57 protein-coding genes, 1 rRNA gene and 2 pseudogenes (1 of these 60 only partly in view) are annotated in these 54186 nt (G+C 72.7%); 27 read left to right on the top strand and 33 right to left on the bottom strand.

Annotated features, from left to right (window positions below):
- A protein-coding gene (locus tag ACFC02_RS13445) for an HAD family hydrolase (RefSeq protein ID WP_376356022.1) crosses the window boundary here: on the bottom strand, window positions 1–178 show its beginning. 542 nt of this gene lie to the left of the window's left edge; 178 of the gene's 720 nt are visible here — the first part of the coding sequence; it begins with the start codon at window positions 176–178; the stop codon falls past the left edge of the window.
- Window positions 175–1056 carry a GntR family transcriptional regulator gene (locus tag ACFC02_RS13440; protein WP_376356020.1) on the bottom strand — a complete coding sequence of 294 codons (882 nt, stop codon included), beginning with the start codon at window positions 1054–1056 and terminating at the stop codon, window positions 175–177. The genes ACFC02_RS13445 and ACFC02_RS13440 overlap by 4 nt, the downstream gene beginning before the upstream one ends.
- A gap of 129 nt (window positions 1057–1185) precedes the next feature.
- Between ACFC02_RS13440 and ACFC02_RS13435 the strand changes: the two genes are divergently transcribed.
- Window positions 1186–1374 carry a hypothetical protein gene (locus tag ACFC02_RS13435; RefSeq protein ID WP_376356018.1) on the top strand — a complete coding sequence of 63 codons (189 nt, stop codon included), beginning with the start codon at window positions 1186–1188 and terminating at the stop codon, window positions 1372–1374.
- A 28-nt stretch (window positions 1375–1402) separates the two neighbouring features.
- Here ACFC02_RS13435 and ACFC02_RS13430 read toward each other — a convergent pair whose 3' ends face one another.
- From ACFC02_RS13430 to ACFC02_RS13420, 3 genes and pseudogenes are all read right to left on the bottom strand, one after another.
- On the bottom strand, window positions 1403–2323 hold the full coding sequence (locus ACFC02_RS13430) for a FadR/GntR family transcriptional regulator (RefSeq protein ID WP_376356016.1): 921 nt from the start codon (window positions 2321–2323) through the stop codon (window positions 1403–1405).
- Window positions 2324–2692: 369 nt separating this feature from the next.
- Window positions 2693–2823: pseudogene (locus tag ACFC02_RS13425) on the bottom strand (GNAT family N-acetyltransferase); the annotation flags it as partial.
- Between the two features lie 99 nt (window positions 2824–2922).
- Window positions 2923–3672 (bottom strand): hypothetical protein, encoded by a 750-nt coding sequence (locus tag ACFC02_RS13420; RefSeq protein ID WP_376356014.1) that lies wholly within the window; start codon window positions 3670–3672, stop codon window positions 2923–2925.
- Window positions 3673–3832: 160 nt separating this feature from the next.
- On the opposite strand from ACFC02_RS13420, the gene dtd reads away from it, so the two are divergent.
- On the top strand, window positions 3833–4258 hold the full coding sequence (dtd, locus tag ACFC02_RS13415; protein ID WP_376356069.1) for a D-aminoacyl-tRNA deacylase: 426 nt from the start codon (window positions 3833–3835) through the stop codon (window positions 4256–4258).
- 22 nt (window positions 4259–4280) lie between these two features.
- Here the strand turns inward: dtd and ACFC02_RS13410 are convergent, their stop codons facing one another.
- From ACFC02_RS13410 to ACFC02_RS13395, 4 genes and pseudogenes are all read right to left on the bottom strand, one after another.
- Complete coding sequence (locus ACFC02_RS13410) at window positions 4281–5246, bottom strand: YgfZ/GcvT domain-containing protein (protein WP_376356012.1); 966 nt, start codon at window positions 5244–5246, stop codon at window positions 4281–4283.
- A gap of 10 nt (window positions 5247–5256) precedes the next feature.
- Complete coding sequence (locus ACFC02_RS13405; RefSeq protein WP_376356010.1) at window positions 5257–5694, bottom strand: Fur family transcriptional regulator; 438 nt, start codon at window positions 5692–5694, stop codon at window positions 5257–5259.
- Between the two features lie 76 nt (window positions 5695–5770).
- Window positions 5771–6346, bottom strand: coding sequence for an FABP family protein (locus ACFC02_RS13400; RefSeq protein ID WP_376356008.1), 576 nt, complete (start codon window positions 6344–6346; stop codon window positions 5771–5773).
- Between the two features lie 226 nt (window positions 6347–6572).
- Window positions 6573–6791 (bottom strand): annotated as a pseudogene (locus tag ACFC02_RS13395) (hypothetical protein); the annotation flags it as partial.
- Between the two features lie 250 nt (window positions 6792–7041).
- On the opposite strand from ACFC02_RS13395, the gene ACFC02_RS13390 reads away from it, so the two are divergent.
- Window positions 7042–7404, top strand: coding sequence for a DsrE family protein (locus ACFC02_RS13390; protein WP_376356006.1), 363 nt, complete (start codon window positions 7042–7044; stop codon window positions 7402–7404).
- A gap of 73 nt (window positions 7405–7477) precedes the next feature.
- Here the strand turns inward: ACFC02_RS13390 and ACFC02_RS13385 are convergent, their stop codons facing one another.
- The 8 genes from ACFC02_RS13385 to ACFC02_RS13350 form a co-directional block, all read right to left on the bottom strand.
- The gene (locus tag ACFC02_RS13385; RefSeq protein WP_360967486.1) at window positions 7478–7735 is read right to left on the bottom strand and encodes a DUF3099 domain-containing protein; all 258 of its coding nucleotides are present in this window, start codon (window positions 7733–7735) and stop codon (window positions 7478–7480) included.
- 108 nt (window positions 7736–7843) lie between these two features.
- Window positions 7844–8134, bottom strand: coding sequence for a DUF1416 domain-containing protein (locus ACFC02_RS13380; protein ID WP_360967488.1), 291 nt, complete (start codon window positions 8132–8134; stop codon window positions 7844–7846).
- 93 nt (window positions 8135–8227) lie between these two features.
- Window positions 8228–9073 (bottom strand): sulfurtransferase, encoded by an 846-nt coding sequence (locus ACFC02_RS13375; RefSeq protein ID WP_376356003.1) that lies wholly within the window; start codon window positions 9071–9073, stop codon window positions 8228–8230.
- Window positions 9074–9202: 129 nt separating this feature from the next.
- On the bottom strand, window positions 9203–9283 hold the full coding sequence (locus tag ACFC02_RS13370; RefSeq protein WP_351055874.1) for an Ms5788A family Cys-rich leader peptide: 81 nt from the start codon (window positions 9281–9283) through the stop codon (window positions 9203–9205).
- Between the two features lie 312 nt (window positions 9284–9595).
- Window positions 9596–10318, bottom strand: coding sequence for a DUF2993 domain-containing protein (locus ACFC02_RS13365; protein WP_376356001.1), 723 nt, complete (start codon window positions 10316–10318; stop codon window positions 9596–9598).
- 128 nt (window positions 10319–10446) lie between these two features.
- Window positions 10447–11760: a hypothetical protein gene (locus tag ACFC02_RS13360; RefSeq protein ID WP_376355999.1), complete on the bottom strand. Its 1314-nt coding sequence runs from the start codon at window positions 11758–11760 to the stop codon at window positions 10447–10449.
- 3 nt (window positions 11761–11763) lie between these two features.
- Window positions 11764–12018 (bottom strand): MoaD/ThiS family protein, encoded by a 255-nt coding sequence (locus ACFC02_RS13355; RefSeq protein ID WP_360967499.1) that lies wholly within the window; start codon window positions 12016–12018, stop codon window positions 11764–11766.
- 46 nt (window positions 12019–12064) lie between these two features.
- On the bottom strand, window positions 12065–13033 hold the full coding sequence (locus tag ACFC02_RS13350) for an alpha/beta hydrolase (RefSeq protein WP_376355996.1): 969 nt from the start codon (window positions 13031–13033) through the stop codon (window positions 12065–12067).
- A 303-nt stretch (window positions 13034–13336) separates the two neighbouring features.
- Between ACFC02_RS13350 and ACFC02_RS13345 the strand changes: the two genes are divergently transcribed.
- The 7 genes from ACFC02_RS13345 (at window position 13337) to mshD (ending at window position 20458) form a co-directional block, all read left to right on the top strand.
- Window positions 13337–14119, top strand: coding sequence for a response regulator transcription factor (locus ACFC02_RS13345; RefSeq protein ID WP_376355994.1), 783 nt, complete (start codon window positions 13337–13339; stop codon window positions 14117–14119).
- A 221-nt stretch (window positions 14120–14340) separates the two neighbouring features.
- Window positions 14341–15363 (top strand): LacI family DNA-binding transcriptional regulator, encoded by a 1023-nt coding sequence (locus ACFC02_RS13340; protein WP_376355992.1) that lies wholly within the window; start codon window positions 14341–14343, stop codon window positions 15361–15363.
- A gap of 155 nt (window positions 15364–15518) precedes the next feature.
- The gene (locus ACFC02_RS13335; protein WP_376355990.1) at window positions 15519–16700 is read left to right on the top strand and encodes a S1C family serine protease; all 1182 of its coding nucleotides are present in this window, start codon (window positions 15519–15521) and stop codon (window positions 16698–16700) included.
- Window positions 16701–16797: 97 nt separating this feature from the next.
- Window positions 16798–16989, top strand: coding sequence for a hypothetical protein (locus ACFC02_RS13330; protein WP_376355988.1), 192 nt, complete (start codon window positions 16798–16800; stop codon window positions 16987–16989).
- Window positions 16990–17121: 132 nt separating this feature from the next.
- The gene (locus ACFC02_RS13325) at window positions 17122–17877 is read left to right on the top strand and encodes a response regulator transcription factor (protein ID WP_376355986.1); all 756 of its coding nucleotides are present in this window, start codon (window positions 17122–17124) and stop codon (window positions 17875–17877) included.
- A complete protein-coding gene (locus ACFC02_RS13320) occupies window positions 17874–19328 on the top strand; it encodes a HAMP domain-containing sensor histidine kinase (protein WP_360967518.1) in 1455 nt (484 codons plus the stop codon). Before ACFC02_RS13325 ends, ACFC02_RS13320 begins: the two co-directional genes overlap by 4 nt.
- A 209-nt stretch (window positions 19329–19537) precedes the next feature.
- The gene (mshD, locus tag ACFC02_RS13315; protein WP_376355984.1) at window positions 19538–20458 is read left to right on the top strand and encodes a mycothiol synthase; all 921 of its coding nucleotides are present in this window, start codon (window positions 19538–19540) and stop codon (window positions 20456–20458) included.
- Here the strand turns inward: mshD and ACFC02_RS13310 are convergent.
- From ACFC02_RS13310 to ACFC02_RS13290, 5 genes are all read right to left on the bottom strand, one after another.
- Window positions 20436–21170: an ABC transporter gene (locus tag ACFC02_RS13310; RefSeq protein WP_376355982.1), complete on the bottom strand. Its 735-nt coding sequence runs from the start codon at window positions 21168–21170 to the stop codon at window positions 20436–20438. The genes mshD and ACFC02_RS13310 overlap by 23 nt on opposite strands.
- On the bottom strand, window positions 21158–22735 hold the full coding sequence (locus tag ACFC02_RS13305) for an ABC transporter permease (RefSeq protein WP_376355980.1): 1578 nt from the start codon (window positions 22733–22735) through the stop codon (window positions 21158–21160). Before ACFC02_RS13305 ends, ACFC02_RS13310 begins: the two co-directional genes overlap by 13 nt.
- On the bottom strand, window positions 22732–23595 hold the full coding sequence (locus tag ACFC02_RS13300; protein ID WP_376355978.1) for an ABC transporter ATP-binding protein: 864 nt from the start codon (window positions 23593–23595) through the stop codon (window positions 22732–22734). The genes ACFC02_RS13305 and ACFC02_RS13300 overlap by 4 nt, the downstream gene beginning before the upstream one ends.
- A 109-nt stretch (window positions 23596–23704) precedes the next feature.
- On the bottom strand, window positions 23705–24592 hold the full coding sequence (locus tag ACFC02_RS13295) for a zf-HC2 domain-containing protein (RefSeq protein ID WP_376355976.1): 888 nt from the start codon (window positions 24590–24592) through the stop codon (window positions 23705–23707).
- Window positions 24589–25140 (bottom strand): RNA polymerase sigma factor, encoded by a 552-nt coding sequence (locus ACFC02_RS13290; protein ID WP_376355974.1) that lies wholly within the window; start codon window positions 25138–25140, stop codon window positions 24589–24591. The genes ACFC02_RS13295 and ACFC02_RS13290 overlap by 4 nt, the downstream gene beginning before the upstream one ends.
- Before the next feature lie 140 nt (window positions 25141–25280).
- On the opposite strand from ACFC02_RS13290, the gene ACFC02_RS13285 reads away from it, so the two are divergent.
- From ACFC02_RS13285 to ACFC02_RS13260, 6 genes are all read left to right on the top strand, one after another.
- The gene (locus tag ACFC02_RS13285; protein ID WP_376355972.1) at window positions 25281–25691 is read left to right on the top strand and encodes a GntR family transcriptional regulator; all 411 of its coding nucleotides are present in this window, start codon (window positions 25281–25283) and stop codon (window positions 25689–25691) included.
- Entirely contained in the window at window positions 25688–26617 is a 930-nt protein-coding gene (locus ACFC02_RS13280) for an ABC transporter ATP-binding protein (RefSeq protein WP_376355970.1), read from the top strand. Before ACFC02_RS13285 ends, ACFC02_RS13280 begins: the two co-directional genes overlap by 4 nt.
- Window positions 26614–27651, top strand: a complete 1038-nt coding sequence (locus ACFC02_RS13275) for an ABC transporter permease (RefSeq protein WP_376355968.1) — start codon at window positions 26614–26616, stop codon at window positions 27649–27651. Before ACFC02_RS13280 ends, ACFC02_RS13275 begins: the two co-directional genes overlap by 4 nt.
- Window positions 27648–28475 carry a hypothetical protein gene (locus tag ACFC02_RS13270; protein WP_376355966.1) on the top strand — a complete coding sequence of 276 codons (828 nt, stop codon included), beginning with the start codon at window positions 27648–27650 and terminating at the stop codon, window positions 28473–28475. Before ACFC02_RS13275 ends, ACFC02_RS13270 begins: the two co-directional genes overlap by 4 nt.
- A 311-nt stretch (window positions 28476–28786) precedes the next feature.
- Window positions 28787–31030, top strand: coding sequence for an RNA degradosome polyphosphate kinase (locus ACFC02_RS13265; RefSeq protein WP_376355964.1), 2244 nt, complete (start codon window positions 28787–28789; stop codon window positions 31028–31030).
- Window positions 31011–32213 (top strand): CHAD domain-containing protein, encoded by a 1203-nt coding sequence (locus ACFC02_RS13260; protein ID WP_376355962.1) that lies wholly within the window; start codon window positions 31011–31013, stop codon window positions 32211–32213. The genes ACFC02_RS13265 and ACFC02_RS13260 overlap by 20 nt, the downstream gene beginning before the upstream one ends.
- A gap of 269 nt (window positions 32214–32482) precedes the next feature.
- Here the strand turns inward: ACFC02_RS13260 and ACFC02_RS13255 are convergent, their stop codons facing one another.
- Entirely contained in the window at window positions 32483–32641 is a 159-nt protein-coding gene (locus ACFC02_RS13255; protein ID WP_376355960.1) for a hypothetical protein, read from the bottom strand.
- 141 nt (window positions 32642–32782) lie between these two features.
- On the opposite strand from ACFC02_RS13255, the gene ACFC02_RS13250 reads away from it, so the two are divergent.
- Both ACFC02_RS13250 and ACFC02_RS13245 read left to right on the top strand, forming a co-directional pair.
- Window positions 32783–33619 carry a hypothetical protein gene (locus ACFC02_RS13250; RefSeq protein WP_376355958.1) on the top strand — a complete coding sequence of 279 codons (837 nt, stop codon included), beginning with the start codon at window positions 32783–32785 and terminating at the stop codon, window positions 33617–33619.
- Between the two features lie 130 nt (window positions 33620–33749).
- Entirely contained in the window at window positions 33750–33926 is a 177-nt protein-coding gene (locus ACFC02_RS13245; protein ID WP_360967576.1) for a hypothetical protein, read from the top strand.
- Between the two features lie 156 nt (window positions 33927–34082).
- Here ACFC02_RS13245 and ACFC02_RS13240 read toward each other — a convergent pair whose 3' ends face one another.
- The gene (locus ACFC02_RS13240; protein WP_376355956.1) at window positions 34083–34457 is read right to left on the bottom strand and encodes a metal-sensitive transcriptional regulator; all 375 of its coding nucleotides are present in this window, start codon (window positions 34455–34457) and stop codon (window positions 34083–34085) included.
- 218 nt (window positions 34458–34675) lie between these two features.
- Between ACFC02_RS13240 and ACFC02_RS13235 the strand changes: the two genes are divergently transcribed.
- Both ACFC02_RS13235 and ACFC02_RS13230 read left to right on the top strand, forming a co-directional pair.
- Window positions 34676–35296: a DUF47 domain-containing protein gene (locus tag ACFC02_RS13235; RefSeq protein ID WP_026252685.1), complete on the top strand. Its 621-nt coding sequence runs from the start codon at window positions 34676–34678 to the stop codon at window positions 35294–35296.
- Window positions 35297–35303: 7 nt separating this feature from the next.
- Entirely contained in the window at window positions 35304–36302 is a 999-nt protein-coding gene (locus tag ACFC02_RS13230) for an inorganic phosphate transporter (RefSeq protein ID WP_360967582.1), read from the top strand.
- 112 nt (window positions 36303–36414) lie between these two features.
- On the opposite strand, the gene pstB is transcribed toward ACFC02_RS13230, so the two are convergent.
- The 4 genes from pstB to pstS form a co-directional block, all read right to left on the bottom strand.
- Window positions 36415–37191: a phosphate ABC transporter ATP-binding protein PstB gene (gene pstB / locus ACFC02_RS13225; RefSeq protein WP_376355953.1), complete on the bottom strand. Its 777-nt coding sequence runs from the start codon at window positions 37189–37191 to the stop codon at window positions 36415–36417.
- A gap of 76 nt (window positions 37192–37267) precedes the next feature.
- Complete coding sequence (gene pstA / locus ACFC02_RS13220) at window positions 37268–38320, bottom strand: phosphate ABC transporter permease PstA (RefSeq protein ID WP_376355951.1); 1053 nt, start codon at window positions 38318–38320, stop codon at window positions 37268–37270.
- Window positions 38317–39330 (bottom strand): phosphate ABC transporter permease subunit PstC, encoded by a 1014-nt coding sequence (gene pstC / locus ACFC02_RS13215; protein ID WP_376355949.1) that lies wholly within the window; start codon window positions 39328–39330, stop codon window positions 38317–38319. The genes pstA and pstC overlap by 4 nt, the downstream gene beginning before the upstream one ends.
- A 103-nt stretch (window positions 39331–39433) precedes the next feature.
- Complete coding sequence (gene pstS / locus ACFC02_RS13210; RefSeq protein ID WP_376355947.1) at window positions 39434–40561, bottom strand: phosphate ABC transporter substrate-binding protein PstS; 1128 nt, start codon at window positions 40559–40561, stop codon at window positions 39434–39436.
- A gap of 386 nt (window positions 40562–40947) precedes the next feature.
- Between pstS and ACFC02_RS13205 the strand changes: the two genes are divergently transcribed.
- The gene (locus ACFC02_RS13205) at window positions 40948–42534 is read left to right on the top strand and encodes an FAD-binding oxidoreductase (RefSeq protein WP_376355945.1); all 1587 of its coding nucleotides are present in this window, start codon (window positions 40948–40950) and stop codon (window positions 42532–42534) included.
- Between the two features lie 110 nt (window positions 42535–42644).
- On the opposite strand, the gene ACFC02_RS13200 is transcribed toward ACFC02_RS13205, so the two are convergent.
- The 3 genes from ACFC02_RS13200 to ACFC02_RS13190 form a co-directional block, all read right to left on the bottom strand.
- The gene (locus tag ACFC02_RS13200) at window positions 42645–43349 is read right to left on the bottom strand and encodes a phosphatase PAP2 family protein (RefSeq protein ID WP_376355943.1); all 705 of its coding nucleotides are present in this window, start codon (window positions 43347–43349) and stop codon (window positions 42645–42647) included.
- Between the two features lie 251 nt (window positions 43350–43600).
- Window positions 43601–44608 (bottom strand): NlpC/P60 family protein, encoded by a 1008-nt coding sequence (locus ACFC02_RS13195; RefSeq protein WP_376355941.1) that lies wholly within the window; start codon window positions 44606–44608, stop codon window positions 43601–43603.
- Window positions 44609–44802: 194 nt separating this feature from the next.
- A complete protein-coding gene (locus tag ACFC02_RS13190) occupies window positions 44803–45615 on the bottom strand; it encodes a trypsin-like serine peptidase (protein ID WP_376355939.1) in 813 nt (270 codons plus the stop codon).
- A gap of 437 nt (window positions 45616–46052) precedes the next feature.
- Here ACFC02_RS13190 and ACFC02_RS13185 point away from each other — a divergent pair, with 437 nt between their 5' ends.
- The 6 genes from ACFC02_RS13185 to ACFC02_RS13160 all read left to right on the top strand — a co-directional run bounded on the left by ACFC02_RS13185 (window position 46053) and on the right by ACFC02_RS13160 (window position 53401).
- A complete protein-coding gene (locus ACFC02_RS13185; RefSeq protein ID WP_376355937.1) occupies window positions 46053–46361 on the top strand; it encodes a hypothetical protein in 309 nt (102 codons plus the stop codon).
- Window positions 46362–46616: 255 nt separating this feature from the next.
- Window positions 46617–47471, top strand: a complete 855-nt coding sequence (locus ACFC02_RS13180) for a hypothetical protein (RefSeq protein ID WP_376355935.1) — start codon at window positions 46617–46619, stop codon at window positions 47469–47471.
- Entirely contained in the window at window positions 47461–48801 is a 1341-nt protein-coding gene (locus tag ACFC02_RS13175; protein ID WP_376355933.1) for a hypothetical protein, read from the top strand. The genes ACFC02_RS13180 and ACFC02_RS13175 overlap by 11 nt, the downstream gene beginning before the upstream one ends.
- A complete protein-coding gene (locus tag ACFC02_RS13170) occupies window positions 48798–50357 on the top strand; it encodes an SCO6880 family protein (protein WP_360967615.1) in 1560 nt (519 codons plus the stop codon). Before ACFC02_RS13175 ends, ACFC02_RS13170 begins: the two co-directional genes overlap by 4 nt.
- A gap of 14 nt (window positions 50358–50371) precedes the next feature.
- Window positions 50372–51799 carry an ATP-binding protein gene (locus tag ACFC02_RS13165; protein ID WP_376355931.1) on the top strand — a complete coding sequence of 476 codons (1428 nt, stop codon included), beginning with the start codon at window positions 50372–50374 and terminating at the stop codon, window positions 51797–51799.
- Between the two features lie 15 nt (window positions 51800–51814).
- A complete protein-coding gene (locus tag ACFC02_RS13160) occupies window positions 51815–53401 on the top strand; it encodes a type VI secretion protein (RefSeq protein ID WP_376355929.1) in 1587 nt (528 codons plus the stop codon).
- 45 nt (window positions 53402–53446) lie between these two features.
- Here ACFC02_RS13160 and ACFC02_RS13155 read toward each other — a convergent pair whose 3' ends face one another.
- On the bottom strand, window positions 53447–54025 hold the full coding sequence (locus ACFC02_RS13155; RefSeq protein WP_376355927.1) for a GNAT family N-acetyltransferase: 579 nt from the start codon (window positions 54023–54025) through the stop codon (window positions 53447–53449).
- A gap of 68 nt (window positions 54026–54093) precedes the next feature.
- Window positions 54094–54186 (bottom strand): 5S ribosomal RNA (gene rrf, locus ACFC02_RS13150); the annotation flags it as partial.

The raw sequence follows: 54186 nt of genomic DNA, 5'->3' as shown, positions 1-54186 counted from the left end.
GCAGCCCGTGCAGGCCCTGCCGGCCGAGCCAGTCCAGCAGGCCGTGCGCCACCCGCTCCGCGGAGTGCCCCGCGAAGAGGCGGCAGATCGGACCGTCGAAGTCCCACAGGACCACGTGCGCGCGGGAGACCAGTTCCCGCAGCGTCCGGGTCTCCGTCTGCGTCGTATCAGAGGTCATTGGGAGAGTGTCAGGTCCGTGGTGATGGTTTCCCAGAGGGCGTCGAACCACTTCTGGGATTCCGTCACGAAAGCGGCGTCGCGCCGGCCGCCCCGCTGGACGAAGGAGAACAGCAGGGACTTGGAGCCCAGCGCGTCGTACATGTCCAGGGTCTCGTCGCCCCAGTCCTCCTCGCGCCGGGTGAGCGTGTAGTAGCCCATCAGGGCCTCCTCGCCGTTCAGCAGGTAGAGCTTGACCGGCGGGGTGAAGGGCAGCGCGCGGAAGGTGACGCGCACGTCGATGCCGTGGGTGGCGCGCAGCGAGAGCAGGTTGTGCCGCAGCACCTGCCCCTGGGCGTTGCGCATGGCCAGCCAGCGCTCGTGGACCACGTCGTCCCCGCCGGGGCCCTCCACCGCCACGGGGAAGGCCAGGGTGATGTCCCTGGACGGCACCAGGACGCGGAGGTCGATGGCCTCGGGGCGCATGCGGCCCTCGTGGATCAGCCGGAGCGGTTCGCCCATGGCCAGCATCAACGTCTCCGCGGTGTGGCAGACGACGTCGATGCGCACCCGGCGGCCCGAGAACGCCTCCGTCAGACGGGGGGCGAGCGAGACCATGGTCGGCTGCGGCTCCTCCCGGGCGGGGGCGGCGTCGGCGATCCTCGGCGGGCTGCCCTTGCTGACGTTGCTGAGCAGGCCGTCGTCCTGGAGTGCCCGCAGGGCCTGGCGCACGGTGCCGCGCTCCACGCCGAACTCCTCGGCGAGTTCGGCCTGGGTGGGCAGGCGGTCGCCGGGCTTCAGCTCGCCCGCGCGGATCCGCTCGCGCAGGGTGTCGGCGATCTCCTGCGGGGAGTTCCTCCGGCTGCCGTCCACGGCCAGGTTCTCAGGGGTCACGACCAAACGGTACAACTTCGATTCAGCTGGCGGGAGTTGTTCTAGATCTGTTTCGAACACTCACCAAGTGGGGACCACTAAGAACAAGTTGGCTGCCAACTTTGGAGAGTTGGCGACCGAAGGGGGAAAACCGCCGTGCCCGTACTCGCCCTTGTGTCCGCCATCTTCGTCGTCGGCTTCGAGCAGATCGTCCAGTGGAAGTACGGCGCGACGGGCATGGTCGGCCTGCTGCTGCTCACCGTCGGCATCAAGGCCAAGAGCCCGGCCCTCAGCTCCGCCGGTGCGGTGGTCCTCGCGATGCTGGTCACCGGCCCCGCGCTGTGACCGGGGCCGGGGCCCGGCCGAGGAGAGGTCAGCTCGTGAGCACCAGCTCCGAACTGATCGTCTCCCACAGGGCGTCGAACCACGCCCGGGCCTGCTCGACGAACGCCGTGTCGCGCGGGCCGGCGCCCCGCGCGAAGGAGAACAGCGTCGAACGGGTGCCCTGCGCGTCGTAGAGCTGGAACGGTTCGTGGTCGATCTCCTCCTCGCGGCGCCGCACGGTGTAGTACGCGAACAGCGCCTCCTCGCCGTTCAGCAGGTAGAGCTTGACCGGCGGGGTGAAGGGCAGCGCGCGGAAGGTGACGCGCACGTCGATGCCGTGGGTGGCGCGCAGCGAGAGCAGGCTGTGCCGCAGCACCTGCCCCTGCGCGTTGCGCACGGCCAGCCAGCGGGTGCGCAGCCGGTGGCCGGGCGCGGAGGGGTCCACCGGTGCGGGGAAGGCCAGCTCGATGTTCCGGCTGGGCAGCAGCACCCGCACGTCGACCTTGGCCGGATCCAGGCGCCCGGCGTGGATCTGACGCAGCGGCTCACCGAGGGCCAAGGCCAGCGAGACGGCGGTCAGGCACACCGCGTCGATCTCCACGTGGGAGTCGGCGAAGGCGGCGGCGACCCGGGGGGCGAGCGCGGCCGAGGTGGGCAGCGGCAGGGCGGCGGGTCCGGTGAGGGCCCGTTCCGGGTGGGCCGTGACGGTCGCCGGGCTCCCTTTGGTCACGTTCGTGAGCAGGTGCTCCGACCGCAGGATGCGCAGGGCCTCCCGCACGGTCCCGCGCTCGACCCCGAACTCGGCCGCCAGCACCGCCTGCGTGGGCATGCGCGCACCCGGGCGCAGCGCGCCGGCCCTGATCCGCTGCCGCAGTTCGTCGGCCACCTCGCGGTGTGACCTCTGTGGCCGCTGCGTCCTCTTCCGCCCATTGGCCAAGGCGTGTTCCGGGTCCACACGTGAACCGTACAACTTCTCGCCATCTTTGGGCAGTTCCGGGAAAGGTGGTTATGAGCCGCTTCCAAGTGGAGATAAGAAAAGAGAAGTTGGTGGCCAACTCACCTGACATGGTTGAACCTTAGGCCGGTTGGCTCCACGGTGACACAGGGGGTACGTCGGACCGCGCTTCCCTCCGGAGGGGAGCCAGGAGCACGGTCAGCGACACCGCACAGCCACAACAGAACAACGTCTCGCAGCACCGCCACAACTGAAGACCGTCCCCACCGCACAGCCACAACAGAACAGTCTGAGCAGACAGAGCGGTCTGAGCAGACAGCACGGAACGGAACAGGACGCTACGGATGCGTCACCCCTGGCACGGTCACCGGCAGGAAGGAGCGTTCAGAACAGGTCCGGGCACCACGGTCGCCCGGACGTACGCAGCAGGGCGTCGGCCACCTCGGCGGCGCCCGCTCGTTCTTCCCGGACCCGTCCGGGTGGTCGGCCATCCGCACCGCCGGCTCGTCACCGAGCCCGCGGGTCGACGGCCCGTCCGCCCGGCCGCCTGCGCTCCCCCGCCCGTCCGCCCGGTGGCCGCCTGCTCGGCCCCGCTGCCGGTCGTTCTCGTCGGGTCACAGGAGCAGGTCGTCCACCTGGGCCTCGCCGTCGCGGTAGCGGCGGGCGATCTCCGCGCTGCAGCCGTCAGCCGTGCGCTGGAGCTGGTGGCGGCGCCGGGACACCTGCTGCTCGAACCGTACGAGCCGGCCCATCGCCGCGCCCAGTTCGAGGTCGGTGCGGGCGTCGAGGTCCGACAGTTCGACCTCGGCGAGCATCTGTGCGGACAGCCGCCGGTACTCCTCGCCGTGCGGGGTGCCCAGAGTCACATGTCGGGCCGAGGAACGTTGCCGGGCGGGCGCGTCCCGGAGGATCTCCGCGAGCCGTTCGACGACGGACGCCCCGCCGTCCTCCACGGCGGGCGCGGGCCCGGCATCGTCCCCGCCGCATGCCGTCCGCGCCCCGCCGCCCCGCCGGGTCAGCTCCGCGCGCAGGATGTCGATCCGCCCCTGGAGCAGCCGTCGTACGTAACTCAGGTCGGCCTCGTCCCGTTGGGCCCGGCGGCGCAGGGCGCGCAGTTCCGGCAGGCTCAGCGGCGTCAGCTCGGGCTCCGCCGGCTCCATCGCCAGCAGTGGGTCCACCACAGGTACCACCGGTACCCCCTCCGTGCTCACGGGCCGGTCCGCCGCGGGCGGCGGGCCCGACGGCAACGGCGGGCTGTCGGTGCGCTGCACCGGAGGCCGGTGGGCGATGGTCTCCGCGACCGCCACCCGGAGGGGCGGGACCGCCCCGGGCTGCGGCTGCGGCTCGGTACTCGATGTGCTCATGCGCCTCAACCGTCCCCTCGACCGGCGCGTACGGAAGCATCGTGCCACCCGGAGTGGCCGGTATGTGACCGAGTGCCCCCGATCGGCCCCGGATGGGGGGTTACGAAGCATAAAGAAGCACGATATGGACGTCGGCCCGGCGCCCGGCATCATGGTCGGCATGCGTGCAGTGGTGCAGAGAGTGGACGGCGCGAGCGTCGTCGTGGACGGCGAGACGGTGGGGGCCATCGAGGGCGAGGGGCTGTGCGTCCTGGTCGGGGTCACCCACGAGGACACGAAGGAGAAAGCGGCACAGCTCGCCCGCAAGCTGTGGTCGATCCGCATGCTGCAGGACGAGAGGTCGTGCAGCGACACGGACGCCCCGCTGCTCGTGATCAGTCAGTTCACGCTCTACGGCGACGCCCGCAAGGGCCGCCGCCCGACCTGGAACGCCGCGGCCCCGGGCGAGGTCGCCGAACCGCTCGTGGCCGAGGTGGTCGCCCGGCTCCGCTCGCTGGGCGCGACGGTGGCCACGGGCCGGTTCGGGGCGCAGATGCGGGTGTCCCTGACGAACGACGGCCCGTTCACCGTCCTGCTGGAGATCTGAGCGCGATCCCCGCCCGGCAGGGTCACGGCTGGACGACGGCCTCCTGCGCCGCCGCCGTGTCCCCCGCCATCAGCCGGGCGTCCAGCGGCACGTTCCGCTTGACCAGGGCGAGCGCGACCGGGCCCAGTTCGTGGTGGCGTACGGACGTGGTGATCACGCCGATCCGGCGGCCGTCGGGGCCCTCGTCGGCGAGGCGGATCTCCGTGCCGTGCACCGGCAGGTGCACCTCGCTGCCGTCCAGGTGCAGGAAGACCAGGCGGCGCGGCGGCTTGCCCAGGTTCTGGACCCGGGCCACGGTCTCCTGCCCGCGGTAGCAGCCCTTCTGGAGGTGCACGGCCGTGCCGATCCAGCCCAGCTCGTGCGGGATGGTGCGGTGGTCGGTCTCGAAGCCGAGCCGGGGCCGGTGCTGCTCGACGCGCAGGGCCTCGTGGGCGAGGATCCCGGCGGGCGGGCCGCTCTTCGCCGCGTACGACTCCAGGTCGGCGCGGGGCAGGAACAGATCACGGCCGTACGCCGTCTCGCGGACGACGGCCTCCTCGGGCGCCTCGGCGATCGAACCCGCCGGCAGGTGCACCACCGCGAAGTCGGCGGTGCGGTCGGCGACCTCGACCCGGTAGAAGAACTTCATCGACTCCAGGTAGGCGATCAGCGCCTCCTGGGTGCCCGGCTCCACGTGGGCCCAGACCGTCTCACCGTCGTCGACCAGGTAGAGCGCGTGTTCGATGTGACCGTTCGCGGAGAGGATCAGCGCCTCGGTGGCCCGGCCGGCCGGCAGGTCGCTGACGTGCTGGGTGAGCAGCAGGTGCAGCCAGCTCAGCCGGTCCTCGCCGGATACGGTGACGACGCCTCGGTGCGACAGGTCGACGAAGCCGGCGCCGTCCGCGAGCGCGCGCTGCTCACGGAACAGGTCGCCGTAGTGTGCAGCGACGCCTTCGTCCACGCCCTCGGCGGGGACGGCGCCGGGCAGCGACAGCAGGGGGCTCTTCATACGGGCAAGCCTACGACGTGCCCGCCGGCCCCTTGCGGGAACAGTCCTGGCAGCGGCCGAAGATGGCGAAGTGCTTCATGTCGGTGTCGAACCCGAACTGCCGGCGCAGCTTGTCCGTGAACTCCGCGGCCACCTCGACGTCGGCCTCGATGACGTTGTCGCAGTCGCGGCAGACGAGGTGCAGGTGGTGGTGGCGGTCGGCCAGGTGGTAGGTGGGGGCGCCGTGGCCGAGGTGGGCGTGGCTGACCAGGCCCAGCTCCTCCAGCAGCTCCAGCGTCCGGTAGACGGTGGAGATGTTGATCCCCGACGCCGTCTTCCTCACCTCGCCGAGGATGTCGTCGGGGGTCGCGTGCTCCAGGGTGTCCACGGCTTCGAGGACGAGTTGACGCTGCGGCGTCAGCCGGTAGCCGCGCTGCCTGAGGTCGCTCTTCCAGTCGGTGCTCACCACACCGAAGAGTCTAGGCCGCCGCGGGGCGCCGGGGGCTACCCGAAGCAGGCCGGGGACCGCCAGAAGGGGGCCCGGCCTACTTGAAGAAGGCGATGCCGTCGTCCGGCAGGTCGTCCGGGAGGGCCTTGGCCCAGCGCTCGACGTCCTCGGGGGTGACGACCTTCTTCAGGTGGGCCGACATGTAGGGGCGCAGCTCGACCTCGGGGGTCTGCTTCTCGCCGACCCACATCAGGTCGCTCTTGACGTAGCCGTACAGCCGCTTGCCGCCGGTGTAGGGGGCGGAGGCCGCGGTGCGGGCCACGGCGTCCGTGGCCAGGTCGATCTGGGGCTTCTTGTCGGCCAGCTCGCCGTACCAGACCTCGACGACGCCGTCGTCGCGGACCATCGTGACCTCGACCTTGCGGTCGGCGTCGATCCGCCAGAAACCGGACTCGGACTCCAGCGGCCGTACCTTGTTGCCGTCGTTGTCCAGCACCCAGGTGTGCGAGTGGTACTCCAGGAAGTCCCGGCCGTCGTGGGTGAAGGTGACCTCCTGGCCGAAGTTGCACTTCTGGGACCCGGGGAAGTCGTGCACACCGGCGCCGGCCCAGTCGCCGAGCAGGAAGGCGAGGGGGACCAGGTCCCTGTGGAGGTCGGACGGGATCTCGATCATGAGCGGCGGCTCCTGGACGTCGTCAGCGCTGGCCCTGGTACAGCTTCTTCACGGTCAGGTAGGCGAAGGCGAGGACGCCGACGCAGACCAGGACCAGCAGGGTTTCGAAGAAGATCTCCACGGGGTGCTCCTTGTCGAGCGCGGTGCGGTACGTACGTACACAGGGCCGGGCCCCAGCTTAGTAGGCTCGGGCCCGGCCCTCTTGGTGAGGTACTCCCTCACCCGCTCAGCCGAGCAGTTCGCTCTGCAACGTCACCGTCTGCTGGAACGGCACGGCGGGCGCGGAGCCCTTGCGGGACTGGACGACCAGGGCGAGGACGTCACCCGCGCGGAGGTAGGCCTGCCGGACCTGTTCGGCGCCGTAGGGCTTGGCCTCCGCGTAGGCGACGCGGTCGACGCCGTCCACCCGGGCCGCGGTCGGGAACGCGTCGTCGAAGACGGACCGGTCGGCGCCGGCGGCCACGCCGAGCACGGCCGCGGCGGCGACGAGCAGCGCGGTGCGCCTGAACCGGCGCGGTGGTGCTTCCGGCGTGGCCACCGGAACCTCCGGAACCCCCTCGGGCGTGGAAATCGGTCTTTCCGGTACTTCCAAGACGTGCCCCCACAGAACATGAAGCGCACCTTCCGTATGCGCGCTGCACAGGAGACCCACATCTGGAGGCCGTGGTTGTAGCGGAGTTGATTACGATTCGGGCATGGCGAAGAAGCTCGTGATCAAGGTGACGGCGGGGGCGGACGCCCCCGAGCGGTGCTCGCAGGCGTTCACGGTCGCGGCGGTCGCCGCGGCCAGCGGGGTGGACGTGTCCCTGTGGCTGACCGGGGAGTCGTCCTGGTTCGCGCTGCCGGGGCGGGCGGCCGAGTTCGAGCTTCCGCACGCCGCGCCGCTGCCCGACCTGATCGACTCGGTCCTCGCGGCCGGCCGCGTCACGCTGTGCACGCAGTGCGCGGCCCGCCGGGAGATCACCGAGGAGGACGTGATCGAGGGCGTGCGGATCGCGGGGGCGCAGGTCTTCGTGCAGGAGGCGCTGGCGGACGGGACGCAGGCGCTCGTCTACTGAGGCGCGCCGCCCTCCGGACACCGAGGAGCGCCGCCCCTCCGGATGCCGAGGCGTACCGCCCTCCGGTGGCCCGTCAGTGGCGTTTCTTGCCGTCGAGTTCGTCCCACCACTCGTCGGACTTCGGGTCGCCGGACGGGTCGTCCCACCAGCGGTCGTCGGGGCCGCGCCGGTTGGCCACCATGGCCGCGACCGGCGGGATGACCATGGCGAACAGGCACATGCCGACGGCGGCCGGGACCGACCAGATGCGCACGACCCCCCACGCCAGGACGAACAGGGTGATACAGGTGCCCATCATGGCGAAGTAGGCGTGGCGGCGCCGTGCGTACATGCCTCCAGGGTAGTTCCGCGGCGCCTTGCCGCCAGGGCCGCCCGGGCATGCCGGAGGGCCGTACCCTGGCGTCCGGCCCCGGGTACGGCCCTGGCGGGCTCGGCGGTCTCAGACCGCGATCGCGACCTCCGCGAGGCCGCCCTGCCGGGCCACGACCGTGCGGTCCGCGCTGCTGCCGCCGGGAACCAGGGCCCGGACCGTCCAGGTGCCCTCGGCCGCGTAGAACCGGAACTGGCCGGTGGCGGAGGTCGGGACCTCCGCGGTGAACTCGCCGGTCGAGTCCAGCAGGCGGACGTAGCCCGTCACCGGCTCGCCGTCGCGGGTCACCTGCCCCTGGATCGTCGTCTCACCGGGCTTGATCGTCGAGGCGTCGGGGCCGCCGGCCTTCGCTCCACACATGGCGTACTCCTGAAGAGAGGTCTTGAGAGGTCGGTACGGTCGGTTCCGTCTTGCTTGTTCCGCTTGCTTGCTTCGCCTGCTCTGCCTACCGGCTCACTTGCCGGAGCCCAGCTCGATCGGCACGCCCACCAGGGAGCCGTACTCGGTCCAGGAGCCGTCGTAGTTCTTGACGTTCTCCACGCCCAGCAGCTCGTGCAGCACGAACCAGGTCAGGGCCGAGCGCTCACCGATGCGGCAGTAGGCGATGGTGTCCCTGCCCAGGTCGACGTCCTCGTCGGCGTAGAGGGCCTTCAGCTCCTCGTCCGACTTGAAGGTGCCGTCGTCGTTGGCGTTCTTCGACCACGGGATGTTCTTGGCGGACGGCACGTGACCCGGACGCTGCGACTGCTCCTGCGGCAGGTGGGCCGGGGCGAGCAGCTTGCCGGAGAACTCGTCGGGCGAGCGCACGTCGACCAGGTTCTGCGCGCCGATGGCCTTGACCACGTCGTCGCGGAAGGCGCGGATGGAGGTGTCCTGCGGCTTGGCCCGGTACTCGGTCTTCGCACGCTCGGGCACGTCGGTGCCGTCGACCAGCTCGCGGGCGTCCAGCTCCCACTTCTTGCGGCCGCCGTCGAGGAGCTTGACGTTGTCGTGGCCGTAGAGCTTGAAGTACCAGTACGCGTAGGAGGCGAACCAGTTGTTGTTGCCGCCGTAGAGGATCACCGTGTGGTCGTTGGCGATGCCCTTCTCCGACAGCAGCTTCTCGAAGCCCGCCTGGTCGACGAAGTCGCGGCGCACCGGGTCCTGGAGGTCGTCGGTCCAGTCGATGCGGATGGCGTTCTTGATGTGGTTCTTGTCGTACGCGGACGTGTCCTCGTCCACCTCGACGATCGCGATGCTCGGGTCGTCCAGGTGCTCCTGGACCCAGTCGGCGTCGACCAGGACGTCAGTGCGGCTCATGCTCAATCTCCTCCGGGGCAGTTACGGCGGGGCGTGCGGGTGCATGACTGCGCGCTCGGGGTGCGAGCGGCGCACGGGTGCCCTTCGAGCAGGGCGGCTGAGGGACGCGGAACCTCGGGGGGCTTCCGCTCAGAAAGGGCGACAGAGCATGGCGGCAACGCGGCACAGGTCCACTGCCCGCCGCTTCGTGAGATCCGCCTGTCGCCTCATGCCGTCGATCGTAGGGAGGGACAGGCGGACATGTCACCGGCGTGTCGCATCATGAGACGGGATCGTCCGTGATGTGGGACAACGGCCGGAATCAGGTGTGCGGGCGCACGCCCGGCGCTGCCGCTTCCCTCCTCCGCATCTGCCCTGCGGACGCCGACGTCTCGTCAGACGGACGCGCCGGGCTGACGGCGGACCGCGAGCGCCGGACAGACTGCCGACCGCAGGCACCGGAAAGCCTGCCGCCCGGACGTGCCGGGCGGACGGCGGACCGGAGCGCCGGCCGGACGGCGGACCGGACGTGCCGAGCGGTTGCTACCCGGCGAGCCTGACGTGCGAACCCTTCACCGTGATCTCGACACCGTCCTTCGCCGCCCGCACCGAGTCGAGCTTGATGCCGCCCGGCAGCCGGTCGATCGCCTGCTGGAAGTCGGTGATGGTCCGCATCCGGCCCTCGGCGAGCGCGAGCCCGGCGAGCTTGGGCAGGCCGTCGGCCGTGACGCGCACCTTGTCGCCCCGGACGTCGAGCGAACTCAGCACGTGGATCACCGGGAACGACGCGACCTTGACGGCCAGCCTGATCTTGCCGTTCCCCCCGTCCGAGAGGCCCACCACCTGCGCCTTGAGGCCGAAGCCGATGTCGGTCGGCGTGGACTTGGCGGTCTTCAGCAACTCGTCGTAGGAGATGAGCGCGGTGCCCGTGGCGCCGGCGGCGGTGGCCGAGCTGTAGTCCCCGGAGAACTCCACGCCCTTCAGGTCGGCCTTCAGGTCGTCGATACGGATCTTCCCGCCGCCGTCGCCGGTGTCCGCCTCGTAGTTCTTGATGGCGACCTCGACGTCGTCCAGTTCGTCGCCCGCCAGCTGGGTGAGGAACGGGAAGCCGTTGATGGACACGTCAGGGGTGCTCGACAGGTGCTCCGCGGACCGCACCTCGTCGGCTGCCCGGCCCTCGGCGAAGTGCACCGCGACCCGGTCGGCCACCACGAACAGCACGCCGAGGACCACGACGACGATCAGCAGTACTCGCAGCGCGCGCATGCGGTGCTCCCCCCACCTGAGCGGATCGACGACGACCCGGCGGCCGTCCTGCGCGAGCGTAACCCCGCCGCACAGCGCGGCCCGGACTTTGTCGATCAGCTGTTACGCACCGGTACGACCCGCCGGTCTCAGCCCAGCGCGCGCCCCAGCACCCACACCACCGGCGCCGCCGCCGACAGCGGCAGGGCGACCCCGGCCGTGAAGTGCACGAACCGCGAGGGGTAGTCGTAGGCGGCCACGCGGTGCCCGACCAGGGCGCACACCGCCGCGCCGGCGCCGAGCAGCGCGCCCTTGGCGCCCAGGCCCGTCATGCCGCCGACCGCGATGCCCGCGCCCCCCGCCGCGAGCAGCGCGACGACCACCGAGGCCGCCGCGGGCAGCGGCAGCGCACGCGCCAGGGCGGCCACCGCGACCGACACCGCGCCCACCGCGACCGCGTCCGCGCCGCCCGCCAGGTAACCGGTCGCCAGGATCGACAGCGCCGCCGAGGCGACGGTCGCCATCAGGCCGTACATGCGTTCGTCCGGGTCGGCGTGCGAGCGCAGCTGGAGGACGAGGGAGAGCAGCACCCAGACGCCGAGGGTGCCCAGGATCGCGGCGGGCGCGTGCTCGCGGCCCGCACCGAGCACCGCCGCGTCGGAGGCGAGCGCGCCCGCGAAGCCGAGGGCGATGCCCTGCCGGGCGGGCCACATGCCGTTCAGCCGGAACCAGCCGGCCGCCGTCACCGCCTGGAGCACCACCAGCGGCACGAGCAGCGCGTACGTGCCGACCTCCGCCGCACCGGCCAGCAGCAGTCCGAGCACTGCCGTGAGCGCGGCGGGCTGCATCCCCGGGTCGATGATCGGCGAGCGGCCCTCGGCGCGGGCCCGCTGCGCGTCGGTGACGCGGGTGTTGCCGGCGAGGGTGGCGGGGCCGTAGGCGGGGTCGTCGGAGGCGGTGGGGGCCGCGGGCGCCGTGGGTGGGGGGGTGCCGGCGCCCGCGCTCGGCGCCACGGGGGCGGCCGGCTGCGGCTGGGGGTGCGGCTGGGGGTGCGCCTGCGGCTGGGGCTCGGGGTGGGGCAGCGGGGGCAGGTACGCCGTCCGGGCCGACCCGGGTTCCGGCGCGGCCACGACGGACTGGCCGTGGGTCTGGGTGTCCCAGGTCTGCCCCTGCCACTGCTGCGTGTACTGCTGGGAGGCGTGGGGATCGTCGTACGCCTGCTGCCGGCCGGGCCAGGCCTGCGGCTGCGGCTCCGGCTGCGGCTGCGGCTGGGCGTACGGGTACGGCTGCGGGGCCGGTTGCCCGTACTGCTGTTGCTGCTGTTGGTACTGCTGCTGCTGTTGCTGTTCTTCGTACTGCTGCTGGTGCTGCTGGTGCTGCTGGTGGGCGTACGGGTCGTAGCCCTCGTACGCGCCCTGCTGGGAGCCGTCGTACCCGGAGCCCTCATACGGCCGGTCGGTCATCGCTCACCCTCCTGCGAACGGGGGAAGCACCTCGACCGTGCCGCCCTCGGTCAGCCGTACCGTCTCGTGGTCGCGCGTTCCCACCGGGTCACCGTCGATGAGGAACGAGCAGCGCAGCAGGACGCGGACGAGTTCGCCCGGGTGCCGCTCGCGCACCGCGTCGAGCGCCTCGGCGAGCGTCACCGCCTCGTACGGCTCCTCGGCGACGCCGGCCGCGGACTTCGCCGCCGCCCAGTAGCGCACCGTGACCTTTGCCATGCCGTTCCTCGACTCACTCTGTGCTGGACCCCGGTAATGAACATGGTCAGGTTAGGCCCTCCCGGGAGATGGCCCAGCGCGCGATGCGGTGCAGGAGGTCCTCGGGGGCGGCGTTCTCGGCGTGGCCCATGCCGGACTCCAGCCAGAGTTCGCCCTGGTCACCGGCTGCCGCGGCCAGCATCCGGGGGTGGTCGAGGGGGAAGTAGGCGTCCCGGTCGCCGTGCACGATCAGCAGCGGGACGGGCGCGACGCGCGACGCCGCCTCGACCGGGGAGAGCGGGACGGGGTCCCAGTCGCGGTGGTGGATCCGGGTGCGGAAGCCGTACCGGCCCACCAGGCGGCCCTCGGGGCGCATGACCAGCCAGTGCAACCGGCGCATGGGGGCCGTGCCCCGGTAGTACCAGCGCGCCGGGGCGCTCACGGACACCACCGTGTCCGTGTGTGCCGGCATACGCGCCCTCTCGTGCGCTCTTGTACGCCTCTCAGTGCCGGTCTCAGCCCCCACGCCGGCGCCGGCCTCCGCCCCAGTGCCAGCGCCGGTGCCGGTGCCGGTGCCGGTGCTGCTCCGCCGGGCGCCGTACAGCGCCGCGTGCCGCAGCACCACCGAGCCGCCCATGGAGAAGCCGACGGTCACCACCCGCCCGTACCCCAGGCCGCGTGCCCACTCCACCGCCGCGGCCAGGTCGAGCACCTCCCGGTCGCCGACCGTGGACCGCCCGCCGGAGGCGCCGTGGCCCCGGAAGGAGAAGGTGACCACGGCGCCGTGGCGGGCGAACGCCTCCGCCACCCGGCGCACGTGCGGCCGGTCCAGGTCACCCGTGAAACCGTGCGCGAGCACGAAAACGAGGGGAGCGGCCGCGGATCCCGCGCGCGCGGCCGCTCCCGGCTCGTGCCGGGCGTCGATCGCCACCCCGTCCGCCGTGCGCAGAAACCTCCTGACACGTGTACGCGGCGGCGTCTCGGACTCCGGGACGATCGTCGAACGCGCCACATGACCTGCCGACTCCGAGCTCATGTCGGCTATTCTGCTGCGAAGAGGACTCGGGCAGCGACGCCCCCGGGTCCTTTTGTGCTTTCGGCGGGCGTTGTATACGACGCGGGAAACCGCGGGTGTACGGGGGCCGCCGGGGGCGCAGTGGCTCTTGGGTTCCTTCACCGGCCCGGGATCCGCGGCGGGTCCCGGGGGCGCGGGGTCCGCACCCAGACGAAGCGACGAACAGTGCCGCGAAACGTCCTCGCAGGGACCCGAGGAGGAACCAGACGCCATGGACGAGCGAACCGTGCACGACCATACGACGACCCTGACAGGGGGGTCTCGATGAGTTCTCTGCTGCTCCTGACCAACGCACTCCAGCCGTCGGCGGAAGTGCTCCCCGCCCTCGGGCTGCTGCTGCACAACGTGCGGGTGGCCCCGGCCGAGGGGCCCGCGCTCGTGGACACCCCGGGCGCCGACGTCATCCTGATCGACGGGCGGCGCGACCTGCCGCAGGTGCGCAGCCTGTGCCAGCTGCTGCGCTCCACCGGGCCCGGCTGCCCGCTGCTCCTCGTCGTCACGGAGGGCGGCCTGGCGGCGGTCACCGCCGACTGGGGCGTCGACGACGTACTCCTCGACACCGCGGGACCCGCCGAGGTGGAGGCGAGGATCCGGCTGGCGATGGGCCGACGGCAGATCGTCAACGACGACTCGCCCATGGAGATCCGCAACGGCGACCTGTCCGTGGACGAGGCCACCTACAGCGCCAAGCTCAAGGGCCGGGTGCTCGACCTCACCTTCAAGGAGTTCGAGCTGCTGAAGTACCTCGCGCAGCACCCGGGCCGCGTCTTCACCCGCGCCCAGCTGCTCCAGGAGGTCTGGGGCTACGACTACTTCGGCGGCACCCGGACCGTCGACGTCCACGTACGGCGGCTGCGGGCCAAGCTCGGCCCCGAGCACGAGTCGCTGATCGGCACCGTCCGCAACGTCGGGTACCGGTTCGTCATCCCGGACAAGCCCGAGAAGGCGGACCGCGCCGCGGACGGGGCCAAGGACAGGACCCGGGCGGCCGGGCGCGGCACCACGGACGACTCTCCCACGGGCGCGCCGGTCCACGCGGAGACCTGAGCGACCGGGCCGGGCGGCCGGTGGTCCGGACGCCGTACCGGTGATCTGTCCGCCCGCGGATGCTCCGCCGTCCGCCCGTGGATGATCCACCGCCCGCCCGCGCATGATCCACCGCCCGCCCGCGGGTGATCCACCGCCCGTCGGCGCACGGCGTCGCGGCCCCGCGTCCACGCACCGGTTACTCCCTGCCCGGGGCGTGTCCATCCGCGTAGACTCCGCGCGTGGCCAAGGTGACTCGGGACGACGTGGCGAGACTGGCGGGGACTTCCACCGCCGTGGTCAGCTATGTCATCAACAACGGACCCCGGCCGGTCGCCCCGGCCACGCGCGAGCGTGTCCTCGCCGCGATCAAGGAACTGGGGTACCGGCCCGACCGGGTGGCCCAGGCCATGGCGTCGCGGCGCACGGACCTGATAGGCCTGATCGTCCCGGACGCCCGCCAGCCCTTCTTCGGGGAGATGGCGCACGCGGTCGAGTGGGCGGCGGCCGAGCGCGGCAAGATGGTCCTCGTCGGCAACTCCGACTACGTCGCCGAGCGCGAGGTCCACTACCTGCGGGCCTTCCTCGGGATGCGGGTCTCCGGGCTGATCCTGGTCTCCCACGCGCTGAACGACCTGGCGGCGGCCGAGATCGAGGCGTGGGACGCCCGGGTGGTGCTGCTGCACGAGCGGCCCGAGGCCATCGACGACGTCGCCGTCGTCACCGATGACCTGGGCGGCGCCCAGCTCGCCGTACGGCACCTGCTGGAACACGGTTACGACTACGTGGCCTGCCTGGGCGGCACCGCGGACACGCCCGCCGTGGGCGACCCGGTCTCCGACCACGTCGAGGGCTGGCGCCGCGCGATGGCGGAGGCGGGGCTCCCGACCGAGGGACGCCTGTTCGAAGCGCCGTACAACCGCTACGACGCCTACCGGGTCGGTCTGGAGGTCCTCGCCGGGCCCGACCGGCCGCCGGCGATCTTCTGCTCCACCGACGACCAGGCTATCGGCCTGCTGCGGGCGGCGCGGGAGCTGCGCATCGACGTGCCGGGGGAACTGGCGGTGGCCGGTTTCGACGACATCAAGGAGGCGGCGCTGGCGGACCCGCCGCTCACCACGGTCGCCTCGGACCGGTCGGCGATGGCCCGCGCGGCCGTGGACCTGGTGCTGGACGACGGGCTGCGGGTCGCCGGGTCGCGGCGGGAGCGGCTGAAGGTGTTCCCGTCACGGCTGGTGGTACGCGGTTCCTGCGGCTGCGAGTGAGCGGTTTCGGCGGCTGCGAGTGAGACGACGCCCGCGCGGCGCTTCCTCGCAGCGGCGCGATGGCGGCGCTTCCTTATATCGGGCATACGAGGTTCTGTCGGGCTTTTCAGCGAGGACTCAGGAAGCTCTCATGATCCCGGGTCACTCTCAATGACATGACCGAGAGCATCCGCCGCAGCGGCGAGTACGAGTACCCCCAGGGTGACGGACAGGCCCCGACCGGCTCCGCCTCGCCCGTGAACCCGGAGTGGCCGCCCCCGCCGGCGTACCCCCCGGCGCACGCTCCGGCGCAGCCTGCCGCCGCCGAGCCCGGCGCTCACGGCGCGTACGCCCCGTACGACGCGTACGGAGCGCAGACCGCTCACGGTTCTCACGGCTCTCACGGCGGCCACGGCTCTCACGGCGGTGGGCACGACGGCGGCACCGCTCTCCTGCCCGCCGTCCCGGCCGGGCCCGCCCCCAAAAAGCGCGCCAAGGGCCCGCTCGCGCTGCTCGCCGCAGTGGCGATCGCCGCGGCGGCCGTCGGCGGCGGCACCGCCTACGCCTTCCAGCAGCTGACCGGCACGGACACCGTCGCCTCCAGCAGCACCAGCACCGACGTGGTCCCCTCCAGCCAGCGCGGCAGCATCTCGGCGATCGCCAAGGCGGTCAGCCCGAGCGTCGTCGAGATCACCGCCACGCTCGACAACGGGACCTCCACCGGCTCCGGCGTGGTCGTCAGCAGCGGCGGCGAGGTCGTCACCAACAACCACGTGATAGCGGGCGCCTCGTCGGTCAAGGCGCGGACCAGCAACGGTGACACGTACACCGCGCAGGTGGTCGGCACCGACAGCTCCAAGGACCTGGCCCTGATCAAACTGGAGGGCGCCTCCGGTCTGAAGCCCGCGGCACTGGGCAACTCCGACGGTGTGGCGGTCGGCGACCAGGTCGTCGCGATCGGCTCCCCCGAGGGCCTGACCGGCACCGTCACCAGCGGCATCGTCTCCTCGCTCGACCGGGACGTGACCGTGTCCACGGACGAGAGCCAGGGGCAGGGCCAGGGCCAGGGCGACGGCCAGTGGCCCTTCGAGTTCGGCGGCCGGCACTTCAACGGCGACACCGGCTCCTCGACCACCACCTACAAGGCGATCCAGACCGACGCGTCCCTCAACCCGGGCAACTCCGGCGGAGCGCTGATCGACGCCAACGGCAACATCATCGGCATCAACTCGGCGATGTACTCGGCGGCGGCCGCCTCGGACTCCTCCAGCGCCGGCAGCGTCGGCCTCGGCTTCGCCATCCCGATCAACACCGTCAAGGCCGACCTGGCCAAGCTGCGCTCCGGCGCACAGAACTGACAGCAGAGCCGGCACCGGGACCCCGGTACCCCGAACCACGGACGAAAGAGGACACGCAGGACCAGAACGGGCACCACCGCACGACAAGGAGAACGTCATGCTCCAGCAGCTCGCGCACCAGAAGAACGGCAACCCCGACGCGACCGCCCGCGCGGACATCCCCGAGAGTCGCGCCCCGCAGACCGTCCCCTGCCTCGCCGTCCCCCATCTGATGGGCCTGCGCCGGCCCGCCACGCGCCCGCACCGCCACAAGGTGCCCCTGCGGCGGCTGACGGCCGTGGCGGCGTGAGCGGCCGCGCGCCGCACCTTACGGGTGCCGGACATGCGAATCTGGGAGCATCCCCTCACGGGCCCGGGAAGCGACCCACCGGTCGCACCGCCGGGCCCCTCCGGCCCCGAACGACCCGAGGAACCACGACCGATGAGCCCCGCCGACGGCGACCGCGACCGTGACGACCGCGACCGTGCCGCCCAGCGCATCCTGATCGTCGACGACGAGCCCGCGGTGCGCGAGGCCCTCCAGCGCAGCCTCGCCTTCGAGGGCTACGACACGGAGGTCGCCGTGGACGGCGCGGACGCGCTGGAGAAGGCGGGGGCCTACCAGCCGGACCTGGTCGTCCTCGACATCCAGATGCCCCGCATGGACGGCCTGACCGCCGCCCGCCGGATCCGCGGCGCCGGAGACACCACCCCGATCCTCATGCTGACGGCCCGCGACACGGTCGGCGACCGGGTGACCGGCCTGGACGCCGGGGCGGACGACTACCTGGTCAAGCCCTTCGAACTGGACGAGCTGTTCGCCCGGATCCGCTCGCTGCTGCGCCGCAGCTCGTACGCGGCGGCCGTGGCCGACGACGTCGACGAGGGTGACGTGCTGGCCTTCGCCGACCTGCGCATGGACCTCGCGACCCGCGAGGTGACGCGCGCCGGGCGCCAGGTGGAACTGACCCGGACCGAGTTCACGCTCCTGGAGATGTTCATGGCGCACCCGCGCCAGGTACTCACCCGGGAGCAGATCCTGAAGGCGGTGTGGGGCTTCGACTTCGAACCGTCGTCGAACTCCCTCGACGTCTACGTGATGTACCTGCGGCGCAAGACCGAGGCGGGCGGCGAGCCGCGCCTGGTGCACACCGTGCGCGGGGTCGGGTACGTCCTGCGGCAGGGCGGCGCGGAGTGAACAAGGCGGTGCGCCGGTTCCGGTCCCTGCCGATCCGCTCCCGGCTCGCGCTGCTGGTGGCGGCGGCGGTGGCGTTCGGCGTGGCCGCGGTGTCGGTGACCTGCTGGTTCATCGTCCAGGGCAAGCTGATCCAGCAGCTCGACGCGGACCTCAAGGCGGCCAGCAGCCCGGTGCGCTCGCAGAGCGTGGAGAACCTGCTGACCAACTGCACCACCACGCCCAGCACCACGGACGACCGCGGCCCCGGCTCCACCGACTACTACGTCCAGGTGATCAGCGCCACCGGCGGGACCTGCGTCTTCGGCAACTCCGTCGGCACGGTCAGGGTCACCGGCGCGGACACCGAGATCGCCCGCAACGCCGGGCAGGGCATCGAGCGGCTGCACGACGGCAGGGACACCAAGGGCAACCCGGTGCGCGTGCTGACCTCCCCGCTGCTCATCGCCTCCCCCGCCGGTCCCCAGCTGTACCCCGGGCACGCGCTGCTGATCGCCACGCCGCTGAAGGACACCGACAAGACCCTCGACGACCTGGCCCTGCTGCTCCTGCTCGTCTCCGGCATAGGCGTCGTCGGCGCGGGGGCCGCCGGGCTCGCGGTCGCCCGCGCCGGGCTGCGGCCCGTGGACAAGCTCACCGAGGCCGTCGAGCACGTGGCCCGCACCGAGGACCTGACCATCCGCATCCCCGTCGAGGACGACAGCGAGGACGAGATCGCCCGGCTGTCGCGCTCCTTCAACTCGATGACCGCGTCCCTGGCGTCCTCCCACGACCTCCAGCAGCAGCTGATCGCCGACGCGGGCCACGAACTCCGTACGCCCCTCACCTCCCTGCGCACCAACATCGAACTGCTCACCCGCAGCGAGGAGACGGGCCGCCCGCTGCCGGAGGCGGACCGCAAGGCGCTGCTGGCCTCCGTGAAGGCGCAGATGACGGAACTGGCCGCCCTGATCGGCGACCTCCAGGAGCTGTCCCGTTCGGAGGGGCAGCGCGGCGAGCGGATCCAGGTGATCGCGCTCCAGGACAGCGTGGAGGCGGCGCTGCGCCGCGCCCGGCTGCGCGGCCCGGAGCTGACCATCACGGCGGACGTCGAGCCCTGGTTCGTGCGGGCCGAGCCGGCGGCCATGGAACGCGCGATCGTCAACATCCTGGACAACGCGGTGAAGTTCAGCCCCGAGGGCGGCACCGTCGAGGTGCGGCTCACGGCCGGCGTCCTCACGGTCCGCGACCACGGCCCCGGCATCCCGTCCGACGAACTCCCCCACGTCTTCGACCGCTTCTGGCGCTCCCCCAGCGCCCGCGCCCTGCCCGGCTCGGGCCTCGGCCTGTCCATCGTCGCCCGCACCGTCCAGCAGTCCGGCGGCGAGGTCACCCTGACCCGCGCCCAGGACGGTGGCACCGTGGCGACGGTGCGCCTGCCGGGGGCGCCCACCCCGCCCCCCGAACTGCCTTGAGCGCGTCACCGAACACCGCCCGCGTTCCCGTACCGCAGGCGGGCACCCGTCAGCGGCCCGTACGGTCCGCGCCCCCGCGGGCCACGGCGCCGCCGGGCGAGGTGCCGCGCGTGGCGGTGGGCCGGGGTGCCGCGCGTCGCCGTGGGCCGGGGTGAACGGACCGGGCCGACACCCACGTGACCCGGCGCCCGCTCTGTACTCTCAAAAGCATGACCAGCGACGAGACCGCACCGATCGCCCGCTCACTGGAGACCCTTTCCGCGCTCTCCCCGGACCAGGCCGACACCGTGTTCGCTCTGCTGTCCGCGGCGGCCCGCGACGACGGACAGCAGGCGGTGTCCGAACAGGGCAGGCTCCAGTTGCGCGGGGGCGCCCGCGAAGGCGTGTCGCATCTGCTGCTGCGGGTCGACGGTGAACTGGTGGGCTACGCGCAGCTGGAGGACACCGACCCGGTGGAGGCGCCCGCCGCCGAACTGGTCGTGCACCCGGCGCACCGTGGGCACGGGCACGGCCGGGCGCTCGGCTCGGCGCTGCTCGCCGCCTCCGGCAAGCGGCTGCGGGTGTGGGCGCACGGCGGGCACTCCGCCGCCCGGCACCTGGCACAGGTGCTCGGGCTGACCCTGTTCCGCGAACTGCGGCAGATGCGGCGCCCGCTCACCGACTTCGACCTGCCCGAGCCCGTGCTGCCGCAGGGCGTCACGGTACGGGCGTTCGTGCCCGGCCAGGACGACGCCGCCTGGCTCGCCGTGAACGCGGAGGCGTTCGCCCACCACCCCGAGCAGGGCTCCCTCACCCAGCGGGACCTCGACGCCCGCAAGGCCGAACCGTGGTTCGACCCGAGCGGGTTCTTCCTGGCCGAGCGGGAGGGCCGGCTGGCCGGCTTCCACTGGACCAAGGTGCACGCCGAGGAGGGGCTGGGCGAGGTGTACGTCCTCGGGGTGCGGCCCGGTGCGCAGGGCGGCGGCCTCGGCAAGGCGCTCACCGTGACCGGCCTGCGCCACCTGGCGGAGCGTGGCCTGCCGACCGCGATGCTCTACGTCGACGCCGACAACAAGGCGGCGGTGTCGGTCTACGAGCGGCTCGGCTTCACGACGTACGAGACGGACCTCATGTACCGGACGGAGGTCTGAATGTACCGGACGGAGGTGTGACGCCGGCGGCCTTCGGGCGCGCGGCGCAGCGGCGCCGCGCCGGCGGCTCGGGCAGGCACGCCGCGCAGATCACCGCGGCGGCGCCCAGGACGGCCGTCCACCAGTGGTGGGCCGCGGCCCAGTCGGGGTCGCCCGGGGCGGGCAGCGGGTTCCACCGGGCCGGTGCCAGCAGCGCGGCGACGGCGAGGGCGAGCAGGGCGAGCGCGACCGCGGCGCCCGGTGCCGGCTCCGTACGCAGACGTACCGAGGCCGAAGCGAGCGCCAGGGCGGCCGCCGCGACCGCCGCCGCCTCCAGGGTGAGGGCACCGGCCGGCGGGCGGGCCCCGTCGGGTACGAGGAACAGCGCGGCGGTCCACCAGGCCGCGGCGAGCGGGGCGATAAGCGCCAGGCGCACCGCGGCCCGTAGCGCCCGCCGTACGGGGACCGCCGAGGTGGTGACCCGGGCCGGGTCGTCGAACAGGAACGCCAGGCCGAACCCGCCGAGCAGCGCGACCAGTCGCAGCACCCCCAGCCCGAGAGCCGGGTCCGGGCCGCCGGCGCCGGACATCAGCCGCACGCTCCCGGCGGCCGGCAGTCCCAGTGCGCCCGCCGCGCCGAGCACCCGCCACGGCAGGGACCGCCACACCGGCCCCAGCAGCGCGCCGATCACCCGCCGCGTACCGCTCCCTTTTCCGTCCTTCACCTCTCGCACGCGTCTCCGGCCCCCTTCGCGTGGCTCACGCCGGGCACGTCCAGCAGGTCGGCGACGCGGGCCGTGGACGTGCCGGGCGCGGTCAGTTCGGCCCAGTGGGACTTCACGGCCGAGGCGGCCTCCTGGCGCGGGCGGTGCAGCAGCGCCCGTACGACCTCGGTCTGTGCGGCGCTCATCCGCAGGCCGCCGGTGGGCGTCAGCACGTAACTGCCGCCTTCGAGGCTGTCGTCGAGCCGGACGTCGCGCAGGGCGGTGACCGGGTCGGGTGCCGCGCCCAGGGCGAGCCACATGACGGTGACGACACGGCCGTCACACACCTCGGCGCCCGCCCGCTCGTCGCCCGCGACCAGCACGGAGGCCAGGCCGACGGAGAACTCCGGGACCCGGTTGCCGCCCCAGCGGGTGCCGACCGTGGCGGTGCCGGGAGCGGTGAGCGGGTCGTAGGCGCCGCCGCCGTCCAGTCCGTAGCGTGCCTCGACGCGCTGGCGCACGGTCAGCGGCCGGGTGGCGGCGGTGCCGCCGGCCAGGGAGCGGACGCGGTCGGCGGTCTTCGCCCAGGCGTCGGTGCGGCCGGTCCACTCGGGCAGCGCGCAGTACGTCGTCGTCCCGCGCGCCGCGCAGCTCTCGACGGCCTCCGGGTGCTCGGACACCCGGGCGCGGGCCGCCTGGAGCGCGGCGGAGGGGCCCGGGGACTGCCCGGCGATCCCGGCGGCGGTCGCGGCGAGCGCGAGGACGGCGAACGCCTTGACGCGGACGGTACGGCCGCCCGAGCGCAGCAGCGCGGCGCCCAGCAGGAGGGCGGCCAGACCGGCCAGGTAGAGCGCGTGCCAGGCGGCCGGGCGGCCCACCAGGCCGGAGGGCAGGGGATCGGAACCGGTCTCGGTCACGACCGGGGCCAGCCACTGGACCCAGTGGGCGCCGCCCGCCCCGACGCCGAGGAAGGCGGGGGCCATGAATCCGGCGACGACGACGAGCAGGGCCGCGAACCAGGAGGGCACCAGCCGGGCCAGGAGCACGCCCGCGACCCCGCACAGCAGCACTGTCAGCGGGGCCACCGCGAGTTCGGCGGCCGAACCGTGGCCGACCGCGCCCGCCCTGAGCGCGTCCGAGGTGAAGCGGACGGCGACGACGAGGGCGGTGAACAGCGCGAACGGGACGACGGACAGGGCGTGGGCGAGGGTGCGCCGCCACGGTTCCATGACCAGGACGCCCAACTGCTCCTCGGTGCCCCGGCGCCGGGAGCGCAGCACGGCCCGGTCGGCGCAGACGAACAGGGCGACGCCGAGGAGCAGCGCGCCGCTCTGGGTGGCCCGGTCGGCGTCCTGGAGGGCGGGGTGGTCGGCCATTCCCTCGTGGCCGGCGTGCCAGCCGGCGTGGCCGGAGTACGTCCGCCAGGCAGTGGCGGCGACGTACACCGCGAAGAAGAGCAGGACCACGGCCTGGCGGGCCAGTTCGCGGCTCTCGACGCGGGCCAGGGCGAGCACGGCCCGCACGCGCGGGCCGCTGGGCGTCCGGCCGGCGGCGGTCACGGAGGCGGCCTCTGGGGGTGCGGTGCTCGTCGTCATCGGGCCGCCGCCTTCGTGCCGCAGGCGTCCAGGGTGAGCAGGTAGCCGTCCTCCAGGGTGGGTTCGAGCAGGCGGGCGCCGTCGGGCGGTTCGCCCACGTTGCGGAAGTCGCCGGTGCCGGTGCGCCATCCGGCGCGTGCGGCCGGGTCGCGTTCGGTGCTGCTCCACACCCGGCCCGCGGCCCGCGCGGTCAGTTCGGCGGGGGTGCCCTCGAAGCGGACGCGGCCGCCGGCCATGACGACCACGCGGTTGCAGAGCATGGAGACGTCCTCGGTCTGGTGGGTGGACAGCAGCACGGTGCGGTCCTCGCCGGTGCGGGTGACCAGGTCCCTGAAGCGCATCCGCTGCTCGGGGTCGAGACCGACGGTGGGCTCGTCCAGGACGAGGAAGCGGGGGTCCCCGACGAGCGCGGCGGCGAGGGCGACGCGCTGCCGCATGCCGCCGGAGAGCTTCTTGATGCGCCGTCCGCGCACGTCGCCGAGGCCGACCTCCTCCAGGACGCGCCGCACCTCGCGGTGGCGGGCGCCGCGGTCGGTGAGTTCCTTGAGGATCGCGACGTAGTCGACGAACGCGAACGCGGTGAAGTCGGGGTGCAGGCCGGGGTTCTGCGGCAGGTAGCCGAGCCGGCGGCGCACCGCCAGGCGGCCGTCGGTGGTGCCGGGGTCGTGGCCGAGCACGGTGAAGGCGCCCCGGTCGGCGGGGACGGCGGTGGCGAGCACCCGCAGCAGGGTGGTCTTCCCCGCCCCGTTGGGCCCGAGCAGCCCGGTGATGCCCTCCCCCAGGCTCAGGGACACGTCGTCGAGAGCGGCGGTGCCGCCGTAGCGGAGGGTGAGCCCGGAGGCGGAGACGGTGTGGGTCACGAGGCACTCCTGTACGGAGGATCGGTGCGGTTCGGGTGAGGTGACGGGGAGGGAGACGGGAAGAGGAAGGGGGACGGGGCGGGGGAGGGCGCGGGCGACGGGGCGCGCGTCACGGCGGTCCCCCGTGCCGCAGGCCCGGGTGGGGAGTGCGGGGCGCGGTCAGGTCGAAGCGGTCCCGCAGACGGAAGAGGAGGACGGTGGCGAGGACGGCGACCGCGGCGGCCGTGCCCTGGCCGGCCGCCGTGAACTGCGGCAGGGGCGTGTCGCCGTGCCGGGTCGCCCGGGCCACCAGCAGGAGGGCCGTCCAGGCGCCGCCGGTCAGGGCGGGTGCGAGGACCGGGCCGAGCCGGGGGGTGAGGGCGAGGCCGGTGGCGGTGAGGGCGAGGGCGGGCAGCAGCCAGGCCAGGGCGCGCAGCCCGTAGCCGGGCAGGGCGAGGGTGGCCAGGCCGTTGACGCCGAGCCCGGTGGCCAGCACGGCGACCGTGCGCAGCAGCACCAGCCGGAACCCGTGCAGCGGGGCGACCACCGCCGTCTCGTAAGCGGGGTCGAGGGCGGGCCCGTAGGCGAGCGCCACCCCGGCGAGCGGCAGCAGCGGCGCGAGCGCGAGGAACAGGGCCGGCGAGTCGGCCGAGCGCAGCGTGTCGGACACGGCGACGGTCATCACCAGCACCGCGGTGACGGCGATCAGCCATGAGCGGCGCAGCACGGGGGTGGCGGCCAGCAGCCGCGCGGTGTGGTCGGCGACCCCGCAGCGCAGCAGCAGCGCTTCGAGCGGCCCGGGGCGGGGCGCGTCGAGTTCGGCGTCCAGCCGGGCCCAGCCCTCCTCCAGCGCCACCGGGTCGGTGAGCGCGGCGAGCCGGGCCCGGCACGCGGCGCAGCCGGCGAGGTGGGTGTCGGTGGACCACAGCAGCGGCGGGGCGAGTTCGCCGCGGTCGTAGGCGCGCAGGTGCTCGTCCGCGACGTGCCAGGTCTTCCGGGGTGTCGTTCCGCCGCTCATGCCAGCGCCTCCCGCAGTTGCCTGCGGGCGCGCATGGCCCGCGTCTTGACCGTGCCGGGCGGGATGCCGAGCAGGACGGCCGCCTCCCGGGTGGTGAGTCCGTCGATGACGGTGGCCTGGAGGACCGCCCGCAGTTCCGGCGAGAGCCGGGTGAGGGCACCGGCGAGGTCGCCGTGCTCGACGCCCGTGAGCACGCGTTCCTCGGCGGAGGCCTCGTCGCGGTGGCGCAGCCGGGCCAGGGCCTGGCGCAGCCGGCCGCGCGCGCCGTCGCCGCGCAGGGCGTCGATCAGGCGGCGCGAGCCGATCCGCCACAGCCATCCGGCCGCGTCCCCCGCGGCTGCCTGTTCCCGGTAGTGGGCCTTGCCGCGCCAGACGGCGAGGAAGGTCTCCTGGACGACGTCGTCGACCATCGCGGGGTCGGCGCAGCGTCCGCGCAGCCGCGCGGTCAGCCACGGCGCGTACCGCCGGTACAGCTCCTCGAAGGCGCGCCGGTCCCGGTCCGCCGCGATGGCCCGCAGCAGTTCCCCGTCGCTTCTCGTTGCGCTCACGTCTCCTCTTCGGACGGACCCCGCGATCCGGTTCACTGCGGGCCGGGGTCCGCGTACGCCGGGCGCCGCGGGCGTTTGACTTTCCCGGCCGTCTTGCACCACCCTTTCACTACTCAATTAGTGAAAGGGTGGTGCACGGGGTGCTCGAATACCGCATCGACCGGCACAGCGGCGTGGCCACCTACATGCAGATCGTCCAGCAGACCAAGCAGGCCCTGCGCCTGGGCGCCCTGCAGCCCGGCGACCGGCTGCCCACGGCCCGCGAGGTCGTGGAGGCCACCGCCATCAATCCCAACACCGTACTCAAGGCCTACCGCGAGCTGGAACGCGAAGGGCTGGTGGAGGCCCGCCGCGGTCTCGGCACCTTCGTACGCCGCTCGCTCGGCACCGCCCCCGCCGACGACTCCCCGCTCCGCGCGGAGCTGGACGGCTGGGCCGGGCGGGCCCGCGCGGCCGGCCTGGACCGCGACGACGTGGCCGCGCTCTTCACCGCCGTACTCGACCGACACTTCGCCCCGCGCGGAGAACATCCCCAGGGAGACCCGTCATGACCGACACCGGCACGGCACTCGAGGCGGCCGCGCTGGGCAAGCGGTACGCCCGGCGCGCCAAGGGCTGGGCGCTGCGCGAGTGCGCCTTCCGGCTGCCCGCCGGGCGCGTCTGCGCCCTGGTCGGCCCCAACGGGGCGGGCAAGTCCACCCTGCTCACCCTCGCCGCCGGTCTGCTCGCCCCCAGCGAGGGCCGTATCACCGTCCTCGGCACCGACCCGGCGAGCGCCCGCACCCGGGTCGGCTACGTCGCCCAGGACAAGCCGCTCTACCCGCAGCTCACCATCGCCGAGACGCTGCGCATGGGCGCCGACCTCAACCCGGGGCGCTGGGACGCGGCCGGCGCCGAACGGATCGTGGCCGCCGGCGACCTCGACCCGCGCTCCCGCGTCCGCACCCTGTCCGGCGGCCAGCGCACCCGGGTCGCGCTCGCACTGGCCCTGGGCAAACGGCCCGAACTGCTGCTGCTCGACGAGCCGATGGCCGACCTGGACCCGCTGGCCCGGCACGACCTCATGGGCGTCCTGATGGGCGAGGCCGCCCGGCACGGCACCACGATCATGCTGTCCTCGCACGTCGTCGCCGAGCTGGAGGACTCCTGCGACCACCTGCTGCTCGTCGGCGGCGGCCGGGTCCGGCTGGCCGGCGAGATAGACGACCTGCTGGCCGCGCACACCCGCGTGACCGCGCCCGCCGACACCGCCGAACTGGCCCGGCACACCGTCGTCGAGTCCCGCACCACCGGCCGCCGGGTCACCGCGCTGATCCGGCCCCGGGGCCCCCTGCCCGAGGACTGGCACGCCGGCCCGCCCAGCCTGGAGGAACTCGTCCTCGCGCACCTGCGCAACCCCTCGGCCCCAGCCCTGGACGGGTCCGGCGAGAGCCACCCGCCCCAGGAGAACCGCACGACCCAGGAGAACCGCGCATGACCGCCCCGACCGCCCCGACCGGCCCGGCCCCCGCGGCCGCCGGACCCCACGCCGGCCGGCCGCGCCTGGTGCGCTGGCTGCTGCGCCTGCACCGCCCCGCGCTGTACACGTGGACCGTGCTCGTCGTCGTCCTCGCCGCCGGCCTGGTCTGGCTGTGGGGCCCGCTCGCCGACGCCGCGGCGAGCGCCTGGCGGCAGTACGACGCCTGCGGCATGTCCCCGCGCTGCTCGTACGACCAGGACGCGATCCTGCGCTACAAGGACGTCTACAGCTACACCACCCTCGCCCTCAACGCGCTCCCGCTCCTGGTCGGCGCCTGGGCCGGCGGCTCCCTGTTCGGGCGCGAGCTGGAGAGCGGCACCGCACGGCTCGCCTGGGCCCAGGGCGTCACCCCCACCCGCTGGCTGGCGACCCGCCTGGCCCTCCCGGCCGCCCTGGTCACCGTGGGCACCGGCCTGCTGGTGCTGCTGCACAACCGGGCCTGGTCTGCGGCACGCGGCCGGGTCGACACCGCCAAGGACTGGACCGACACCTGGACCCTGCACGCCAACGGCCCCACCACCGTCGCCCTCGCCCTGGCCGCCCTCGCCGCGGGCGCGCTGGCCGCCCTGCTGTGGCGGCGCACCCTGCCCGCGCTGGCCACCGGCCTGTGCGTGGCCGCCGGCCTGCGCGGCCTGGCCGGCCTGGCGCTGCCCCACATGTGGCCCGCCGTCACCCGCGTCACCACCCTGGAGCAGGGCTACGACGGCGGCGGGCTCCAGCTCGGCCACGGCCTGGTCACCGCCACCGGTGCGCACATCCCCGACCCCGGCTGCGGTTCCCCGGACCCGGCCGTGTGCGCCGGGACGTACGCGAAGCTGCACGCCACCGGCTTCTACACCGAGAGCCAGCCGTTCTCCCACTACTGGCCGCTGCAGCTCACCACCAGCGCCCTCGTCCTGGTCCTCGCCTGCCTGCTCGCCGGGGCCGCGTTCACCGTCCTGCGGCGCACCACCCGCCCGGCGGCCACCGCCCGCGAGGAGGCCACCGCGTGAGCACCGCGCTCGTCCAGGGCCTGCCGCGCACCGTCCTCACCGTGCACCGCGCCGCCCTGCTCGTCTGGGGCGCGTTCGTGACCGGCACGATCGGCTGGCTGGTGTGGCTGAACGAGGTCACCGCCGAGCGGGCGCACGCCTCCGCCTCGCCGTTCGCCGCCCTCGACTACAGCGATCCGACCGGCTGGATCGCCGCGCTCGTCTGCTACAGCTTCCTCGCGGTGGCCGCGTTCGCCGGCGCCTCCCTCGTCGGCCGCGAACTGGAGTCCGGCACCGCCCGCCTCGCCTGGACCCAGGGCGTGAGCCCCGCCCGCTGGCTGACGGCCAAGCTCGCCGTGCCCGCCGCGGCCCTCACCCTCGGCGGCACCGCCCTCGTCCTGGCCTACCGCTGGGGCTGGGCGGCCCACCGCGACCTGATGCGCGACAACTGGGCCTACGCCGACGTCTTCGTGGCCCGCGGTCCTGCCACCGTGGCCTACGCCCTGTGCGCCCTGTCGGCCGGCGCGCTCACCGCGCTGCTCGTCCGCCGCACCCTGCCCGCCCTCGGCGTCTCCTTCGCCGCGATGTGGCTGCTCCACCTCCTCCTGGAGGCCGCCCGCCCCCACCTGTGGCCCGCCGTCACCCGCACCTCGCCGCACCCGGTCGCACTGCCCCGCGACGCCTATCTGCTCCGGACCGGCGGCAACGGCGAACGGTACGTCGCCACGTACCACCCGCAGTCCCACTTCTGGCCGCTGCACCTGCTGGAGACGGGCATCGTCCTCACCGTCACGGCAGCGGTCACCGCCGCCGCGTTCACGGTGCTGCGCCGCGGCACGGCGTGAGCACCGCGGCGGCCCGTACGTCCCTTCCACGGGGGGAGGGACGTACGGGCCGCCCCGGGAAGGGCGCACCGACGCGGCCGCGCGTCCCAGGGGCGCGACCGGGGCGGGCCACCGGCCGCCCCCCTGCGGGCCGCCCCCCGCTATCCCGCACGTCATGTCTCCGTAACCGGTGATTCAGACAGGCTTGCGACGCTCGCCCAATGAAACCCGCCGTGCCCGAGCCTCCGCCGCCCCCCGAGGGGTCCGCAGCCGCGCTCCCGCCCGCGCCTTCCGACGCGCCTGGCGCCCTCGCCGCGCGGAAGAATGGATTCATGAGCCAGCCAGACACCCAGGCAGCAGCGCAGCAGGCCCCTCACCCCCAGCCCTCCGTGGGCTCCCTGGCGGCCCACCGGCCGCACACCGTGGCCGCGGCCGTCTCCGACCTGGACCCCGACCTCGACGCCGACCTCGACGTCTACGAGGAGGTACGGGACGGCGAGGACCAGCTCCCACAGGGACGCTTCCTCGACCGGGAGCGCAGCTGGCTCGCCTTCAACGAGCGCGTCCTGGAACTGGCCGAGGACCCGGACACGCCCCTGCTGGAGCGGGCCAACTTCCTCGCGATCTTCGCCAGCAACCTGGACGAGTTCTTCATGGTCCGCGTCGCCGGCCTCAAACGCCGTATCGCCACCGGTGTCGCCACCCGCTCCGCCTCCGGCCTCCAGCCCCGCGAGGTGCTGGAGATGATCTGGGCCCGCTCCCGCGAACTCATGGCCCGCCACGCCGCCTGCTACCAGGAGGACGTCGCCCCCGCCCTCGCGGAGGAGGGCATCGAGCTGGCCCGCTGGAGCGAGCTGACCGAGAAGGAACAGGCCCGCCTGTTCACCCTCTTCCGCCAGCGCATCTTCCCCGTGCTGACCCCGCTGGCCGTCGACCCCGCGCACCCCTTCCCGTACATCTCCGGCCTCTCCCTCAACCTGGCCGTCGTCGTGCGCAACCCGGTCACCGGCCACCGCCACTTCGCCCGCGTCAAGGTCCCGCCGCTGCTCAACCGCTTCCTGGAAAGCTCCCCCGGCCGCTACGTCCCCCTGGAGGACGTCATCGCCGCCCACCTGGAGGAGCTGTTCCCGGGCATGGAGGTCCTGGAGCACCACACCTTCCGGCTCACGCGCAACGAGGACCTGGAGGTCGAGGAGGACGACGCCGAGAACCTCCTCCAGGCCCTGGAGAAGGAACTGATGCGGCGCCGCTTCGGGCCGCCGGTGCGCCTGGAGGTCGAGGAGTCCATCGACCGCGAGGTGCTCGACCTGCTGGTGCGCGAGCTGAAGATCAGCGAGGCCGAGGTCTACCCGCTGCCCGGTCCGCTCGACCTCACCGGCCTCTTCCGCATCCACAGCCTGGACCGGCCCGAGCTGAAGTACCCCAAGTTCGTCGCCGGCACCCACCGCGACCTCGCCGAGGTCGAATCGGCCTCCCCGCCGGACATCTTCGCCGCGCTGCGCAGCCGCGACGTGCTCCTGCACCACCCCTACGACTCGTTCTCCACCTCCGTGCAGGCCTTCCTGGAGCAGGCCGCCGCCGACCCCGACGTCCTCGCCATCAAGCAGACCCTGTACCGGACGTCGGGCGACTCCCCCATAGTCGACGCGCTCATCGACGCCGCCGAGTCCGGCAAACAGGTCCTCGTCCTGGTCGAGATCAAGGCCCGCTTCGACGAACACGCCAACATCAAGTGGGCGCGCAAGCTCGAAGAGGCCGGCTGCCACGTCGTCTACGGCCTGGTCGGCCTGAAGACCCACTGCAAGCTGTCCCTGGTGGTCCGTCAGGAAGGCGGCGACACACTGCGCCGCTACAGCCACGTCGGCACCGGCAACTACCACCCCAAGACCGCCCGGCTGTATGAGGACCTCGGACTGCTCACCGCCGACCCGCAGGTCGGCGCGGACCTCTCCGACCTGTTCAACCGGCTCTCCGGCTACTCCCGCCGCGAGACCTACCGCCGCCTCCTCGTCGCCCCCAAATCCCTGCGCGACGGCCTGGTCTCCCGCATCCACAAGGAGATCCAGCACCACCGCGCCGGCCGGCCCGCCTTCATCCGCGTGAAGGTCAACTCCATGGTGGACGAGGCCGTCGTCGACGCGCTCTACAGCGCCTCCCAGACGGGCGTCCCCGTCGACGTGTGGGTGCGCGGCATCTGCGCCCTGCGCCCCGGCGTACCGGGCCTGTCGGAGAACATCCGCGTCCGCTCGATCCTCGGCCGCTTCCTCGAACACTCCCGGGTCTTCGCCTTCGGGGGCGGCGGGGAGCCCGAGGTGTGGATCGGCAGCGCCGACATGATGCACCGCAACCTCGACCGCCGGATCGAGGCCCTGGTCCGGGTCACCGACCCCGCCCACCGGGCCACCCTCAACCGGCTGCTGGAAACGGGCATGTCCGACACCACCGCCTCCTGGCACCTCGGCCCGGACGGCGACTGGACCCGGCACGCGAGCGACGCGGACGGCCAGCCCCTGCGCAACATCCAGGAGACGCTCATAGACGCCCGGAGGCGCCGGCGTGGCACAGCAACACCTTGACCCGACGCACCGGCCCACTGCCGCCGTGCCGCCCCCCGCGCCCCAGGGGCCCGGCGGCGCACCCACCGCGGACGGCCTCGCCGCCTATCTGCGGGCCCAGGCCACGGAGTTCCTGCGCGCGCTGCGCCTGCACCGCGAGGCCGGCCCCGCGGCGGGCAACGGCGAGGAGGCCGCCGATGCGGCGCGCGCCCTGCGCCGCTCCGCCCGCCGCATCAGCGGCAGCCTGCACACCTTCCGGGGCGTGCTGGACGAGACCTGGGCGGAGGAACTGCGCCCGGAACTGGCCTGGCTCTCGGGCACCCTGGCCCGCGAACACGCCTGCCAGGCCCGCCTGGACCGGCTCCTCACCGCCCTGACCAGGCTCTCGGGGCCCGCCGGACCCGCCAGGCCGGCCGGACCCGCCGGACCGGCGGACTTCCCGACTCCCGCGGCGGCGACCGCGGGCACGGGCGCGGGCGCGGCGGGCACGGGAGCAGCGGCGGGCCCGCGAGCGGGGACGGCCGCCCGCGCCGTGAACCACCCGCCGCAGCCGGCCGCCCCGGACCGCGGCAGCCTCGCCGTGGGCGCCGCCAAGGCGGGCGCCCTGCTGGACCGTCAGCTCACCCTGGCCCGTACCCGCGCCCACTCCACGGCCCTCCAGGCACTGGGGTCGAGCCGCTTCCACGCCGTCGCCGACAAGGTCGCCGTCCTCGCCAGCGACGTCCCCCTCACCCCCACCGCGCACGCCACGGACCTGCGTCCCCTCGCCGCGGCCGCCGAGGAACGCCTCGCGGACGCGGTCGCCGCCCTGCCGCTGGTCACCGCGGGCAGCCCCTACAACGCGGCGGCCCTGGTCCACGGCCTGTCCCCGGACCCGTCCCCGCACCCGCAGGACGCCCCCTGGCACCAGGTGCGCCTGCTGCTGCGCCTGCACCGCTACGCCCAGGAGGCCCTGCTCGGCGCCCCGGGCACCACCCGGGCCCCCGCCGACGCACGGCTGCCGGAGGCCGGCCGGGCGCTCGACCGGCACCGCGACGCCTCGGAGGCGGCGGCCGCGGCGTCCTCGGCCGCCCGCACCCCGCGCATCGCCCCGGCGACGGCGTACGCGCTCGGCGTGCTCCACGCCGACCAGCGGCACGAGGTGGAGGCGGCCCGGTTCGCCTTCCAGCAGTGCTGGCTCAGACAGACCGTGGCCGCCGGCTGAGAGGGCGGTGGCACGCCCGGTGACGTCCCCGAGGACACCGTCGCCCTGGCGGCGGACTGCCTCCTGTGGCGCCGCTCGCCGGCCGGCGCCGGCCTCGGACTCGGCCCGGTGCACCGGCCGAAGCACGACGACCGGTCCTGCCCCCAGGGCAAGCCGAAGCACGGTGAGGACCCGCTCACGCCTCGTCGGCGACCGCCTCGCCCGGACCCGCGACCGTGACCTCGGCGGCCAACTGCTGCGCACACCAGGGGAGCAGGGCCCCGGGCCACTCAGGCGTCGCGCGCGTGAGCCTCCGCGTCCGTGCGGGCCAGGCTGCGCGCCCGGCGGGCGGGACCGCGCCAGCCGCAGGTGCAGCGGGCCAGACAGAAGCGGCCCTGTTCGGCGGTCGTCGTGCGGTGTTCCCCCTGCCGGGGTTCGTCCTGCGCCACGCGGGCCACGCTACCCACCCGGGATGAACGGCCGGTGACGGCTCGCCACCGGGCGGCCCGGCGCGTGACGGGGCTCCCTACCCGTCGTTAACCGGACGACAGGGGCCCGGTACGGACGCGGCAGCTGGGGGTAGGCAGGCGATGACGCAGCGGTGGCGGCAGGCGAGCGGGGCGGCGGTGCTCGCGGCGGGGCTCCTGCTCGGCGCGGGCGCCACGGGATGCTCCGGCAGGGGCGTGGCCGCCGAGGACGCCCGCGCCGCCGACGACCCGGTGCGCACCCTGCGCCAGGCCCCCGACGCGCTGCTGCAGGCGGGCACCTCCCAGACGCGTACGTCGATGGAGATGGCGGCCGGCGGGACCCGCGTGACGATCCGCGGCGAGGGCGCCTACGACTTCCGCGCCCAGCGCGGGCAGCTGACGGTGATCCTGCCGCAGGACCCGGCCGGGACCAGCGGGCACCCGCCGATCGTCGAACTCCTCGCCCCGGGCGCGCTGTTCATGAAGAACCGGGGCGCGGGCGTACCCGCCGACAAGTGGGTGCGGGTGGCGACGGCCACGCTCTCCGACGGCAACCTCGTCACCGGCGGCGCCACCGACCCGTTCGCCGCGGCGGAGGTGCTGCGCGGGACGCGGACGGCGACGTACGTGGGCCGGACCGAGGTCGCGGGAGTGGCGGTGCGGCACTACCGGGGCACCGCCGACCTCGCCGTGGCGGCCGACGCGGCCTCGGCGGCGGGCGAGGGCGCGCTGCGGGCGGCGGCGAAAGGGTTCGCCACCCCCGATGTCCCGTTCGACGTCTACCTCGACGACGCGGGCCGCGTCCGCAAGCTCCGGCAGAGCTTCGCCTTCGTCAACGCCCGCCGCAAGGGCACGGTGGAGGTGTTCTCCACCACGCTGCTGTACGCCTTCGGGACCCCGGTGACCGTGACGCTGCCCCGCGCGGGAGACATCTACACCGGCCGGGTGGCCGAGGAGTGAGCGCGCGCCGCCCCGGGCCCCGGGGCCGGAAATGACCGGCGAACTAGCCCTTCCGTGCCATGCGCGGGCCGTGGACGGCTCCCTACTCTAGGTCTGTTGTCGCCGAATCCGGTGACGCGGGGAAGAGGTGATGCACGTGGCTCCGGTCGGCGGTAGGGCGGTTCAGGACCACGTGGCCCTGGCCGAGATCGAACTGTGCGGCGAGCTGATCATCGCCGCCTCGGCGGCCCGGGAGCGGCTCAGCCTGGAGTACATCGACGAGGTGCTGCGGGTGGCCGAGGAGCGCCACGCCCCCGCCGGCCGGTGACCCGCACCGGACGCAGACCCTCCGTCGGCCGCCGGTGACCCGCGCCGGACACCGGCTCCCCCACCCGGCCGCTGACCTCCACGGCCGCCGTCCCGCGCCGGACGGAGACCCCGCCGCCGGTGATCCCCGTCACGCACCCCCCGGACCCGCGCCCCCTCAGGTGCGCAGCAGCCGTCCGATGGCCTTGGTGGCCTCCTCGACCTTCGCGTCGATCTCGGTGCCGCCCTTGACGGCCGCGTCGGCGACACAGTGCCGCAGGTGCTCCTCCAGCAGTTGCAGCGCGAAGGACTGCAGGGCCTTGGTGGAGGCGGACACCTGCGTCAGTATGTCGATGCAGTAGGTGTCCTCGTCGACCATGCGCTGCAGCCCGCGGATCTGCCCCTCGATCCGCCGCAGCCGCTTGAGGTGCTCACCCTTCTGCTTGTGGTAGCCGTGCGTGACGTGCTCGTCACCCGCGCTCCCCGGCGGGGCGGTGTTCTCCGGCCCGGTGATCCCGGAGGGCGCCGTCGCGCCGGCCTCGGTGGTCGTCATCGCGTCCTCCCGCTCGGAACGGAAAACAAACAGAAACCCGGAAGGCATACCCCTGGCGGGTATATCGTACCGAATTTTCCGGGGTACCGGCCCCTTGCACCGCCCCCGTGCCGACCACTGTGCCTGATGGGCGACACTGGGGGACGGCCCCTTAGCCGTGGCCGGATGATGCGCTTAGCATCACCCTGACCGAAACCGATGCACCCCGAGGACCCCTTGTGCGCTTTCGTCTGACCCCCAGGGAGACGAGCTTCTACGACATGTTCGCCGCGTCCGCGGACAACATCGTCACGGGCTCGAAACTCCTGATGGAACTGCTCGGGGCGGACGCATCCGCCCGGGCCGAGATCGCAGAGCGTATGCGGGCCGCGGAACACGCCGGTGACGACGCCACGCACGCGATCTTCCACCAGCTGAACTCCTCGTTCATCACGCCCTTCGACCGCGAGGACATCTACTCCCTCGCGTCCTCCCTCGACGACATCATGGACTTCATGGAGGAGGCCGTCGACCTGGTCGTCCTCTACAACGTCGAGGAACTGCCCAAGGGCGTCGAGCAGCAGATCGAGGTCCTGGCCCGCGCCGCGGAGCTGACCGCCGAGGCCATGCCGCACCTGCGGACCATGGACAACCTCACCGAGTACTGGATCGAGGTGAACCGCCTGGAGAACCAGGCGGACCAGATCCACCGCAAGCTGCTCGCCCACCTGTTCAACGGCAAGTACGACGCGATCGAGGTGCTGAAGCTCAAGCAGATCGTGGACGTACTGGAAGAGGCGGCGGACGCCTTCGAGCACGTGGCGAACACGGTGGAGACCATCGCGGTCAAGGAGTCCTGAGGCGTCCATGGACACCTTCGCTCTGGTTGTGACCATCCTGGTCGCGCTCGGTTTCGCTTACACCAACGGCTTCCACGACTCCGCCAACGCCATCGCCACCTCCGTCTCCACGCGCGCGCTCACCCCGCGCGCCGCGCTGGCGATGGCCGCGGTGATGAACCTCGCCGGCGCCTTCCTGGGCAGCGGCATCGCCAAGACGGTCAGCGAGGGGCTGATCGACACCCCGACCGGCAGCAAGGGGATGGGGATCCTCTTCTCGGCGCTGCTGGGCGCCATCGTCTGGAACCTGGTCACCTGGTACTTCGGCCTGCCCTCGTCCTCCTCGCACGCCCTGTTCGGCGGCCTGGTCGGCGCGGCGCTCGCGGGTGGCACGACGGTGCACTGGTCAGGCGTGCTGGACAAGGTCGTCACCCCGATGTTCCTGTCCCCGGTGGTCGGCCTGATCGTCGGCTACCTGGTCATGACGGCGATCATGTGGATCTTCCGCCGGACCAACCCGCACAAGGCCAAGCGCGGCTTCCGCATAGCGCAGACCGTCTCGGCGGCCGGCATGGCCCTCGGCCACGGCCTCCAGGACGCGCAGAAGACCATGGGCGTCGTGGTGATGGCGCTGGTCATCGGCGGCGTCGAGACCTACGGCGACCCGATCCCGGTGTGGGTGAAGCTGGTCTCCGCACTGATGCTGTCGCTGGGCACCTACGCGGGCGGCTGGCGCATCATGCGCACCCTGGGCCGCAAGATCATCGAACTGGACCCGCCGCAGGGCTTCGCGGCCGAGGCGACCGGCGCGTCGATCATGTTCGGCACGGCCTTCCTCTTCAAGGCCCCCATCTCCACCACCCACGTGATCACCTCGGCGATCATGGGCGTGGGCGCGACGAAGCGGGTCAACGCCGTGCGCTGGGGCGTCGCCAAGAACATCGTCCTCGGCTGGTTCATCACCATGCCCGCGGCGGCGATCGTCTCGGCCGTCGCCTTCTGGCTGATCGACCTCGCCTTCCTGTAGGAACCGCGGCGTACGCCGGCACACGCACAGGGCCCGCCCCCGGGAGCCGGGGGCGGGCCCTTCCGCGTCCTCACGGTGGCACCGCCATGCAGCACCGCGAGGGGTCTTCGGATCAGCCGAAGCGGCCGGAGATGTAGTCCTCCGTGGCCTGCACCGACGGGTTGGAGAAGATCCGCTCGGTGTCGTCGATCTCGATCAGCCGGCCCGGCTGGCCCACGCCCGCCAGGTTGAAGAACGCCGTACGGTCCGAGACCCGCGCCGCCTGCTGCATGTTGTGCGTCACGATGACGATCGTGAAGCGTTCCTTCAGCTCGCCGATCAGGTCCTCGATGGCGAGGGTCGAGATCGGGTCCAGCGCGGAGCACGGCTCGTCCATCAGCAGCACCTTCGGCTCGACCGCGATCGCGCGGGCGATGCACAGCCGCTGCTGCTGACCGCCGGAGAGCCCGGCGCCCGGCTTGTTCAGGCGGTCCTTGACCTCGTTCCAGAGGTTGGCGCCCCGGAGCGACTTCTCGACGACGTCGTTCAGCTCGCTCTTCTTGTAGTCGCCGTTCAGCCGGAGCCCCGCCGCCACGTTGTCGAAGATCGACATGGTGGGGAACGGGTTCGGCCGCTGGAAGACCATGCCCACCTCACGGCGGACCGAGACCGGGTCGATCCCGGCCCCGTACAGGTCCTCGGCGTCCAGCATCACCTTGCCCTCGACCCGGCCGCCGGGGGTGACCTCGTGCATCCGGTTCAGGGTGCGCAGGAACGTCGACTTGCCGCAGCCGGAGGGCCCGATGAAGGCCGTCACCGAACGCGGCTCGACCGTCATCGAGATGTCCTCGATCGCCTTGTGGGAGCCGTAGTAGGCGGTGAGCCCGCTCACGTCGATTCGCTTGGCCATGACTACTTCTTCACTTCCGTCTCAGTCGCCGAGGGGTCGCCCAGCGACCGGCCACACGGCGGTAGCCGCAGATTGGTTAACGAGGGGCCTTCCAGCGGGCGATGCCGCGGGCCACCAGGTTGAGGATCATCACCGCGGCGATCAGGGTGAGCGAGGCCGCCCACGCCCGGTCGTACGCCGCTCCGCTGCCCACGCTGTTCGTGTACTGCTGGTAGATGTACAGCGGCAGCGAGGACTGCGCCCCGTCGAACGGGTTGGTGTTGATGAAGGGGTTGCCGAACACCAGCAGCAGCACGGGCGCCGTCTCACCGGCGATACGGGCGATGGCCAGCACGACGCCGGTGGTGATGCCGCCGAGCGCGGTCGGCAGGACGACCTTCAGGATCGTGCGCCACTTCGGCACGCCGAGGGCGAGCGACGCCTCGCGCAGCTCGTTCGGTACGAGCTTCAGCATCTCCTCGGTGGAGCGGACCACGACCGGCATCATCAGGATGGCCAGGGCCAGCGAGCCGGCGAAACCGAACGGCTGCAGCTTGAAGATCAGCATCAGGCTGAGGATGAACAGGCCCGCGACGATCGAGGGGATGCCGGTCATCACGTCGACGAAGAAGGTGACGGCCCGGGCGAGGTTGCCGCGGCCGTACTCCACCAGGTAGATCGCGGTGAGCACGCCGATCGGCGCGCCGATGACGGTGGCGAGGCCGACCTGTTCGAGGCTTCCGATGATGGCGTGGTAGATGCCGCCGCCCACCTCGGTGTCCGCGACGACGCCCATCGAGTGGGACAGGAAGTAGAAGTCCAGGACCTTCACACCGCGCCGCACGGTCGTCCAGACCAGGGAGATCAGCGGCACCAGGGCGAGCAGGAAGGCCACCCAGACGAGGCTGGTGACCACCCGGTCCTTGGCCTGGCGGCGGCCCTCGATCCGGGCGGTGACGCCGTACGTGCCCAGGACGAACAGGACGGCGGCGATCAGCCCCTGCTGCACCCGGCTGTGCAGGCCGCCGACGAGGCCGATGACGACGGCGGCGACGACGGCGCTGGCGGCGATGGCCCACGGGGCCCAGCGGGGCAGGGAGGCGCCGCGCAGGCTGCTCGTGCGCTGGTCGGCGATGGCTGCGGTGCTCATGCGTTGGCCCCCGAGTACTCCTTGCGGCGGGCGATGATCAGCCGGGCCGCGCCGTTGACCAGCAGGGTGATGACGAACAGGACCAGACCGGAGGCGATCAGCGCGTCACGGCCGAACTCCGTCGCCTCGCTGAACTTGCTGGCGATGTTCTGGGCGAAGGTGCCGCCGCCCGGGTCGAGCAGGCTGGCCTTGATGTCGAAGGTCGGCGAGAGCACGGTGGCGACTGCGATCGTCTCGCCGAGCGCACGGCCCAGACCGAGCATCGAGGCGGAGATCACACCGGAGCGGCCGAAGGGCAGCACCGCCATGCGGATGACCTCCCAGCGCGTGGCACCGAGGGCGAGCGCGGCCTCCTGGTGCATCCGCGGGGCCTGGCGGAAGACCTCACGGCTGACGTTGGTCACGATCGGCAGGATCATGACGGCGAGCAGGATGCTCACGGTCAGCACCGAGCGGGGCGGGCCGCCCTCCCACGAGAAGACGCCGGTCCAGCCCAGGTAGTCGTTCAGCCAGCCGAAGAGGCCGTCGAGGTGCGGCACGAGGACCAGGGCGCCCCACAGGCCGTACACGATGGACGGCACGGCGGCCAGCAGGTCGATCACGTACGAGATCGGGCCGCTGAGCCGGCGCGGGGCGTAGTGGGTGAGGAAGAGCGCGATGGCGACCGCGACCGGGACCGCGACGACCATGGCGATGACCGAGGAGACCACCGTGCCGAAGGCCAGCACCGCGATGCCGAAGACCGGCGGCTGCACACCGGTGTTCCACTCGAAGGTGGTCAGGAAGTTGCCGTCGTCCTTGCTGATGGCCAGGCACGCGCGGTAGGTCAGGAAGGCCGCGATCGCGGCCATGATCACCAGCAGCAGGATGCCCGACCCGCGGGAGAGCCCGAGGAAGATCCGGTCTCCGGGACGGGTCACGCCGCGGCCGGCGCGCCGGGGCTCGGCCGGGGCCGGCCGGGGCGGGAGGGGGGGAGCGTCTGCGTCTGTCTTCTGTGTGGATATGTCCATCGGGTTCTCCGGTCTGCGGAGCCCTGCGCGGTGGCGGGCCCCTGGCGGCGGTGCACCGGACGGTGCGGCCCGGCCCCGGGCGGGGGACCGGACCGCACGCAGGTCAGCTCAGGCCCTCGATGGTGGTGCGGACCTTGCTGATGATCGCGTCGGGGATCGGCGCGTAGTCCTTCTGGGTGAGCACGTTCTGGCCGTCCTGGCTGGCGATGTAGCGCAGGAACGCCTTGGTGGCCGGCAGGGTGTCGGACTTGTTGCCCTTGTCGCAGACGATCTCGTAGGTGACCAGGACCATCGGGTACGCGCCCTCGGCCTTGGTGGTGTAGTTCAGCTGCAGCGACAGGTCCTTGCCGGTGCCGACGACCTTGGCGTCCGCGATGGCCTTGCTGGCGTTCTCGACGGTGGCCTTGACCGGGGCGGAGGCGCCGGTGTCGATGGCGACCGTGTGCACGTCCTTGGCGTACGACAGCTCGAAGTAGCCGATGGCGCCGTTGGTCTGCTTGACCTGCTGGGCCACACCGGAGGACTGCGGAGCGGCCTGGCCGCCCTGCGCCTGCCAGGCCTTGCCGCCGGAGTACTTCCAGTCGTTCGGCGCGGCGGCCTTGAGGTACTTGGTGAAGTTGTCGGTGGTGCCGGACTCGTCCGAGCGGTGGAAGGCCTGGATCTTGAGGCTGGGCAGCTTCGCCTTGGGGTTCAGCTTCTTGATCTCCGGCGCGTCCCAGGTCGTGACCTTGCCGTCGAAGATCTTGGCCAGCGTGGGGGCGTCCAGCACCAGGTCGTCGACGCCGGAGAGGTTGTAGCCGACCGCGATCGGGCCGCCCACCATCGGCAGGTCGATGCCCTGGCCGCCGGTGCAGACCTTCTTCGAGGCCTCGACCTCTTCGGGCTTCAGCGCGGAGTCCGAACCGGCGAAGGCGACCTGGCCCTGGCCGAACGCCGTGACACCGGCGCCGGAGCCGCCGCCCTTGTAGTTGATCTGCGTGCCGCAGGCCTGGCTGAACTGCTTGACCCAGGCGTCGATCGCGTTCTTCTGCGCGGAAGAGCCGTCCGCCAGCAGCTGCCCCTTGGCGCCGTCGCACTTGACGGAGCTGTTGGAGGCCGTGGTGCTGCCACCCCCGGCGGCGCCGCTCTTCCCGCCGGTGTCGTCCGAACCGCACGCCGTGAGGGCCAGGGCGCCGGAGACGGCGAGGACGCCGAGAGCGAGTGCCCGCCGGTTCTTGCGCTGAAGCTTCACTTGAGGGAGTTCCTTCCAGGAGCCGCCGTCCTGATCGGCGGCGTGCGAAGAGTGACTGGCACCGCTGCGCGAAGACGCGCCGCAGCACCGGTAAGGCCGAAATTAGGCAGAACAGGTGAAGCCGCCGATGGCCGGAAGTGAACGAGGGGTGAACCCCTGCCGACGGTGCGGTGAGGTCACGGAATGCTCACGGGGAGAACACGCCCGGGTCCCGGAATCCTGCACTCCGTCCCCGGTTCAGGGGCCGGCGCCCGGCGGAACGCCGGCCGGGACCACCGCCCGCGGGCAGCGCCCCCGCGGAGGCGGAAGGACAGCTTCCGGCCCACGGGAACCCCGCGGGCCCTCCGGTCGTCTCGGTCCACGAAGGGCGACAGGAGGCGCGGAGTATGGAACGGCGTGCGTTCATGGCGGGCGGCGCGGTCACGGTCGCCGCCCTCGCCACGGCCTGCGACGGCAACGGCGGCGACAGCGGCGGCAAAGGCACCGCGACGGCGGCACGAAGTCCCCGCCCCGGCGGCACGGGGCCCCGCACAGCCTCCCCCGCCACGGGGCACCGCACCGCGGCCCCCGCCGACTGGAGCGCGCTCGCCCGCTCCCTCGACGGCACCCTGCTCCGCCCCGGCGACGCCCACTGGACCACCGCCGCCCGGCTCTACAACACCCGCTTCGACGGCCTGCGGCCCGCCGCCGTCGCCTACGTGGCGCACGCCGACGACATCCGTACGACCCTCGCCTACGCCCGCGCCCACCACCTGCGCGTGGCCGTCCGCAACGGCGGCCACTCCTACGCGGGCTGGTCCTCCGGCGACGGCCGCCTCGTCGTCGACGTGTCGAAGCTCGCCGCGGTCCGGGCGAGCGGCACCTCCGCGGTGGTCGGCGCGGGCGCCAAGCTCATCGACGTCTACCGCGCGCTCGCCGCCAAGGGCGTGACCATACCGGCGGGCTCCTGCCCGACCGTGGGCGTCTCCGGTCTGGTCCTCGGCGGCGGCCACGGCGTCGTCTCCCGCGCCTACGGCCTGACCTGCGACAGCCTGACCCAGGCCACCCTCGTCACGGCCGACGGCCGGCAGCTCACCGCGAACGCCACCGAGAACGCCGACCTGTTCTGGGCACTGCGCGGCGCGGGCAACGGCAACTTCGGCGTCGTCACCGAACTCCGCTTCCGCACCCACCCCGCCCCCCAGGCGGTCTCGGCCTACCTGACCTGGCCGTGGGCCCGGGCAGCGGCGGTGGTACGGGCCTGGCAGGAGTGGGGCCCGGACCAGCCGGACGAGATCTGGTCCTCCCTGCACCTGGAGAACACCCCGGGCGGCACCCCGCGCGTCTCCGTGGCCGCGTTCTCCCTGGGCACCTACGGCGAGTTGCAGAACGCCGTCGACCGGCTGGCCGACCGGGCCGGCGCCCGCGCGTCGAGCGTCACCCTCAAACGCCACTCCTACCAGGGCGCCATGGAGGCGTACGCGGGCTGCTCGTCCTTCCCGGCCGAACCCCAGTGCCACCTGCCGGGTGCCACGCCGGGCCGCTCGCCGCAGGGCGCGCTCGGCCGCGAGACCTACGCGGCCCGCTCGGACTTCTTCGACCGCTCGCTCTCCCCGGCCGGCGTCCGGGCGCTGCTCGCCCAGGTGCGGGCGGTGCGCGGCGGCGCCGGCAGCATCGCGTTCACCGCCCTGGGCGGCGCGGTCAACCGGGTCTCCCCCACGGCGACCGCCTTCGTGCACCGCCGCTCGCGGATGCTCGCCCAGTACATCGCCTCATGGAGCCCCGGCACCCCGGGGACGGCCGCGCAGGCCTGGCTCACCGCGGCCCACGGCGCCCTGCGGCCGTACGCGTCCGGAGCGGCGTACCAGAACTACAGCGACGCCACGCTGACGGACTGGCGGACGGCCTACTACGGCGACGCCGCGGGCCGCCTGGCGAAGGTGAAGCAGCGGTACGACCCGGATCGGTTCTTCTCCTACGCGCAGGGCCTGTAGGCCCGGACCACGGGGCCCCGCCGCGGGCTCCAGGTCTCCGGGGCCGCTGGTACCGCGACCGGAAGGGCCCACCGGCTCGCGAGGCCCGGCAGACCTTTCCGGCAGCAGCCCTAAGCCGCCAGGTCCCGTTCCTCGGCCGAGGCCCGCTCCTCGCCGCGCGCGTCCGACAGCATCCGGCGCACCCCGGCGTCCCGCCGGCCACGGACGAGCCAGCCGCCCCAGCGCGTCCCCTCGACCGCCCGCAGCACGGGCGTGAGCAGCGCCATCGCGACCGGGGACAGCAGCAGCGCGACCGCCGTGCCGAGCGCGAACCCGCCGACCACGTCGGTCGGGTAGTGCACGCCCATGTACACCCGGCAGAACCCCTCCAGCAGCGCCAGAGCGATGCCCGCCAGACCGAACCGCCGGTCGGCCACGAACAGCGCCGCCGCCATCGCCATGGTGAGCGTCGCGTGGTCGCTCACGAACGAGAAGTCGGTCTTCCCCTGCACCAGGACGTCCAGCCCCTGATGGTCCAGGAAGGGGCGGCGCCGCTCCACGAAACCCCGGATCGGCACGTTCACCAGGACCGCGGCCCCGGCCGCCAGCGGTGCCCACACCAGCGCGGCCACGGACGAGGTGGCGTCCTCCCCGCCCCGCCGCCGCACGGACCACCAGCACCACACCACCAGCAGCACCATGGCCAGCAGCAGCCCGTACTCGCCGACGAACTCCATGAGGCGGTCGAACCAGTGGGGGGCGCCCTTGGCGAGGCCGTTGATGTCGTAGAGCAGGTCGACGTCGGGGTTCGACCCGGATTCGGCGAGTCCAGCCATCGTGCTGCGGCCCCTTCGTCGTGTCGTTCCGGGCGCACCCTGTGTGCGCCGCGCCTGCCACCCCCGTGGTCGTAGGTCCGCTTCGCCGTCGGCACGCGTGCGCGACGCGCGCTCCGTCCGACGTCCGCCGGTCTACGTCAACAGGAACGCACGGTCCCGTTTCATACGTTCCACACTCCACCGAAAGATCACGCAGACGTTACCGAAGAGAGACTCATCACCGCAGCTCAGGGGGCAGGTTCACACTCAGTTCACGCCCTGGCGGGGAGCGCTTTCGCGCCATCTTCGGTGACCCGGGTCGCACCGAAGTAGTCCGAGCCGTCGATCGGGTCGAACCGGATCACGGCCCCGGTGTACGGCGCGTCGATCATGTAGCCGCCGCCCACGTAGATGCCGACGTGATGAATGGCCCGCGAATCGGCCGGATCGTGCGAGAAGAAGACCAGGTCGCCCGGGAGCAGTTCGTCGCGCTGGGGGTGCGGCCCGGCGTTGTACTGGTCGTTGGCGACGCGCGGCAGGGTGATCCCCACACTCCGGTACGCGGCCTGCGTCAGCCCCGAGCAGTCGAACCGGCCGCCCTGCTCAGCGCTGCCCTCACCGCCCCACAGATAGGGCGTGCCGAGCTTGCTCTGGGCGTAGGAGATGGCCCCCGCCGCCTGCTGGGACGGATCGACCCGGGCGACGGGCGCGGCGAAGGTCTCCGCCAGCGTCGTGATCGTCTTCACGTAGTTCTGGGTCTCGGAGTACGGCGGTACGCCCCCGTACCGGATGACCGCGTCCGCCCCCGCGTTGTAGGCGGCCAGCATGTTGTGCGTGGCGTCCCCCGGCACGCTCCGCACGTACTTGGCGAGTTCGCAGTCGTAGGACGCGGCCGACGGGATCGCGTCATCGGGGTCCCACACGTCCCGCTTGCCGTCGCCGTTGCCGTCGACGCCGTGCGTGGCCCAGGTGCCGGGGATGAACTGCGCTATGCCCTCGGCCGCCGCCCCGCTCCGCGCGTTCGGGTTGAAGCCGCTCTCCTGGTACAACTGGGCGGCCAGCAAGGCCGGGTTGATCGCCGGGCAGAGGTTGCCCCACTTCTGCACGAGCGTGCTGTAGGCGGCCGGCACGGCGCCCTTCGCGAGCCCCACCGCGCCCCTGCCGACACCGCCCGCCAGGTTCCCGGCGACGAGGTACACCCCGACGACGAGCACCAGCACGAAGGCGAGCCCGGAACCGACAGCGGCGATGCCCACGACCCATGCCCTACGCACCGTCAACCACCCCTCGCCGCCCGGGAGTCCACCTCGGACAGTTTAGGGTCGCACCCCGCCTTCCCGGAGTGATCACACACGCCGGAATCAGGCCGAAAACAGACCTGCGCCGCATCCCGCCGGCGCCCCGGCCGCCACCGCCGCCCCTGCCGGCCGCCTCACCTCGGCCGCCCCAGCGGCCAGGGGCCGCGGCTCGCCGTTCACGGGTCGGCGGCGGCGTCCTTGTACAGCTCGGCGGCCTCGGCCCGGAAGGCGACGCTGTACGACGTGTCCGGCGTGGACCCGCCCATCTCATGGCCGCCGAGCACCCCGACGACCTCCCGGTCACCGTTGATCCACGGGCTGCCGCTGGTGCCGCTGGTGAACTCGGGGCAGTCGATGCGCTGCTGCGTACGGCTGTGCGAGCTGGGCTTGTTGGTACAGCTGATGGGCTCTTCCCGGGAGTCCGGATAGCCGGTGACGGTCACGGCGGTCGCCCCGGTCGCCACCCCGGCGACGAAGCGGTTGGCGCCGACGACGTCCTCGATGTTCTCCGTCCCGCCGTCCGCGCCGCGGCGCGGGGCGATCACGGCGAAGGCCAGGTCGCTGTCCTCGTCCTCGTCCTTGGACCAGCCGTCGGGCAGGAAGCGCTTCTTCACCTTCCACGTCCCGTACGGCGCCTTGCCGTCGCGGTACCCCGGCGCGAAGACGACGTCCGCGCCGTCGGCCAGGCAGTGGGCTGCGCTGAGGACGAGGTTCCCGTGGGGGCTGTGCACCACGGAGGCGGTGCAGAAGTGGTTGCCGCTGAGATGGTGCGCCTTGTCGGCGCCGAACAACGCGCCGACCCGCGCGCTCAGCGGAGTCACGGTGGTGACGGCAGTCACCCCCAACGGTCCTGGGCCGTCGTCGGCGGCCGCTACGGAGGCGGAGGTCACGGCGATCAGCATCAGACCCACGAACAGCGCCTGGTGCCGGGCGCGGGCACGGGGGCGTCCGTGACGTGCGGGGCTCGGGGTACCTGGGGTGCGCTTCATCAAGCACCACTGTGTCTCAAGAAGGTGAGAAACGGATCCCGACTTCACTGAGATTTTCCTGTGAAACCCCCGTTCACCGCACAGTCTGCCCCGCATCGCCCCCCTTGTCCCACCGCCCGATGCGCCCCGCGCGCGAGCGGGCGCGACTGACCGTCCCGCACCACTCGTGAGACCATCGACACGACCACTCACCCGACTGGCCGTCAGAAACCATGGCAGGGCGGAAAAGTGACAACGACAGAACCGCACCACAGGTTCCGGTCCGACCTCATTGCCCGGCGTGACCTGCTGTGATACACACAGTAACCATACGAACGAATCCCGCCGGCCAATGACGCCAAGTCGACATCCGCAGGCGGCATTGTCGGGGACAATGAGGCCTGACCTCCGCATGCCCGCAGGGGTCGCGGAACTACCCACCAGGGGCGGTGACTTACATGCTCTTTGCGGCCGGCAAGGGAGACATCAACACCATCATCGGCGGGATCGCTCCGGACTGGGGCCCCTTCGGCAGCCTGGGCAACGAGGCGAAGGTGATGATCGAGGTCGTGATGGCGGTGGCCATCCTGCTCTGCCTCGGCATCGCCGTCTGGGGCGCCGCGAAGCAGCGGATCGGCGCGACCGCGCTGCGCGACACCTTCAGCGCGGAACAGGGCAAGGGCCTGATCATCGCCGGCCTCACCGGGGTCTTCATCATCGGGTCCCTCGGCACGCTGTTCACCATCGTGTACGGCATGGCGGTGTAGACCGTGCGACCCATGTGACCGGCGCACCCCCGCGCATGCCGCGCACGGCGCCCCGTCCCTGCCGCCGGCCGGCCCCTCGGGGCGCGACCGGTGCCCCCGCCGCCCCCACCCGTCCACCGTGCCCACCGGCCGAGGTTGCGTTTCCCTGATGTCGAGTCACCACACCGCGCCCACGCGGGAACCAGCACGGCTACCGTCGAACTTCCACGCGTTCCGCCACGAGGTCGAGGTCAACGTCGAGGGGGCGTACCGAGCATGAGTCTCGGAGACGAGCACGGACACGGCGACATGGCGCGCTCCGACGACCCCTACGGCGGCGGGCAGACCCGCACCCGGCTCCCCGACCGGGCCGGCGACCCCTACGGCGGCGCCCGGCGCGGCGCCCGTTCGCCCTCACGCAGCCTGGTCACGGTGGTCGCCGTGGTCGTCCTCCTCATCGCCGCGATCGCCTTCGCCAACCGCGGGGGCGGCGGCTCCTCCGCGGCGGACTCCGCCGACGGCGGCACCGGGCCGAAGGCCGCGGCCACCGCCCCGACCGGCAAACACCCCGTGACGACGAAAACAGCAGGCCTCCCCTCCGGCTTCGCCCACGACCAGCAGGGGGCACAGAGCGCGGCGGCGAACTACTCGGTGGCCCTGGGCTCCGCGGAGATGTTCAACACCGAGGCCCGACACCGGATCGTGAACACGGTGTACGCCCCGGATGTCGCCGCCCGCCGCCAGACGGACCTGGACAACGCTTACTCGAACGAGAAGTTCCTCGCCAGCATCGGGCTCGACAAGAAGGGCTCCGCACCCGCCGGGCAGACATTCGTCTCCCGCGTGGCGCCGGTAGGCACCAAGATCACCTCACTGAGCGGCGACGGCGCGAGCGTCGAGGTCTGGTACACGTCGCTCTTCGGCCTGTCCGGCCAGGCGTCGACCAACCCCGTCAGTGAGAGCTGGTACACCACGACGTACCGGCTCACCTGGGTCGACAACGACTGGAAGGTCACCGACTTCCAGCAGAAGGACGGCCCCGTCCCGGTCGGACGCGACCAGCGGGCCTCCACCGCCGACGACATGACGAAGGCCGTCGAGGAGTACGGAGGCTTCACGTATGCGCGCTAACCACCGCTTCCTGAAGGTGACGGCTGCCGCCACCGCCGTACAGACCGGCTTGGTGCTGCTGGCCGCGAACGCCCTCGCAGCGCCGCCTTCGCCCAGCAGCACCCCGTCGGCGCCGCGCAGCAGTGATCCGTGCGATCTGATCCGCGGGCCCGCCAAGGACTACTGCGAAAAGGGCAGCAGCGGCACCTCGAAGTCCAACGGCCTCACCACCGACCCCACCTCCCCCCTCGACCCCCTCTCCTCCCTGGCCAAAGGCTGTGCCGACGCCGCCTCCTGGACCGTCAAGCAGCTCAGCAAGGCCGTGAAGGAGACCGCCACGGTCGACTTCACCAACCAGAAGTTCCTCCAGCAGTACGCCCTCGTCTTCGCGGCCTCCGCCATCCTCACGCTCCTGCTGTGGCTGCTGGCCGTCGCCAAGCGGGCCGTGCGCGGCGTGCCGCTGTCCACCGCGCTCTCGGAAGCGGTCGGCTTCCTCTGGCTGACGGTGCTCGCCTCCGCCTTCACCCCGCTGATCCTCTACACGGTCGTCTCCGCGACCGACAGCGTCAGCGACGTCCTCGCCAAGGCGACGGGTGACCAGACCGGCACGTTCTTCGGCACGTTCGCCGGCGCGCTGGACAAGGGCACGGACATCGGCGGCGGTCCGATCATGCTGATCCTGGTGTCGCTCGTCTCGATCCTCGCCGCCGGCGTGCTCTACCTGGAGCTGTTCCTCAGGGCGATCCTGCTCTACGTCGGCGCCCTGCTCGGCGTCGTCGTCTACTCCGGGCTCGTCGACAAGAACCTGTGGGGCCACGTCCGCCGCTGGGCGGGCATCATGATCTCCGTGATCCTGGTCAAGCCGGTGATCGTCATCGTGCTCGGCCTCGCCAGCGCGCTCTCCTCGGACGACGGCCCGGACGCGCTCGCCGCCGTCGTCTCCGGCCTCGCCATCATCCTGCTCGCGATCTTCGCCAGCGCGATGATCTACCGCTTCGTCCCCGGCTTCGGCGACGAGATCGCCGCCGGCCGCAACAACCGCATCATGCAGGGCGCCGAGGGCAAGGCCGCGGCCGTCATCAGCTCCCCGGCGACCCTGGTCGCCCAGGGCATCAAGACCCACAGCACCCGGGCCGACAGCAACGGCGCGGCGGGCGGCGGCGCCTCCGCCGCCCGCCCGGCCAACCCGGCCTCCGGCGGCGTCGCCGCGCACAGCGCGCGCGCCGCGGACAACGGCGGCTCCGTCCCCTCCGCCACCCCCGCTCCCCGGGCCCCCAGCCCGGTGAACACCCCCCACGCCAGCAGCACCCGCAACAGCAGTACCAACCGCACGGGAGGTGAAGGGCGTTGACGACCGAGTCCCACGTGTCCCCCGCGGTCACGCCCCGCCGTACATATCTGATCGGCCGGGCCCGGCCGAACGCCATCGTCGGCCGCAACCGCGAGACCGGCGAGATCGCGCTGATCGTCGTCGGCGCGGCCATCGGCATGATGTGCGGGCTCCTCGTCCCGGTGCTGTCCCTGCGCATCGTCCTGCTGGCCGGCTTCCCGCTGCTGGCCCTGGCCGCCGTCTACGTGCCCTACCGGCACCGGACCTTCTACAAGTGGTTCGAGATCAACCGCAGCTTCAAGCGCACCGTCAAACGCGGCGCCGCCTACCGCTCCGGCGTCATGGAGGCCGGCACCCGCACCGACGGCCGCGAGATCGAGATCGGCCCGCCGCCCGGCATCGGCCGGATCACCTGGCTCGCGGCGCCGTTCGGCCCGGACGAGATCGCCGTCCTGCTGCACGCCGACCGCAAGACCGTCACCGCCGCCATCGAGATCGAGGGCCCCGGCGTCGGCCTGCGCGACTCCGAGGACCAGGAAGCCCTGGTCGACCGGTTCGGCACCCTGCTCAAGCACGTGGCCAACGGCGACGGCTTCGTCACCCGCCTGCAGATGCTCGCCCGCACCCTGCCCGCCGACCCCGACGCCCACGCCAAGGACGTCACCCAGCGCGGGGACGAACGGTCCCCGCAGTGGCTGCGGCAGTCCTACGACCAGCTCCAGTCCATGGTCTCCACCAGCAGCGAGCAGCACCGCGCCTACCTCGTCGCCTGCATGCACTTCACCCGCGAACTGGGCGCCGAGGCCCACGCGATGGCCCGCGCCGCCCGCCCTCGCTCTGGCCGCAAGCTCGACCGGGACGCCGGGCTCGCCGTCGTCATGGCCCGCGAGCTGACCGACATCTGCTCCCGGCTCCAGGAGGCCGACATCCGCGTGCGCCAGCCGCTCGGCCAGGGCCGGCTCGCCTCGCTGATCCACTCCATGTACGACCCGGACCACCCGATCGACCACATCCAGGCGATGACCCAGCGCAACGCCTGGCCGGCCGAACTGGACGCCATGGAGCCGACGTTCCTCCAGGCCAAGACCCGCGAGTCCGCCACCCGCGAACCCTGGTGCCACGCCACCGCCTGGGTCAAGGAGTGGCCGATGACCCCGGTCGGCGTCAACTTCCTGGCCCCGCTGCTCGTCCACACCCCGGACGTCATCCGCACCGTCGCCGTCACCATGGACCTCGAACCCACCGAGGTCGCCATCGAACGCATGCTGACCGAGAAGACCAACGACGTCGCCGAGGCAAGCCGCGCCGCCAAGATGAACCGCACCGTGGACCCGCGCGACGTCCAGGCCCACCACCGCCTCGACCAGCGCGGCGAGGACCTCGCCAGCGGCGCGGCCGGCGTCAACCTCGTCGGCTACATCACCGTCTCCTCCCGCACCCCCGAGGCCCTGGCCCGCGACAAGCGCACCATCCGCGCCTCGGCCGGAAAGTCGTACCTGAAACTGGAGTGGTGCGACCGCGAGCACCACCGCGCCTTCGTGAACACGCTCCCGTTCGCCACCGGAATCCGACGGTAGGGGCTGATGCTCTGATGCGGGACCCGCTGACCGCACTCACGGACGCCTTCACGGCCTTCCTGTTCGGGAAGGTCGAGACGACCCGGCTTCCGGTGCGCACCTCCACGGGCCAGGCCCAGGCGGTCTACCTCCCCACGGCCGCGCCCGGCCTCGGCGACTCGGGCGTCATCATCGGCCGCGAGGTGTACTCCGGGAAGGGCTACATCTACGACCCCTTCCAGCTGTACGGCCAGCAGCTCCCCGCCCCGCACTGGCTGGTCCTCGGCGAGTCCGGCAACGGCAAGTCCGCCCTGGAGAAGACGTACGTCCTGCGCCAGCTCCGCTTCCGCGACCGCCAGGTCGTCGTCCTGGACGCCCAGGGCGAGGACGGCGTCGGCGAGTGGAACCTCATCGCCGAGGAGCTGGGGATAACTCCCATCCGCCTCGACCCGACGGCCGCCCTCAACCACGGCATCCGCCTCAACCCCCTGGACCCGTCGATCACCACGACCGGCCAGCTCGCGCTGCTGCGCACCATCATCGAGGTCGCGATGGGCCACGGCCTGGACGAGCGCTCCGGCTTCGCGCTCAAGGTCGCGCACGCCTACGTCAACGAGACGATCGTCCAGCGCCAGCCGGTCCTGTCCGACATCGTCGAGCAGCTCCGCCACCCCGAACCGGAGTCCGCGGAGGCGATGAACGTCGCCATAGACGACGTCCGCGCCTGGGGCCTGGACGTCGCCCTGGTCCTGGACCGCCTGGTCGACGGCGACCTGCGCGGCATGTTCGACGGCCCCACCACGGTCGGCATCGACCTCGACGCCCCCCTGATCGTCTTCGACCTGTCCCACATCGACCGCAACTCCATCGCCATGCCCATCCTCATGGCGATCGTCGGCGTGTGGCTGGAACACACCTGGATCCGCCCCGACCGCAAGAAGCGCATCTTCCTGGTCGAAGAGGCCTGGCACATCATCAACAGCCCATTCGTCGCCCAACTGTTCCAGCGGCTGCTGAAGTTCGGACGCCGGCTCGGTCTGTCGTTCGTCGCCGTCGTCCACCACCTGTCCGACGTGGTCGACGGCGCGGCGGCGAAGGAGGCCGCGGCCATCCTGAAGATGGCCTCCACCAGGACCATCTACGCCCAGAAGGCCGACGAGGCGCGCGCGACGGGCCGGGTGCTCGGGCTGCCCCGGTGGGCGGTGGAGATCATCCCCACGCTCACCCCGGGCATCGCCGTGTGGGACGTCAACGGCAACGTCCAGGTCGTCAAACACCTGATCACCGAGACGGAACGGCCCCTGGTCTTCACCGACCGGGCCATGACCGAGTCCTCCCACGACCACTTCGCCGCCGACGACGCCCTGCGCGCCGCCGAACTGGAGGCCGAGCAGCGGGCGGCCGCCTTCGTGGAACAGCACGTCCCCGACCTGGGCGGCTCCTCCGAGTCGACGGTGGCGTAGGAGAGGCGGGGCACCGTGAGACCCGACGACCACGACCGCGGAAAGGGCCGGGGGCAGGGCGGCATCCCGGACGGCCTGCTGATCGGCCTGCTCGCCTTCCTCCTCGGCATGACCGTGCTGGTGTGGACGGCTACCGGCCTGGCCGGCCTGTTCACGCACGGCTCCTGGCCGTCGGGCGTCACCTTCACCCATACGCCCGTGGCCATGCGCCATCTCATCGGCCGGCCGCACGACATCCCGGGCGCCTGGTCCGACACCCCGCCGGGCAGCCTCTCCGGCTACGGGCTGTTCTGGGGCCTGTTCATCGGCCAGCTGATGGTGTTGTTCGTGCTGACCGTGTTCGTCCTGGGCACCACGGCGAGATGGCGGGCGGGACGCGCACGCAGGCGGGAAGAGGCCGCGGCGGCCCGCGCCCGCGCGCCCCACCCCGCCGCGACCGCCCCACAGGACAGCCCCGCGCAGGCCCCCCACGAGGTGCCGGCCCAGCGGGCGCCCTACGATCCCCACCAACAGCCGGCCGCCGCGCCACCGGCCCAGCCGCCCCAGCACACGGTTCCGGAGCCGCACATCCCGGCCGCACCGGCCGCGCCGCTCCGCCCGGCCGCCCCCGCCGCCTCCACAGCGCCCGTCGCGGTCCCGGCAGGTCCCCAGGGACCACAGCCGCTGCCGGACGCCCCGCGGCCCACGCTCGTCGTAGCCCCCAAGGAGAGCCGACGGCCGACCGCCTCCCAGGCGATCCTCGACGCCGCCGGGCCCACGCTCGTCGTCACCTCAGACCCCGCCCTCTGGCAGGACACCAAGGACACCCGGGCGAAACTGGGCCCGGTACTCCTCTACGACCCCGCGCACCTGTGCGACACACCGGCCCGCCTGCACTGGTCCCCCGTCAGCGGCTGCGCCGACAAGGAGACGGCGGTGGCACGGGCCGGTGCCCTCCTCGCCCCGGTCCGCCCCACCGCCAGGATCGACCAGGCGGTGAACGACACCGCGCGGACGCTGCTGCGCAGCTACCTGCACGCCGCCGCCGTCGACGGCCGCACCATCCGGCACGTCCACCGCTGGTCGCAGGGCACCCAACTCCAGGACGCGGTCCGGATCCTGCGGACCAACCCCAAGGCGGCCCCGGGGTCGGCGGGCGAACTGGAAGCCGCGCTCACCGCGCACCCCGAGCGACGCGACATCGCCCAGGAGTTGACCGGCCGCGCGCTCGCCTCCCTCTTCACGGTGAACATCCGGGAGGCCTGCACCCCGCACCGAAATGATGCCGTCGCCTTGGATTCCTTCGTCAATGAAGGGGGAACGCTTTACGTGGTGGGGGAATCCATCGAGGATCCCCGCACCAACCCGGGCGCGATGCCCCTCCTGACGGCACTTGCCGCAAGCGTGGTCGAGCACGGCCGGCGCATGGCCGAACGGTCATCCTCCGGTCGGCTCGACCCACCACTCACGCTCGTCCTCGACGACGTGGCGGCCGTCGCCCCGCTCCCCCAGCTCCCCGAGCTGCTGACCGGCGGCGCCGACCGGGGCCTGCCGACGCTGGCCCTGCTCCGCTCCCGCGAACAGGCCCGCGCCCGCTGGCCGCACGACGAACTCCCCGCCTGACCGTCACGGCCGTAGGAGAACGTCACGGGCGTACGTACGAGAACGTCACGGGCGTACGAGGACGTACTCCAGCTCGTTCGCCTCGGGATCGGCCGTCAGCGGCACGGTCACCCCGCTCGGCAGGAAGCCGACCCGGCGGTAGAAGCGCTGGGCCCGGCCGTTGTCCTCGTGGACGATCAGCCGCACCCGTTCCGCGCCGATCTCCCAGGCCCAGCGCAGCGCCTCGTCGAACAGCACCTCGGTGAGCCCGCACCCCCGGTGTTCCGGCCGCACGTACACCCCCACGACATGCCCCTGCCGCCGCTCCACCGGCGACCCGGCCCAGTCGGTCGTGCCGGCCTCCTCCACGAGCACGGTGACGGACCCGACCCACATCCCGTCCGGGTCCTCCGCGATGAACTGCCGTGCTCCAGCGGCGCCTTCGGCGGCCCCGATCGCCCGCTCCTGCCAGAAGGAGTCCGGCTTGGCCGCAGCGGCCTCGTACGTCTCCAGGAACGCCAGGTGGGCCACCGGGTCCCGCAACGCCTGGAGCCGCAGCGCGCGCACGGCGGACCACTCCTCGGCGCGTATGGCGCGGACCAGGTACTTCTCATCGTGCTTCGCGACACTGTCGGGGCTGCTCATGGGGCCACGGTAATGCAGGAAAAAGAAAAGGCCCACACCATTTCGGTGTGGGCCTTTTCTGAATGATTGTTCGGCGGTGTCCTACTCTCCCACAGGGTCCCCCCTGCAGTACCATCGGCGCTGTAAGGCTTAGCTTCCGGGTTCGGAATGTAACCGGGCGT

Source organism: Streptomyces sp. NPDC056160, assembly GCF_042268205.1.
Lineage (GTDB): Bacteria > Actinomycetota > Actinomycetes > Streptomycetales > Streptomycetaceae > Streptomyces.
Note: the sequence above shows the minus strand (reverse complement) of the source record. Positions and strands in the feature narration are given on the sequence as shown.

What these genes read in the sequence shown, in the direction of transcription:
- ACFC02_RS13275 (WP_376355968.1), top strand. Translation starts at nt 26,614, where the DNA reads ATGACCGCCCCGACCGCCCCGACCGGCCCGGCCCCCGCGGCCGCCGGA.
- ACFC02_RS13380 (WP_360967488.1), bottom strand. Translation starts at nt 8,134, where the DNA reads ATGTGTGGAGCGAAGGCCGGCGGCCCCGACGCCTCGACGATCAAGCCC.
- ACFC02_RS13205 (WP_376355945.1), top strand. Translation starts at nt 40,948, where the DNA reads ATGGAACGGCGTGCGTTCATGGCGGGCGGCGCGGTCACGGTCGCCGCC.
- ACFC02_RS13400 (WP_376356008.1), bottom strand. Translation starts at nt 6,346, where the DNA reads ATGATCGAGATCCCGTCCGACCTCCACAGGGACCTGGTCCCCCTCGCC.
- ACFC02_RS13175 (WP_376355933.1), top strand. Translation starts at nt 47,461, where the DNA reads ATGCGCGCTAACCACCGCTTCCTGAAGGTGACGGCTGCCGCCACCGCC.
- ACFC02_RS13305 (WP_376355980.1), bottom strand. Translation starts at nt 22,735, where the DNA reads ATGACGACGAGCACCGCACCCCCAGAGGCCGCCTCCGTGACCGCCGCC.
- ACFC02_RS13240 (WP_376355956.1), bottom strand. Translation starts at nt 34,457, where the DNA reads ATGACGACCACCGAGGCCGGCGCGACGGCGCCCTCCGGGATCACCGGG.
- ACFC02_RS13295 (WP_376355976.1), bottom strand. Translation starts at nt 24,592, where the DNA reads ATGAGCGGCGGAACGACACCCCGGAAGACCTGGCACGTCGCGGACGAG.
- ACFC02_RS13360 (WP_376355999.1), bottom strand. Translation starts at nt 11,760, where the DNA reads ATGACCGACCGGCCGTATGAGGGCTCCGGGTACGACGGCTCCCAGCAG.
- ACFC02_RS13375 (WP_376356003.1), bottom strand. Translation starts at nt 9,073, where the DNA reads ATGAGCCGCACTGACGTCCTGGTCGACGCCGACTGGGTCCAGGAGCAC.
- ACFC02_RS13350 (WP_376355996.1), bottom strand. Translation starts at nt 13,033, where the DNA reads ATGAGCTCGGAGTCGGCAGGTCATGTGGCGCGTTCGACGATCGTCCCG.
- pstA (WP_376355951.1), bottom strand. Translation starts at nt 38,320, where the DNA reads ATGAGCACCGCAGCCATCGCCGACCAGCGCACGAGCAGCCTGCGCGGC.
- ACFC02_RS13250 (WP_376355958.1), top strand. Translation starts at nt 32,783, where the DNA reads ATGACGCAGCGGTGGCGGCAGGCGAGCGGGGCGGCGGTGCTCGCGGCG.
- ACFC02_RS13180 (WP_376355935.1), top strand. Translation starts at nt 46,617, where the DNA reads ATGAGTCTCGGAGACGAGCACGGACACGGCGACATGGCGCGCTCCGAC.
- ACFC02_RS13385 (WP_360967486.1), bottom strand. Translation starts at nt 7,735, where the DNA reads ATGTACGCACGGCGCCGCCACGCCTACTTCGCCATGATGGGCACCTGT.
- ACFC02_RS13365 (WP_376356001.1), bottom strand. Translation starts at nt 10,318, where the DNA reads ATGCGCGCGCTGCGAGTACTGCTGATCGTCGTCGTGGTCCTCGGCGTG.
- ACFC02_RS13190 (WP_376355939.1), bottom strand. Translation starts at nt 45,615, where the DNA reads ATGAAGCGCACCCCAGGTACCCCGAGCCCCGCACGTCACGGACGCCCC.
- ACFC02_RS13265 (WP_376355964.1), top strand. Translation starts at nt 28,787, where the DNA reads ATGAGCCAGCCAGACACCCAGGCAGCAGCGCAGCAGGCCCCTCACCCC.
- ACFC02_RS13165 (WP_376355931.1), top strand. Translation starts at nt 50,372, where the DNA reads ATGCGGGACCCGCTGACCGCACTCACGGACGCCTTCACGGCCTTCCTG.
- ACFC02_RS13280 (WP_376355970.1), top strand. Translation starts at nt 25,688, where the DNA reads ATGACCGACACCGGCACGGCACTCGAGGCGGCCGCGCTGGGCAAGCGG.
- ACFC02_RS13230 (WP_360967582.1), top strand. Translation starts at nt 35,304, where the DNA reads ATGGACACCTTCGCTCTGGTTGTGACCATCCTGGTCGCGCTCGGTTTC.
- pstC (WP_376355949.1), bottom strand. Translation starts at nt 39,330, where the DNA reads ATGGACATATCCACACAGAAGACAGACGCAGACGCTCCCCCCCTCCCG.
- ACFC02_RS13420 (WP_376356014.1), bottom strand. Translation starts at nt 3,672, where the DNA reads ATGAGCACATCGAGTACCGAGCCGCAGCCGCAGCCCGGGGCGGTCCCG.
- ACFC02_RS13325 (WP_376355986.1), top strand. Translation starts at nt 17,122, where the DNA reads ATGAGCCCCGCCGACGGCGACCGCGACCGTGACGACCGCGACCGTGCC.
- ACFC02_RS13185 (WP_376355937.1), top strand. Translation starts at nt 46,053, where the DNA reads ATGCTCTTTGCGGCCGGCAAGGGAGACATCAACACCATCATCGGCGGG.
- ACFC02_RS13200 (WP_376355943.1), bottom strand. Translation starts at nt 43,349, where the DNA reads ATGGCTGGACTCGCCGAATCCGGGTCGAACCCCGACGTCGACCTGCTC.
- ACFC02_RS13345 (WP_376355994.1), top strand. Translation starts at nt 13,337, where the DNA reads ATGAGTTCTCTGCTGCTCCTGACCAACGCACTCCAGCCGTCGGCGGAA.
- ACFC02_RS13410 (WP_376356012.1), bottom strand. Translation starts at nt 5,246, where the DNA reads ATGAAGAGCCCCCTGCTGTCGCTGCCCGGCGCCGTCCCCGCCGAGGGC.
- dtd (WP_376356069.1), top strand. Translation starts at nt 3,833, where the DNA reads ATGCGTGCAGTGGTGCAGAGAGTGGACGGCGCGAGCGTCGTCGTGGAC.
- ACFC02_RS13355 (WP_360967499.1), bottom strand. Translation starts at nt 12,018, where the DNA reads ATGGCAAAGGTCACGGTGCGCTACTGGGCGGCGGCGAAGTCCGCGGCC.
- mshD (WP_376355984.1), top strand. Translation starts at nt 19,538, where the DNA reads ATGACCAGCGACGAGACCGCACCGATCGCCCGCTCACTGGAGACCCTT.
- pstB (WP_376355953.1), bottom strand. Translation starts at nt 37,191, where the DNA reads ATGGCCAAGCGAATCGACGTGAGCGGGCTCACCGCCTACTACGGCTCC.
- ACFC02_RS13245 (WP_360967576.1), top strand. Translation starts at nt 33,750, where the DNA reads ATGCACGTGGCTCCGGTCGGCGGTAGGGCGGTTCAGGACCACGTGGCC.
- ACFC02_RS13390 (WP_376356006.1), top strand. Translation starts at nt 7,042, where the DNA reads ATGGCGAAGAAGCTCGTGATCAAGGTGACGGCGGGGGCGGACGCCCCC.
- ACFC02_RS13370 (WP_351055874.1), bottom strand. Translation starts at nt 9,283, where the DNA reads ATGAGGCGACAGGCGGATCTCACGAAGCGGCGGGCAGTGGACCTGTGC.
- ACFC02_RS13330 (WP_376355988.1), top strand. Translation starts at nt 16,798, where the DNA reads ATGCTCCAGCAGCTCGCGCACCAGAAGAACGGCAACCCCGACGCGACC.
- ACFC02_RS13335 (WP_376355990.1), top strand. Translation starts at nt 15,519, where the DNA reads ATGACCGAGAGCATCCGCCGCAGCGGCGAGTACGAGTACCCCCAGGGT.
- ACFC02_RS13155 (WP_376355927.1), bottom strand. Translation starts at nt 54,025, where the DNA reads ATGAGCAGCCCCGACAGTGTCGCGAAGCACGATGAGAAGTACCTGGTC.